The 57,671-nt window shown below is 71.5% G+C and carries 42 protein-coding genes (1 of these 42 running past the window's edge); 19 read left to right on the forward strand and 23 right to left on the reverse strand.

The window, feature by feature from the left end:
* From V8J39_RS01445 to V8J39_RS01455, 3 genes are all read right to left on the reverse strand, one after another.
* The coding region (locus tag V8J39_RS01445; RefSeq protein ID WP_336459090.1) for an ATP-binding cassette domain-containing protein at positions 1-287 on the reverse strand (287 nt) is incomplete at its 3' end.
* An 84-nt stretch (positions 288-371) separates the two neighbouring features.
* Positions 372-1,139: a phosphate/phosphite/phosphonate ABC transporter substrate-binding protein gene (locus V8J39_RS01450; protein ID WP_336459091.1), complete on the reverse strand. Its 768-nt coding sequence runs from the start codon at positions 1,137-1,139 to the stop codon at positions 372-374.
* A 99-nt stretch (positions 1,140-1,238) separates the two neighbouring features.
* The gene (locus V8J39_RS01455; protein WP_336459092.1) at positions 1,239-1,682 is read right to left on the reverse strand and encodes a tellurite resistance TerB family protein; all 444 of its coding nucleotides are present in this window, start codon (positions 1,680-1,682) and stop codon (positions 1,239-1,241) included.
* Between the two features lie 174 nt (positions 1,683-1,856).
* On the opposite strand from V8J39_RS01455, the gene V8J39_RS01460 reads away from it, so the two are divergent.
* Both V8J39_RS01460 and V8J39_RS01465 read left to right on the forward strand, forming a co-directional pair.
* Positions 1,857-2,753: a DMT family transporter gene (locus V8J39_RS01460; protein ID WP_336459093.1), complete on the forward strand. Its 897-nt coding sequence runs from the start codon at positions 1,857-1,859 to the stop codon at positions 2,751-2,753.
* 1 nt (position 2,754) lies between these two features.
* The gene (locus V8J39_RS01465) at positions 2,755-3,408 is read left to right on the forward strand and encodes a TetR/AcrR family transcriptional regulator (RefSeq protein ID WP_336459094.1); all 654 of its coding nucleotides are present in this window, start codon (positions 2,755-2,757) and stop codon (positions 3,406-3,408) included.
* Between the two features lie 85 nt (positions 3,409-3,493).
* Here the strand turns inward: V8J39_RS01465 and V8J39_RS01470 are convergent, their stop codons facing one another.
* From V8J39_RS01470 to V8J39_RS01485, 4 genes are all read right to left on the reverse strand, one after another.
* On the reverse strand, positions 3,494-4,435 hold the full coding sequence (locus V8J39_RS01470; RefSeq protein WP_336459095.1) for a phosphoribosylaminoimidazolesuccinocarboxamide synthase: 942 nt from the start codon (positions 4,433-4,435) through the stop codon (positions 3,494-3,496).
* Positions 4,436-4,811: 376 nt separating this feature from the next.
* A complete protein-coding gene (locus V8J39_RS01475; RefSeq protein ID WP_336459096.1) occupies positions 4,812-5,930 on the reverse strand; it encodes a DUF3616 domain-containing protein in 1,119 nt (372 codons plus the stop codon).
* Between the two features lie 443 nt (positions 5,931-6,373).
* Positions 6,374-7,834, reverse strand: coding sequence for an NAD(P)(+) transhydrogenase (Re/Si-specific) subunit beta (locus V8J39_RS01480; protein ID WP_336459097.1), 1,461 nt, complete (start codon positions 7,832-7,834; stop codon positions 6,374-6,376).
* Positions 7,835-7,849: 15 nt separating this feature from the next.
* Positions 7,850-9,424, reverse strand: coding sequence for a Re/Si-specific NAD(P)(+) transhydrogenase subunit alpha (locus V8J39_RS01485; RefSeq protein ID WP_336459098.1), 1,575 nt, complete (start codon positions 9,422-9,424; stop codon positions 7,850-7,852).
* Positions 9,425-9,733: 309 nt separating this feature from the next.
* On the opposite strand from V8J39_RS01485, the gene V8J39_RS01490 reads away from it, so the two are divergent.
* From V8J39_RS01490 to V8J39_RS01500, 3 genes are all read left to right on the forward strand, one after another.
* Entirely contained in the window at positions 9,734-11,803 is a 2,070-nt protein-coding gene (locus V8J39_RS01490; protein ID WP_336459099.1) for a TonB-dependent receptor domain-containing protein, read from the forward strand.
* Positions 11,804-12,153: 350 nt separating this feature from the next.
* Entirely contained in the window at positions 12,154-13,434 is a 1,281-nt protein-coding gene (locus tag V8J39_RS01495) for a DUF3422 family protein (protein WP_336459100.1), read from the forward strand.
* Positions 13,435-13,686: 252 nt separating this feature from the next.
* Complete coding sequence (locus V8J39_RS01500; RefSeq protein WP_336459101.1) at positions 13,687-15,114, forward strand: MFS transporter; 1,428 nt, start codon at positions 13,687-13,689, stop codon at positions 15,112-15,114.
* Positions 15,115-15,371: 257 nt separating this feature from the next.
* Here V8J39_RS01500 and V8J39_RS01505 read toward each other — a convergent pair whose 3' ends face one another.
* The 3 genes from V8J39_RS01505 to V8J39_RS01515 form a co-directional block, all read right to left on the reverse strand.
* A complete protein-coding gene (locus tag V8J39_RS01505; protein ID WP_336459102.1) occupies positions 15,372-16,289 on the reverse strand; it encodes an ABC transporter permease in 918 nt (305 codons plus the stop codon).
* Positions 16,282-17,289: an ABC transporter permease gene (locus V8J39_RS01510; RefSeq protein ID WP_336459103.1), complete on the reverse strand. Its 1,008-nt coding sequence runs from the start codon at positions 17,287-17,289 to the stop codon at positions 16,282-16,284. The genes V8J39_RS01505 and V8J39_RS01510 overlap by 8 nt, the downstream gene beginning before the upstream one ends.
* Before the next feature lie 170 nt (positions 17,290-17,459).
* Complete coding sequence (locus tag V8J39_RS01515; RefSeq protein ID WP_336459104.1) at positions 17,460-19,166, reverse strand: peptide ABC transporter substrate-binding protein; 1,707 nt, start codon at positions 19,164-19,166, stop codon at positions 17,460-17,462.
* 422 nt (positions 19,167-19,588) lie between these two features.
* Between V8J39_RS01515 and V8J39_RS01520 the strand changes: the two genes are divergently transcribed.
* The 7 genes from V8J39_RS01520 to V8J39_RS01550 all read left to right on the forward strand — a co-directional run bounded on the left by V8J39_RS01520 (position 19,589) and on the right by V8J39_RS01550 (position 31,462).
* The gene (locus V8J39_RS01520) at positions 19,589-21,460 is read left to right on the forward strand and encodes an ABC transporter ATP-binding protein (RefSeq protein WP_336459105.1); all 1,872 of its coding nucleotides are present in this window, start codon (positions 19,589-19,591) and stop codon (positions 21,458-21,460) included.
* A gap of 3 nt (positions 21,461-21,463) precedes the next feature.
* Positions 21,464-22,630, forward strand: coding sequence for an acetylornithine deacetylase (gene argE / locus V8J39_RS01525; RefSeq protein WP_336459106.1), 1,167 nt, complete (start codon positions 21,464-21,466; stop codon positions 22,628-22,630).
* Positions 22,627-23,967 (forward strand): NAD(P)/FAD-dependent oxidoreductase, encoded by a 1,341-nt coding sequence (locus tag V8J39_RS01530; RefSeq protein ID WP_336459107.1) that lies wholly within the window; start codon positions 22,627-22,629, stop codon positions 23,965-23,967. Before argE ends, V8J39_RS01530 begins: the two co-directional genes overlap by 4 nt.
* A 12-nt stretch (positions 23,968-23,979) precedes the next feature.
* Entirely contained in the window at positions 23,980-25,149 is a 1,170-nt protein-coding gene (locus tag V8J39_RS01535) for a M20 aminoacylase family protein (protein WP_336459108.1), read from the forward strand.
* A 315-nt stretch (positions 25,150-25,464) separates the two neighbouring features.
* Positions 25,465-29,259, forward strand: a complete 3,795-nt coding sequence (locus tag V8J39_RS01540) for a PAS domain S-box protein (protein WP_336459109.1) — start codon at positions 25,465-25,467, stop codon at positions 29,257-29,259.
* Between the two features lie 167 nt (positions 29,260-29,426).
* On the forward strand, positions 29,427-30,977 hold the full coding sequence (locus V8J39_RS01545; protein WP_336459110.1) for a PAS domain-containing sensor histidine kinase: 1,551 nt from the start codon (positions 29,427-29,429) through the stop codon (positions 30,975-30,977).
* Between the two features lie 104 nt (positions 30,978-31,081).
* Complete coding sequence (locus V8J39_RS01550; RefSeq protein ID WP_336459111.1) at positions 31,082-31,462, forward strand: response regulator; 381 nt, start codon at positions 31,082-31,084, stop codon at positions 31,460-31,462.
* 182 nt (positions 31,463-31,644) lie between these two features.
* Here V8J39_RS01550 and V8J39_RS01555 read toward each other — a convergent pair whose 3' ends face one another.
* The 5 genes from V8J39_RS01555 to V8J39_RS01575 form a co-directional block, all read right to left on the reverse strand.
* Positions 31,645-32,220: a class I SAM-dependent methyltransferase gene (locus V8J39_RS01555; protein WP_336459112.1), complete on the reverse strand. Its 576-nt coding sequence runs from the start codon at positions 32,218-32,220 to the stop codon at positions 31,645-31,647.
* Positions 32,221-32,446: 226 nt separating this feature from the next.
* Positions 32,447-34,705 (reverse strand): TRAP transporter permease, encoded by a 2,259-nt coding sequence (locus V8J39_RS01560; protein ID WP_336459113.1) that lies wholly within the window; start codon positions 34,703-34,705, stop codon positions 32,447-32,449.
* Between the two features lie 327 nt (positions 34,706-35,032).
* Entirely contained in the window at positions 35,033-36,013 is a 981-nt protein-coding gene (locus tag V8J39_RS01565; RefSeq protein ID WP_336459114.1) for a TAXI family TRAP transporter solute-binding subunit, read from the reverse strand.
* 237 nt (positions 36,014-36,250) lie between these two features.
* A complete protein-coding gene (locus tag V8J39_RS01570) occupies positions 36,251-37,627 on the reverse strand; it encodes a sigma-54-dependent transcriptional regulator (RefSeq protein ID WP_336459115.1) in 1,377 nt (458 codons plus the stop codon).
* The gene (locus V8J39_RS01575; protein ID WP_336459116.1) at positions 37,596-39,527 is read right to left on the reverse strand and encodes a sensor histidine kinase; all 1,932 of its coding nucleotides are present in this window, start codon (positions 39,525-39,527) and stop codon (positions 37,596-37,598) included. The genes V8J39_RS01570 and V8J39_RS01575 overlap by 32 nt, the downstream gene beginning before the upstream one ends.
* A gap of 115 nt (positions 39,528-39,642) precedes the next feature.
* Here V8J39_RS01575 and V8J39_RS01580 point away from each other — a divergent pair, with 115 nt between their 5' ends.
* A complete protein-coding gene (locus V8J39_RS01580; RefSeq protein WP_336459117.1) occupies positions 39,643-40,284 on the forward strand; it encodes a DsbA family protein in 642 nt (213 codons plus the stop codon).
* Here the strand turns inward: V8J39_RS01580 and V8J39_RS01585 are convergent.
* From V8J39_RS01585 to V8J39_RS01600, 4 genes are read right to left on the reverse strand one after another with little or no spacing between them, the layout of a single operon-like run.
* Positions 40,281-41,066 (reverse strand): ABC transporter permease, encoded by a 786-nt coding sequence (locus tag V8J39_RS01585; RefSeq protein WP_336459118.1) that lies wholly within the window; start codon positions 41,064-41,066, stop codon positions 40,281-40,283. The genes V8J39_RS01580 and V8J39_RS01585 overlap by 4 nt on opposite strands.
* Positions 41,063-41,950 carry an ABC transporter permease gene (locus tag V8J39_RS01590; protein WP_336459119.1) on the reverse strand — a complete coding sequence of 296 codons (888 nt, stop codon included), beginning with the start codon at positions 41,948-41,950 and terminating at the stop codon, positions 41,063-41,065. Before V8J39_RS01590 ends, V8J39_RS01585 begins: the two co-directional genes overlap by 4 nt.
* Before the next feature lies 1 nt (position 41,951).
* Positions 41,952-43,025, reverse strand: a complete 1,074-nt coding sequence (locus V8J39_RS01595; RefSeq protein ID WP_336459120.1) for an ABC transporter ATP-binding protein — start codon at positions 43,023-43,025, stop codon at positions 41,952-41,954.
* A complete protein-coding gene (locus tag V8J39_RS01600; RefSeq protein ID WP_336459121.1) occupies positions 43,022-44,137 on the reverse strand; it encodes an ABC transporter substrate-binding protein in 1,116 nt (371 codons plus the stop codon). Before V8J39_RS01600 ends, V8J39_RS01595 begins: the two co-directional genes overlap by 4 nt.
* A 198-nt stretch (positions 44,138-44,335) precedes the next feature.
* On the opposite strand from V8J39_RS01600, the gene fabG reads away from it, so the two are divergent.
* The gene (fabG, locus tag V8J39_RS01605) at positions 44,336-45,121 is read left to right on the forward strand and encodes a 3-oxoacyl-ACP reductase FabG (RefSeq protein WP_336459122.1); all 786 of its coding nucleotides are present in this window, start codon (positions 44,336-44,338) and stop codon (positions 45,119-45,121) included.
* 77 nt (positions 45,122-45,198) lie between these two features.
* On the opposite strand, the gene V8J39_RS01610 is transcribed toward fabG, so the two are convergent.
* The 4 genes from V8J39_RS01610 to V8J39_RS01625 all read right to left on the reverse strand — a co-directional run bounded on the left by V8J39_RS01610 (position 45,199) and on the right by V8J39_RS01625 (position 49,589).
* Positions 45,199-47,139, reverse strand: a complete 1,941-nt coding sequence (locus V8J39_RS01610) for a phosphatidylglycerol lysyltransferase domain-containing protein (protein ID WP_336459123.1) — start codon at positions 47,137-47,139, stop codon at positions 45,199-45,201.
* Positions 47,140-47,454: 315 nt separating this feature from the next.
* Positions 47,455-47,769 carry a DUF1476 domain-containing protein gene (locus V8J39_RS01615; protein ID WP_336459124.1) on the reverse strand — a complete coding sequence of 105 codons (315 nt, stop codon included), beginning with the start codon at positions 47,767-47,769 and terminating at the stop codon, positions 47,455-47,457.
* A gap of 159 nt (positions 47,770-47,928) precedes the next feature.
* A complete protein-coding gene (locus V8J39_RS01620; protein WP_336459125.1) occupies positions 47,929-48,570 on the reverse strand; it encodes an ATP-binding cassette domain-containing protein in 642 nt (213 codons plus the stop codon).
* Positions 48,570-49,589 carry an ABC transporter substrate-binding protein gene (locus tag V8J39_RS01625; protein WP_336459126.1) on the reverse strand — a complete coding sequence of 340 codons (1,020 nt, stop codon included), beginning with the start codon at positions 49,587-49,589 and terminating at the stop codon, positions 48,570-48,572. Before V8J39_RS01625 ends, V8J39_RS01620 begins: the two co-directional genes overlap by 1 nt.
* Positions 49,590-50,086: 497 nt before the next feature.
* Here V8J39_RS01625 and V8J39_RS01630 point away from each other — a divergent pair, with 497 nt between their 5' ends.
* The 5 genes from V8J39_RS01630 to V8J39_RS01650 all read left to right on the forward strand — a co-directional run.
* Entirely contained in the window at positions 50,087-51,862 is a 1,776-nt protein-coding gene (locus V8J39_RS01630; RefSeq protein WP_336459127.1) for a PQQ-dependent methanol/ethanol family dehydrogenase, read from the forward strand.
* 1,039 nt (positions 51,863-52,901) lie between these two features.
* Positions 52,902-53,591 carry a response regulator transcription factor gene (locus V8J39_RS01635; protein ID WP_336460166.1) on the forward strand — a complete coding sequence of 230 codons (690 nt, stop codon included), beginning with the start codon at positions 52,902-52,904 and terminating at the stop codon, positions 53,589-53,591.
* A gap of 76 nt (positions 53,592-53,667) precedes the next feature.
* Positions 53,668-54,843: an FIST N-terminal domain-containing protein gene (locus V8J39_RS01640; RefSeq protein ID WP_336459128.1), complete on the forward strand. Its 1,176-nt coding sequence runs from the start codon at positions 53,668-53,670 to the stop codon at positions 54,841-54,843.
* A 5-nt stretch (positions 54,844-54,848) separates the two neighbouring features.
* The gene (locus tag V8J39_RS01645; RefSeq protein WP_336460167.1) at positions 54,849-57,065 is read left to right on the forward strand and encodes a PAS-domain containing protein; all 2,217 of its coding nucleotides are present in this window, start codon (positions 54,849-54,851) and stop codon (positions 57,063-57,065) included.
* A gap of 56 nt (positions 57,066-57,121) precedes the next feature.
* Positions 57,122-57,671 carry the 5' portion of a CbiX/SirB N-terminal domain-containing protein gene (locus V8J39_RS01650; RefSeq protein WP_336459129.1) on the forward strand. Its footprint extends 200 nt past the window's final position, so only the first 550 of its 750 coding nucleotides appear in the window; the start codon lies at positions 57,122-57,124; the stop codon falls past the right edge of the window.

Here is a 57,671-nt window from a genome sequence, read left to right on the forward strand (position 1 = left end):
TCGGCGGGGCGGCGCGCGCCGCCCGTGCCCTGCCAGCGTACCGGCTCGCCCTCGAAGATCACCTCGCCCTGCTGGCTGTCCTCCAGAAGGTTGCAGCAGCGCAGCAGCGTCGACTTGCCCGATCCAGACGAGCCGATCAGCGACACCACCTGGCCGCGCCGCGCGGCGATCGACACGCCCCTGAGCACGTCGAGCGCGCCGTAGCTCTTGTGAAGGTCGCGGATCTCGATGACGGCCGCGGGCGATGTCACGGTCTGGGAAGCGAGGTCGGACTGGGGCAATTGCATCTGTTTTCGCTGGGCGTTTGCGTCACTAGGACGCAGTTGGCGCCCGATTGCAATCTTTCCCGGCAGGGTGACTTGGCGGAATGCTCAATTGTTGGGCGCATGCCCGGGGGCTGGTGGCGGCATGGGCAGCGCAAGATAGGTGTCGGCGGGGATCGGCACGAAGCCCGCGATCCCCAGGGCCGCCGCCGCGGCCGGCACCGCGGCCAGACCCGCCGCGACCGCCGCCGCGATCGCCGCGCCGTCGCTGCCCGCCGCCGCGATCAGCGGCAGGGCCGGCGTGCGCGCGCTGCGGTCGACGATGTCGATGCGCGCGGCCAGGTCGGGCTCGAACCGCTCGATCAGCCGCCAGGTCACCGCGTCGATCGCGCCGAGGTCGGCGCGCCCCTCGGCCAGCGCCACGGCGGTGGCGCGGTGGCCGCCGGTTTCCAGCACCGTCTCGGGCAGCGCCCGGCGCGGGGCCAGCCACTCGGTCATCGCCGCCCAGCCCGACTGGCTGTGCGGCTGGTTGATCGCGATCCGCGCGGTCGCGATGCTGTCGGGCAGCGCCCCGGCCGGCGTCGCGATCACGCTGTGGTAGTATCCGGGCGCGGTCTCGGGCAGGGCATAGTCGAAGGTGCCGATCACCGTGACCGCGTCGCGCAGCATCGCGCGGTAGGGCAGCGAGCAGGCCTGCCCCAGCACCAGCCCCGGATCGCGCCAGCCCTCGAACAGGCCGCGCTCGCGGTCGAGCGCGTCGGGCGCCGCGGTCCCGCCCGCCCGCAGCCGGTCGCGGATCGCGGCCCAGAGCGCGTCATGCGCCGCGCCGAGTTCGGGGCGGTCGTACATCGGCAGGGCGGCGAAGGGGGGCGGCATCGGGAAACCTCGGGCAGCGGGATCGGCCCCGACCCTAAGGGCTTCGCCCGCCCGCCGGCAAGGCCGGCCGATGTGGGCGGCAGGCGGGGGGCGGGGCGCTCAGGCGCCGCGCGCCTCGACCCGCTGGCGCGCCAGCGCGCTGTCGCGATCGGTCACGCCCAGGAGGTTCGCGGCCAGCCGGATGATCGCATCCTCCTCGGCGTCGCGCGCGCCGTCGGCCAGCGCGACCTCCCACAAAGCCTCGATCACCCCGGTGCGATAGTCGTAATCGACCGCGTCCTTCAGCGCCCGGGTGAAGCGCACGGTGTCGGGGGCCTCGGCCTCCATCGCCTCGGCCTCGCGGCGCAGGGCCGTCGCCTCGGTCAGCGCCATGCCGCGGCGGCGCGACAGCACGCGGTCGATCCGCGCGGCCTCGTCCGCGCCATAGCTGTCGTCGGCGCGCGCGATGCGCACCAGAAGCGCCGCCAGCGCCAGATCGGCGTCGGGCTCGGGCAGGCGGTCGGGGGCGGGGGCCAGCATCTGGCGCAGGATGTTTCCGAACATGCCTTGGGTATAGGCGGCGATCCGCTGCCCGGAAAGGCGGCGCCGCGGATTTTGACGCGCCCGTGATCGGCGCCGGGATGCGCCCGCTGCCACTGGAATGATACCGAATCGTATTGACTGAATACGGAACGGTATGATTTCGCTGTCGGCGTCATTTTCGCACGAGGAACAGCCATGCGCCTGCCGCCCCTGGTCTCTGCCGCGCTCGCCACGATCCTGTGGGGGTTCACCTACATCCTGACCACCACGCTCCTGCCGGCGAACCCGATGTTCAACGCGGCGGTGCGCGCGCTGGGCGGTGGGCTGCCGCTGCTGTTGCTGGCGCGGGCGCTGCCGCCGGCGGGCTGGTGGGGGCGGCTGGCGGTGCTGGGCACGCTCAACAACGGGTTGTTCTTCGGGCTGCTGTTCGTCGCCGCGGTCCGGCTGCCGGGCGGGGTCGCGGCGACGTTCCAGGCGCTCGGGCCGCTGTTCATGGTGCTTCTCGCCTGGCCGATGCTGGGGGCGATCCCGGCCCGGGCCAAGCTTGCGACGGTGGTCGCGGGCGCGGTGGGCGTGGCGATGGTGGTGCTCAGGGGAGGGGCCGCGCTCGACGGGATCGGCATCGCCGCGGCGCTGGGGGCGGCGCTGTCGGTGGCGCTTGGCGCGACGCTGACCCACAAGTGGGGCCGCCCGGCCTCGGTGGTGACGCTCACCGCCTGGCAGATGCTGATCGCCGGGGCCGAGCTGGCCGTGGTCGCGGGCCTGAGCGGCGACATCCCGGCCAGGCTTTCCGCGGCCAACCTGCTTGGCCTCGCGATCGTGGCGCTGGTGCTGACGGCGCTGGCCTTCGTGCTGTGGTTCCAGGGCATCCAGGGCGCGGGCCCGGCGGCGGTGGCGCCGATGCTGCTGCTGACGCCGGTCACCGCCTTCGCGCTCGACATCGTGGTGCGCGGCATGGTGCCGGGCGCGGTGCAGGTGCTGGGGGTGGCCATCGTCATCGGATCGCTGTTCTATGGCCAGCGCGTCGATCGCCGCGCCTTCCGCCCGGCGGTCCATCACGCCCCCTCCGCCCACCAGAAGGCCGCCGACTGACATGACCGACCCCGCGATCGACGCCCCCCCCGAGACGGCGCAGGAGACTGGCGCGACCGACACCGCCGGGCGCCCGGTGCAGCTGTCCACGCGCGGCGCCGCGCGGCACGAGGCGCTGATCGCCGCCGCGGCCGAGCTGTTCCTGGCGCAGGGTCTCGACGGGGTCTCGGTCGATGGCATCGTCGCCCGGGCCGGCGGATCGAAGACCAATGTCTACCGCCAGTTCGGCGGCAAGGAGGGCCTGTTTCGCGAGGTGGTGCAGGCGCTCAGCCGCGATTTCCTGTCGCCCGTCGCCGCGCTCGACCTCGCCGGGGTCGAGCCTGCGGCGGCGCTGGGGATCATCGGGCGCACGCTGCTGCGCCAGCTGCTCGACCCGCGCCATCTGGCGTTCCAGCGCATGGTGCTGGGCGCCTCGGGGCGGTTTCCGGACCTGATGGCCGACTGGTACGCCGCCGGCCCGCGCGCGAGCCAGGCGATGATCGGCCGCGTCCTCGAGGGGCACCTGGCCGATGCCGCCAGGACCGGCGACGCGGCGGTGATGTTTCACGACATGATCGTGACCGACCCGGTCAACCGCGCGATGATGGGCCAGCCGCTCGCCTGGCCGGTGATCGAGGCCCGCATCGCCTGCGCCGCGCGCACGATCCTGGCCTGAGCGGCCGCGCCCTCGACTTTGCTCAAATATCCCGGGCCAGATGCCCCGGGGGGAACCGCGCGGCGCCCCCGCCGCGCGCCCCGGCTCAGAACAGCGGCGCGAGGTTCGCGCGGATCCGGTCAAGCACGGTCGCGCCCGACAGGTCCGGCACGAAGGCCTGGCCGGTGATCGCCTCGAAGGCCTGGGCATAGACGTCCGAGGTCCGCTCGACGATCGACAGCGGGATCTCGGGGATCTCGTCCTTGTAGGGATCGCAGCGGTCGACGACCCAGGCGCGGATGAAGTCCTTGTCGAAGCTCTGCGGCCGCATCCCGCTTGCCACGGCCTCCTCCCAGCCCTCGGCGATCCAGTAGCGCGAGCTGTCGGGGGTGTGGATCTCGTCGGCGAGGATGATCTCGCCCGCGGCGTTGGTGCCGAACTCGTACTTGGTGTCGACAAGGATCAGCCCGTTCTTCGCCGCCATCTCTTGGCCGCGGGCGAAAAGCTTCAGCGCATAGTCCGACACCGTGGCCCATTGCTCGGCCGTCAGCAGCCCCTCGGCCAGGATCTCGGCCTCGGACAGGGGCTCGTCATGGCCGCCGTCGAAGGCCTTCGAGGTCGGCGTGATGATCGGATGCGGCAGCCTGTCGTTGTCGCGCAGCCCGTCGGGCAGGGTGATGCCGTACATCGTGCGCTGCCCCTTGCGGTAGCGCGGCAGGATCGAGGTCGAGGTCGTGCCCGCGAGGTAGCCGCGCACCACGATCTCGACCGGCAGGATGTCGAGCCGCGTGCCCACGACCACGTTGGGGTCGGGGTAGGAGAGCACGTGGTTGGGGCAGATGTCGGCGGTGCGCTCGAACCAGTAGCGCGCGATCTGGGTCAGGATCTCGCCCTTGTAGGGGATCCGCGTCAGGATCCGGTCGAAGGCCGACAGCCGGTCGGTGGCGATGATCACCCGACGCCCGTCGGGCAGGTCGTAGTTCTCGCGCACCTTGCCGCGGTAGTAGTTCGGCAGTTCGGGGATGACGGCTTCGGGCAGGAGGCGCATGGGCTGGATCCGGGCGGCTGGGACGGGTCATCGCAGGGCTACAAGCCGCGCCCGGTCTCGGCAAGGGCGAATGCGCGCCCGGCGGCGGCTGGGCGGCGTCTGGGGGGGGGCGGGCTGCGGCAGGGCGGCGGGCGCGGGGCGCGCTGCCCTCCGGGATATTTGGGCCAATGCGAAAGGCGGGTTCGTGCAGCGCCCGCTTGGGCAAGGGCTGGCTGTGGCCGCCGGACGTGGCGCCTGAGGGGCGGCACAGAGGGGCCGTGTCGGAGGCCGTGTCGGGTGCCGTGTCGGGGGGCGGCATCGGGCAGTGGTCTTGGGCGGCCATCTTGGGTGGCAGGACCGGGTGGGGGCGCGGTGGCGCGATCCGGGAGGGGGGCGGTCAGCCGGTCTCGGGGTGCCAGATGTCGGCGGTGATGCAGGTAGGGCCGTGGCCGAGCCGCACCGGGTCGGGGCTGTCGTAGGCCACGAGCCAGGCGGGGCGGCCGTCGCGCGCGGCCTCGGGCCAGGGCACCAGCCCCTCGGGATGGTCGAGTCCGCCGCGGTAGGGCAGCCCGGCCAGCCGCGTCACGCGTTCGGGCGGGTGGGTGGCGCCGGCCTCGTGGTCGAGCGCACCGCGCCACAGCAGCACCTCGGCCGCGCCGTCGCCGGCGAGCGCCGGGCCGGTCAGGATCACCAGGTCGCGCCCGTCGATCGTCAGGTCGCGGATCCCCTGGCCGCCGGTCGGGATCAGGTGCTTGCGATAGCGCCGGTCGCCGTCGATCCGGCGCGGCTTCAGGTGGCCCTTGCCGGTGAGCTTCATCCGCATCTCGATCACCACCGCGTGGCCGCGCAGCACCGGCCCGCGCAGCCCGAGCCAGACCCGCAGCCCGTCCGCCGCCACCCCCTCGATGTCGAGCCCGTTCTCCTTCGACGGCAGGCCGAGGAACGCACCGAGATGCGGGTCGTCCGAGAGCCAGCCCAGAAGCTTCGAGCGGTGGCGCTTCAGCTTGACCCAGGCCGCCTGCCGTGCGCCGTCGCGCAGCACCGGCGCCATGCCGCCGCGCTTGCGCACCAGCGGCAGCCGGCCGAGGAAGTAGCGGTTCGGATCGCGCCCGATCCGCGCCATCCGCGCAAGCGAGGCCTCGGGCGTGTCGCGGGCATGCCGGGGCTGCTTGCGCTTGAGCGAATGCGAGCCGCAGACCCACAGCCAGCCGCCGTCCGGGTCCGCGTCGTGATACAGCCCCTCGATGTCCATCTCGCCCTTCGGCCCGTCCGGCAGGTCGATGATCCGGCCGAGGTTGAAATGGCGGTGATTGCCCCAGTGCCGCCCGCCGCTGCCCGCGACCGGGGTCAGCCGCTCGATCCCCGCTGTCTCGTCGCAGGACAGAAACAGGCTGTCGCCGGCGCGGGTCGCGGTCGACAGGTCCTTGCGGATCGGGTCGTCGACATGCGCGAGGCGCCGGGCCTCGGTGAATTCCAGCAGGATCTCGTGGTCGGGCAGGGCGGCGGTATCCGGCATCGGGCGGCTCTCCGTCGGGGCGCGTGGTCCGGGTCAAACGACGGCGCGGCATGGCGGTTCCCGGCCGCGGGGCAGGCCGGGGCGCTGGACCGGGGGCGATGCCGGGGCCGGACGGGCCGCTTTCCCGCCCGCGGGGGCGGTGGACGCCCGGCGGCGATCCGGGCCGGGGCGCTCGGCCGCTTGGCGTCGCGGCGCCGGGGGGAGGGGCGGGTGCGGCGCGCCGTCGTGTCCTTCGGCCGCCTGCCCGCGGCGGCCCGCGGCCGCATGCGGTGCCCCGATCGGGCCGCCGGCGGGGCGGGGCATGGCGGCGCGGCGGGCCCGCTCCCGGCGCAAGCGGAAGGGGCTGTGCAAGCGAAAGGGGCTGTGCAAGCGGAAGGGACTGCGCAAGCGAAAGGGGCGGCGCCCTGCGGCACCGCCCCTTCCCCTGTTCGATCCCGGCGGGATCAGTCGATCATCGGCAGGAGGCCGTCGATCGACTTCTTGGCGTCGCCGTAGAACATGCGGGTGTTGTCCTTGTAGAACAGCGGGTTCTCGATGCCGGAATAGCCGGTGCCCTGGCCGCGCTTCGACACGAACACCTGTTTCGCCTTCCACACTTCCAGAACCGGCATCCCCGCGATCGGCGAGTTCGGATCTTCCTGCGCGGCCGGGTTCACGATGTCGTTCGAGCCGATGACGATCACGACGTCCGTCTCCGGGAAGTCCTCGTTGATCTCGTCCATCTCGAGCACGATGTCGTAGGGCACCTTGGCTTCCGCCAGCAGCACGTTCATGTGCCCCGGCAGACGGCCCGCGACCGGGTGGATCGCGAAGCGCACGTTCTTGCCCTTGGCGCGCAGCTTGCGCGTCAGTTCCGACACCGATTGCTGCGCCTGCGCCACGGCCATGCCGTAGCCCGGGACGATGACGATCGAATCCGCCTCGTTCAGCGCCGAGGCGACACCGTCGGCGTCGATCGCGATCTGCTCGCCCGTCACTTCCATCGCCGGGCCGGTGGTGCCACCGAAGCCGCCGAGGATGACCGAGACGAAGCTGCGGTTCATCGCCTTGCACATGATGTAGCTCAGGATCGCGCCCGAGGAGCCGACCAGCGCGCCGACGACGATCAGCAGGTCGTTCGACAGCGAGAAGCCGATCGCCGCCGCCGCCCAGCCCGAATAGCTGTTCAGCATCGACACCACCACCGGCATGTCGGCACCGCCGATGCCCATGATCAGGTGATAGCCGATGAAGAGCGCCGCCAGCGTCATCACGATCAGCGCCAGGCTCGATCCGGTCTGGATGTAGACCACCAGCAGCACCAGCGAGATCAGCGCCGCCGCCGCGTTCAGCAGGTGACCGCCCGGCAGCTTCTTGGCCTTGCCGTCGACCTTGCCCGCGAGCTTGCCGAAGGCGATGACCGAGCCGGTGAAGGTCACCGCGCCGATGAACACGCCCAGGAAGGTCTCGACCCGCAGGATCGACACCTCGACCATGGTCTTGTGCGCGACGAGCGCGGTGAAGCCCGACAGCAGCTTGTAGCTTTCGGGCAGCATGCCCGAGGTCTCGTGCTCGACGATGATGTCATAGACCGAGCCCAGCACGATGTGGGTGTTGAAGCCGATGAACACCGCCGCGAGACCGACGAGCGAGTGCATCGCCGCGACCAGCTGCGGCATCTCGGTCATCTGCACGCGCTTGGCGCCGATGACGCCGATCATGCCGCCGAAGATCACGAGGATGACCGAGATCAGCCAGTTGCCCGAACCGGGGCCGATCAGCGTGGCCAGGACCGCCAGCGCCATGCCGACGATGCCGTACCACACGGCGCGCTTGGCGCTTTCCTGGCCCGAGAGCCCGCCCAGCGACTGGATGAAGAGAACCGCCGCGACGACATAGGCGGCCGTGGTGAATCCGTATTCCATGGATGCGGCCCCCCCTTACGACTTCTGGAACATGGCAAGCATGCGCCGCGTGACCATGAAACCGCCGAAGATGTTGATCCCGGCCATGAACACGCTCAGCGCCGACAGGATCACCACCAGCCAGTGGCCGGCCCCGATCTGCATCAGCGCGCCCAGGATGATGATCGACGAGATCGCGTTCGTCACCGCCATCAGCGGCGTGTGCAGCGAATGCGCGACGTTCCAGATCACCTGGATGCCGACATAGACCGACAGCACGAAGACGATGAAGTGCTGCATGAAGGACGCGGGCGCCACGAGCCCGAGCGCCAGCAGGATCAGCCCGCCGACGACGAGGATGCCGACCTGCGTCATCGTCGCCTTCTTGAAGGCGGCGGTCTCGGCGGCGCGCTTCTCCTCGGGGGTCGGCTCCTTGACCTTCTCCTTCGGCTTCGCGGCGGCGATCGCGGCCACCTTCGGCTTCGGCGGGGGATAGGTGATCTCGCCCTGGTGGGTGACCGTGGCGCCGCGGATCACGTCGTCTTCCATGTTGTGGTTGACGACGCCGTCCTTGCCCGGCGTCAGGTCCGCCATCATGTGGCGCACGTTGGTCGCGTAAAGCAGCGAGGACTGCGTGGCCATCCGGCTGGGGAAGTCGGTGTAGCCGACGATCGTGACACCGTTGTCGGTGACGATCTTCTCGTCCTTGACGGTCAGCTCGCAGTTGCCGCCGCGCTCGGCGGCGAGGTCGACGATGACCGAGCCGGGCTTCATCGCCTCGACCATGTCCTTCGTCCACAGCACCGGCGCGTCGCGGCCCGGGATCAGCGCCGTGGTGATGACGATGTCCATCTCGGGGGCGAGTTCGCGGAACTTCTTCAACTGCGCTTCGCGGAACTCGGGGCTCGAGGGCGCGGCATAGCCGCCCGTGGTCGCGCCGTCGGTCTGCGTCTCGGCGAAGTCGAGGAAGACGAACGAGGCGCCCATCGACTCGATCTGCTCCGACACCTCGGGGCGGACGTCGAAGGCGTTGACGATGGCACCCAGCGAGGTCGCGGTGCCGATGGCGGCAAGACCCGCGACGCCCGCGCCGACGATCAGCACCTTGGCGGGCGGCACTTTGCCTGCGGCCGTGACCTGTCCGGTGAAGAACCTTCCGAAATTGTTGCCCGCCTCGATCACCGCGCGGTAGCCCGCGATGTTGGCCATCGACGACAGCGCGTCCATCTTCTGCGCGCGGCTGATGCGCGGCACCATGTCCATCGCGATCACCGTCGCGCCGCGGCCCTTGGCACGCTCCATCAGCTCGGCGTTCTGCGCGGGGTAGAAGAACGAGATCAGCGTCTGGCCGGTCTTGAGCAGGTCGACCTCGGCCTCGGTCGGCGGGCGCACCTTGGCCACGACGTCGACCGCGTCATAAAGCGCGGCCGCATCGGCCAGCACCGTCACGCCCGCGGCCTCGTAGGCGGCGTCGGTGATGCCGGCGGCAAGGCCGGCCCCGGCCTCGACAAAGCTCTCATGCCCCAGCTTCTTCAGCTGAGCCGCCGAGTCCGGCGTCAGCGCGACACGCGCCTCGCCCGGAAAAGTCTCTCTCGGTGATCCGATCTTCAAACGGGTTCTCCCTATACGCGACGGCCGGCACCGCCGTGACAGTTCTTGGTCGGGCACACTTAACACCGCGAAAGAATGTTTCACAAGCACGCGAGGACCCGCAGTTGCCCCGGCGGCATCAGACCTTTGGCGTGCCTTCCAAGGTGATTGCGCTAACGGCGCGCCCCGCCTTGGGACAATCTGCCGCATCGCCGACGTCCCCCCGGCAAGCGGTTGACATCACAGCGATCGCGGATAGTTTACCGTAATACTCAGGTTTCGCGCCCCGGTGCCGATCCCCAGGCGACACTCCCACCAATCGGACCTGACATGCAGACCACGTTCCCTCGGCGCGGCACCCCGGCGCGCGCGCTTTACACCCTTTTCGGTTCGACCGCCCTGGTACCGGTCCTCGTCTGCACGGCGGCCGCGCAGGACAGCACCGGCACCCTCACGCTGGATCAGATCGTCGTCACCGCCGGCGGGTTCGAACAAAACGTCGCCGATGCCCCGGCCTCGGTCACGGTGATCACCGGCGAAGAGCTGGCCCGGGCCAGCGTCACCAGCCTGTCGGATGCACTGGCCGAGGCGCAGGGCGTCGTCACCACCGGCGTGCCCAACGAAGAGGACATCTCGATCCGCGGGCTGCCGGGGCAGTACACGCTGATCCTCGTCGACGGCAAGCGGCAGGGCACGCGCGAAAGCCGCCCCAACGGCTCGTCGGGCTATGAACAAAGCTTCGTGCCGCCCGTCGCCGCCATCGACCGGATCGAGATCGTGCGCGGCCCGATGTCCTCGCTCTACGGCTCGGACGCGATCGGGGGCGTGGTGAACATCATCACCAAGCCGGTGTCGCCCGAATGGACCGGCTCGACCACGATCGAGACCACACAGCCCGAGCATTCGCGCGACGGCGCCTCGACCCAGGGCTCGTTCTACCTCTCGGGGCCGATCGTGTCCGACAAGCTCGGGCTGCAGCTCTGGGGCCGGCGGCTTGACAAGGCCGAAAGCGGCATCATCGACGGGCCGCAGGGCCGCGACGACCGCGACCTGACCGCGCGGCTGACCTGGACCCCGGCCGAGGGCCAGGAATTCGGCTTCGAGCTTGGCCGCTCCGAGATCGAGCGCGACGCGAGCGTGGGCAACACCGTCGAGGCCGGCGGCGACGACGACCGGCAGGACAACGACCGCACCCATTACGCGCTGACCCACAAGGGCGACTGGGGCTGGGCGACCAGCGATTTCGCCCTGACCCGGGAAGAGGGCCGGCGCACCACCTATTCGGTCGACGACGACGGCGACCTCGTGCGCGACGACCGCCGCCCCGAGATCACCAACACCGTCGCCGATTTCAAGCTGACCACGCCGTTCACCGCCGCGGGCACCCATACCGTCGTCTCGGGCCTGCAGTTCCAGCGCAACGAGCTTGACGACCAGAACCCCGGCCTTGCCACCGAGGGCAGCTGGAGCCGCGACCAGTGGGCGGTCTATGCCGAGGACGAGTGGCGCCTGCATCCCGATTTCGCCCTGACGCTCGGCGCGCGCTATACCGAGGACGAGGATTTCGGCGGCCATGTCTCGCCGCGGATCTACGCGGTCTGGAACGCCACGCCGGACCTGACGGTGAAGGGCGGCGTCTCGACCGGCTATCGCACGCCCGACCTGCGCTCGATCGCCGAGGGCTATTACTACACCACCCAGCAGGGCCGCGGCGTGATCGTGGCGAACCCCGACCTGAAGCCCGAGGAAAGCACCAGCTACGAGCTGGGCGTGCTGTGGCAGGGCCGGATCGCCGACCGCGGCGTCGAGCTGGGCGCGACCGCCTTCCGCACCGACTTCACCGACAAGATCGAAAGCTTCAACACCGGCGAGCGCGTCACCATCGAGAACGGCAACACCTACAACCGCTGGGCCTGGGACAATGTCTCGGACGCGATGCTGCAGGGGATCGAGCTGACGGCGCGCTTTGACCTGACGCCCGATCTGTCGATGCGCGCAAGCTACACCTACACCGAGAGCGAGATGCAGTCGGGCGATTACGAGGGCCTGCCGCTGATGCGCACGCCCAAGAACGCGGCCTCGCTGCGGCTTGACTGGGCGACGCCGGTCGCCGGGCTCGATGCCTGGGGCGCGGTGACCTACCACGGCGAGGAGATCAACGCGGGCGCGCGCATCGGCTCGAACGGCACACCCTACCGCACCAACGACGCGGGCAGCGTGATCGCCTACAAGTACGACGGCTACACCACCGTCGATCTCGGCGCGAGCTACGCGATCAACGACCATGCGACCGTGAACGGGGCGCTTTACAACGTCTTCGACGAGGGCGTCGGGCTCGAGGCGTCGAATGCCGTCATCGAGGGCCGCCGGCTCTGGCTGGGCCTGACCACCAGCTTCTGAGCACGCGGCCTGCCCGCGACTGACACGGGGGCCCCCGGCTGGCGGACGCTGGCCGGGGGCGCGCTCCGTCGCCGCGACACCGGTCCGGGTGCCCAGTCTCTGTGCCCTGTCTTGGTGCTCACTCGTCCCTCCCAGTCTCGGCGTCCCGTCGCGGCCCCTTGTGGCCTCGCGCGGGCGCGGGGGGCGGGCACGCGATGCCTTTGCGGGCCACGGTGCGGCGGGCCGGCGGCAGCGTTGCACAAACGCAAGGATACCTCCGCATGCCGCCCGCGGCTTCGCTTTCCGCGTGAACCCGGGGCGGCGGCGCGCTAGCGGATGGCGGACGCCGCAGCGAATTCCCAAGGTAGGCCATGCAGTTCGACGATCACCCCCTGCGCTATCCGCTCGTGAACGAGCTGCACGCACGGCCCTTCCCGGTGCTCTCGGCGCCCTGCGAGGCGGTCTATCTCGCGATCAAGGAGCCGGTCGACGCCGCGAACCGCGACCGCGCGCGCGACATGGCCCATCTCGTCGACCTGATCCACCGCCACGGCGGCAGCCGGCCCGAACCCGGCGCGACCCATTACTCGACCGGCCTCGGCCGGCACGAGCTGAAATGGGAAAGCCACACCGAATTCGTGACCTATTCCGCCTTCTCGCAGGGCCTGTCGCCGCGCGCCTTCGACCCGGCCCAGGCCGAGATCTTCCCCGCCGACTGGCTGGCGGCGGCGCCCGGCGGGCGGCTGGCCGCGGTGCTGATCCGGGTCGAGCTGATGCCCGAGACCGAGACCGAGCTGCACGCGAAATTCGACGACTGGTTCGTCGGCGAAAGCCTCGCCGTCAGCCGGGTCTCGGGCGGGGACGCGGTGATCGCGGGCGACTTCCGGCTGGACCCGGCCGGGCAGATGCGCTTTGCCGTCTTCGTGCGCCCCGACACCGGTCCGCGCCGGATCGGCCGCATCGTGCAGCGGCTGTGCGAGGTCGAGACCTACCGGGCGATGTCGATGCTGGGGCTGTGGCGCGCGCGCGAGCTGAATGGCGCGCTGAACGGGATCGAGCCGCGCCTCGCGGGCCTGGTCACCGCGATGGCCGAGGACGGCCGCCCCGCCGAGGACCGGCTGCACGACCTTCTGGCGATCGCGGCCGAGCTTGAGGCCGAGGCCACGCGCCACGCCTTCCGCTTCGGCGCCACCGGCGCCTACGAGGCGATCGTGCTGCAGCGCCTCGAGGTGATGCGCGAGGAACGCTACGACGGGCGCCAGAGCTTCTCGGAATTCTTCCAGCGCCGCTACGACCCGGCGATGCGCACGGTGAAATCGGCCGAGCGGCGGCTGCAGCAGCTGGTCGAGCGCGCGACCCGCGCGGGCGACCTGCTGCGCACCCGCGTCGATGTCGAGCGCCAGGGCCAGAACCAGCGCGTGCTGGAAAGCATGGACCGCCGGTCGGACCTGCAGCTGCGGCTGCAGCACACGGTCGAGGGGCTGTCGGTCGTCGCGATCAGCTACTATGCCTTCAGCCTGGTCAACTACGTGGCCTACCCCTTCGCCGAGGCCTGGCACCTGCCGAAATCGGTGACCGCCGCGATCCTGGTGCCGGTCGTGGTGCTTGCGGTCTGGGCCGGCCTGCGCCGGATCCGCAAGGGCATGCACTGAACGGGCCTGCACTGAACGGGCACGCGCCAAGCGCAGCGCCGTCACGCGCCCGGCAAGTCCCGCGAGATCCCGCCAGACCCCGCGCCTGCCAGCGCGGGGCGCCTGCGGCCCGCACCGGGACCGCGGAGGTGAAGGTTAACACGATGTTAATACCTGCGGCGATCTTGATTGTTGCAGGTGCACGCAATCGATGCTCTGCCTGACAGGCTGCCCGCCCCCTCAGGGGCTCCCCGGGCAGAGGAGGACATCGACATGACGCAGCACTCCCCCGGCGGGCGCCGCCCCGCCAGCCAGTCCGTCAAGGCCGCGGCCAGCGGCTGGATCGGCTCGGCGCTGGAATATTACGACTTCTTCATCTACGCGACCGCGGCCTCGCTGATCTTCCCGCAGATCTTCTTCCCCTCCGAGAACCCGCGCGTGGCGATCATCGCCTCGCTCGCCACCTATGGCGTCGGCTACATCGCCCGGCCGATCGGGGCGATGGTGCTGGGGCACCTGGGCGACACGCTGGGGCGCAAGCGCGTGCTGCTGACCTGCATGTTCATGATCGGCTTCTCGACCATCGCGGTCGGGCTGTTGCCGACCTATGGCCAGGTCGGCATCCTCGCGCCCGCGCTCCTGGTGGTGCTGCGGCTGATCCAGGGCTTCGCCGTCGCGGGCGAGATCTCGGGCGCAAGCTCGATGATCCTCGAGCACGCGCCCGAGGGCCGGCGCGGCTTCTTCGCCAGCTTCACCCTGCAGGGCGTGCAGGCGGGGCAGGTGCTGGCGGCCGCCGTCTTCCTGCCGCTGGCGCATTACATGGATCCCGCGGCCTTCCTGGCCTGGGGCTGGCGGGTGCCGTTCCTGCTGTCGGCCATCGTGATCCTCGCGGGATGGATCATCCGCCGCGAGGTCGAGGAGACCCCGGCCTTCGCCACGGATGCGCCCGAGGCCGACCGCGCCTCGCCGGTGATCGAGGCCTTCCGCCTGGGCTGGCGCGACATGGTCCGGGTGGCGCTGATGTCGCTGATGAACACGATCCCGGTGGTGGCGACGATCTTCGGCGCGGCCTATGCGGTGCAGGAGGCCTATGGCATCGGCTTCCATGCCGACGTCTACCTGTGGATCCCGGTGGTGGGCAACGTGCTGGCCTGCGCGATCATCCCGATGGTCGGCGCGCTGTCGGACCGCATCGGTCGCCGCCCGCCGATGATCGCGGGCGCGCTCGGGGCGGGGCTGCTGTCCTTCGGCTATCTCTACGCGATCTCGATCCACTCGGTGCCGTTGGCGATTCTGATGTCGCTGCTGATGTGGGGCGTGGTCTACCAGGGCTACAATGCCACCTTCCCCAGCTTCTACCCCGAGCTGTTCCCGACCCGGACCCGGGTGTCCTCGGTCGCGATGGCGCAGAACCTCGGGACCATGATCACCGCGATGATGCCCGCGGTCTTCGCCACCCTCGCCCCGCCCGGATCGGCCAATGTCTGGCTGACCGTGGCCTCGATCACGCTCGGCGTGACGGTGATCGCGGCGGCGGCGGCCTTCTCGGCACGCGAGACCCACCGGGTGCCGATGGCCGAGCTGGGCCGGCCCGGGTCCGGGAATGGCGCCGTGAATGGAGCGGGAAACGGGGCCGGAAACGAGGCCGATAACGGGGCCGGAAACGGGACGGCCCGGCGCGGCGCCGGCGCGCGGGGCTGAAGCGCCGCGCCGGGGCGGCGGGAACGGCGGCGCAGGCGGGCGGTGCAGGCGGGCGGTGCAGGCGGGGAGCGCGAACGGGGGCTCTGCCCCCGGCGGCCTGCGGCCGCTCCCCCGGGATATTTCGGCCAATGCGAAAGGGGGCGGGGCGGCGGGACCCCGCCCCTTGCCGTCCGGTGGGCCCGGCCCGGGAGGGGGCGGGGGCTCTGCCCCCGGCGGCTGCGCCGCTCCCCCGGGATATTTCGGCAAAGTCGAGAGGCTCAGCGGCCGCGGATGCGGGGGTCGAGCGCGTCGCGCAGGCCGTCGCCGATGTAGTTGACCGAGAGCACCGTGAGCGAGATCGCGGCGCCGGGCAGGATCACCCGCAGCGGATAGAGCTGGATCTGGTCGACCGCGTCATAGAGCAGCCGGCCCCAGGTCGCGAAATCGGGCGGGAAGCCGAGGCCGAGGAACGACAGCGAGCTTTCGGTGATGATCGCCGTCGCGATGCCGAGCGTCGCCGAGACCATGATCGGCGACAGCGTGTTGGGCAGGATGTGGCGGATGATCATCTTCGTCGGCCGGGTGCCGATCGAGCGCGCGGCGAGCACGAATTCGCGCTCTTTCAGCGCCAGCACGTCGCCGCGCACGATCCGCGCGGTCTGCATCCAGCTGGTGGCGCCGATTGCCGTCACCATCAGGATGAAGATCCCGGTCTCGGGGCCGAAGTTGCGCGACAAGGGCTCGCGGAACAGCATCACCATGACGAGGAGCAGCGGCAGCAGCGGCAGCGCCAGGAACAGGTCGGTGAGGCGCATCAGCACGCCGTCGAGCCGGCGGAAGAACCCCGCGAGCACGCCGATCACCGTGCCGAGCACGATCGAGAGCGCCATCGCCGTCAGCCCGACCGCGAGCGAGACCTGTCCCCCCGCCATCATCCGCGCCATCAGGTCGCGCCCGAGCTGGTCGGTGCCGAACGGATGCGACCAGCTGGGCCCCGAGTTGCGGGCGCGGATGTCGACATAGGTCGGGTCGAACTTCCACAGGTAGGGCCCGAGGAGCACGCCGAAGAGGATCACGGCGAAGATGAACAGACCCAGCAGCGCGCCCTTGTGGCTGCGGAACTGCCGCCAGACGTCGCGCCACTGCGACGAGGGCTTGTCGGCCTTCATGTTCGAGGAATGGACGGCTTCAGTCATAGCGGATCCTCGGGTCGAGAAGGCCGTAGAGGATGTCGGCGATCAGGTTGAAGAGAACGATGAGCACCGCGAAGATGAAGGTCAGCGTCTGCACCATCGGCAGGTCGTTGGCCTGGATCGCGGTGATCAGCAGCTGGCCGATCCCGTTCACCTTGAACACCTGCTCGGTGATGATCGCGCCGCCGAAGATCGAGGGCACGCCGAGCGCGATCACGGTGATCACCGGGATCATCGAGTTGCGCAGCACGTGCACCATCACCACCGTCCGCTCGGTCAGGCCCTTGGCGCGGGCGGTGCGCACGTAGTCCTGGCGCAGGTTGTCGAGCATCGAGGCGCGCATGAAGCGCGAGATGTGGGCCGTGGTCTGCAGCGCCAGCACCATCACCGGCAGGATCATCTGCCGGATCTGGGTCAGGAAGCTGTCCCAGTCGGTGACCTTCAGCGTGGTGTCGTAGATCGAGGGCAGCCAGCCGAGGTTGACCGCGAAGATGATGATCACCAGCACCCCGGTGAAGAACGGCGGCACCGAGTAGCCGACCATCGACACGAAGGTGCCGACCTGGTCGAAGACCGAATATTGCCGGTAGGCCGAGATGATGCCGATCGGCAGCGCGATCAGCACGCCGATCACGTAGGCCAGCCCCACCACCCACAGCGTCTGCGGCATCCGCTGCGCGATGATGTCGGCGACCGGCGAGCGGGTCTGCCACGAGATCACCCGCTGCGCGTCGCCCGCGAGGTCGGTGCCGAACCAGCTGTCGAGGATGTTCAGCGGCTCGACCCAGAAGAACTGCTTGACCCACAGCAGGTAGCGCAGCCAGACGGGCTCGTTCAGCCCCAGCGCCGCGCGCATCTTGTCGCGCACGTCCGGAGGGATCGTCAGCGGCATGTTGGCCAGCGGATCGCCGGGGGCGAGGTCCAGAAGCAGGAAGATGACGAGGCTGATGAACAGCAGCGTCGGAATGGCGATCAGCAAGCGCCTGATCGTGAAGGTGAGCATCGCGCGGCACCTCTGGGAGCAAGGGAGGGGGCACCGCGCCGCCCGGCAGGGCCCGGGGGGCGCTGGGTGGGGGGCACGGCAGGGCCGTCAGGCCGCCGGGACGGGGCGGGGGGTCCGAACGCATCCGGGGCCCGGGGGCACATGGCGCCCGGGCCCCGGCGGCGGTCAGCTCACTTCTCGCGGAACCAGTCCGCGACGTTCCACAGCTGGCTGTCCCAGGCGTTGATCTCGACGCCGCCCAGGGTCTTGGCCTTGGCCGAGGCGGTGCCGCGATAGACCAGCGGCAGGATGACCATCGAGTCCTTGGTCAGCATGTCGTTCATCTTCTTCGCGATCTCGCCGCGCTTTTCGAGGTCCGAGGTCTTGCCCAGTTCCACCACCAGCGCGTCATAGGCCGGGTCGCAGTAGCGGTTGATGTTCTCGCCCTGCCAGCCGGTTTCCGGACGCGGCGCCTTGTTGCAGGTGTACATGGCCAGGTACTGCTCGGGGTCGGTGCCCGAGAAGTTGTTGGCGTACATCTCGACGTCGGCATAGAACTTCTGGAACGTGTCCGGGCTGCCCGGGTCGCCGCCGAAATAGACCGAGCCGTCGACGTTCTTCAGCTCGGCATTGACGCCGATCTCCTGCCACCACTGCTTGATGACCGACTGGAAGTCCTGGCGCACCGCGTTGGTCGAGGTCTGGTACAGGATGTTGAGCTTCATCCCGTCCTTCTCGCGCACCCCGTCGGAGCCCACGGTCCAGCCGGCTTCCTCCAGAAGCGCCTTCGCGCCCTCGATGTCCTGGGCGATGCAGCCGGTGTTGGTCTCGGAGGCATAGGCCTCTGGCGCGGGCACCAGGTTGCAGGTCGGCTGGCCGGCGGCGCCATAGCCGATGTCGGACAACAGCTGGCGGTCGATCGCCATCGACAGCGCCTGGCGCACCTTGATGTCGGTCAGGAACGGGTGCGGATGCTTGGCGGTCGCGCGCTCGCCCTCGGGCAGCGACGACGACGGGTCGGTCATGTTGATCTCGATCCGCTCGACCAGGCTGCCGAAGGCCTGGATCGCCTCGCCCTTGCCGCCCTTGAGCATCTCCTCGAGGACCTCGGGCGCAAGCTGCGTGTTCCAGGCATAGTCGAACTCGCCGGTCTCGAGCACCGAGCGCGCCGCCGCGGCCGCATCGCCGCCGCCCTTGAGCGTCATCGTGGCGAAGTGGGGCAGGGCCGGGTCGCGGTAGTTCTCGTTGGCCGAGAGCGAGATCACGTCGTTGGGGCGGAACTCGTCGACCTTGAAGGCGCCGGTGCCGATCGGGTTGAAGTTCTGCTCGCTGCACGAGGGTGCGGCGGCGCCGGTGCAGTTCTCGAACTGCGCCTTCTGCAGGATCGGCGATTCATAGGACGCGAAGGCCAGGTAGGGATAGGCCTTGGGCTCGGCGAAGGTGATCTTGACCGTCATCGGGTCGACCGCCTCGATCGACTTGATGCCCTCGAACCGCGCAAGCTGCGCGCAGCCGCCCTCGGGGTTCATGCAGTACGAGCCGGTGAAGACCACGTCCTCGGCGGTCAGGTCGCTGCCGTCCGACCACTTCACGCCCGGCTTCAGCTTGTAGGTGACCTCGGTCAGGTCCTCCGAGATGCCGCCGTTCTCGACGGTCGGGATCTCGGTGATCAGCCAGGGCAGCATCTCGCCGGCGGGGTTGAAGCGGATCAGCGGTTCGATCACCAGCGACGAGGCTTCCAGGTCCTTGGTGCCCGACGACAGGTAGGGGTTCATGATCGAGGGCGCCTGATAATAGATCAGGTTCACATGCCCGCTGTCGCCGCGCTCGGCCATCGCCGCCGCCGGCACCAGCGCGATCGCCGCGCCCGTTCCGAGCAACAGGGATCTGATGTTCATGGGGTCTCTCCTTGCTGGGGTTGGACCAACATCCCGGGCCATTATCTTGGCCTCTGGGCCGGGGTACATGTCACTGACGTCTGGAAGCGCGCAGGTCTGATGTCCTTCGGACAGCGGGTGTCGGTCACGTCTCCGGCACCTTGACCGGCGCCGGTGTTTTGGTGCCGGTCCCGCGGCAGGTTCCGGGGGGCTCGGCATGGGCATGATCTTCGGACGAAGGCTTTCGAAAACGCAAGCACCGTGTTGGATTGACCTAGCTTCCCCCGCGATTCCGCTGTCGCGGGCGGCTGCATGGCCGGCTTGCGCCGGGTCAGGCTGCACAATGTTTGACTTTCCGGTCAGCATCTTTCAGCGTTCCGGAAAAGGCGCCGGTCAGAGCGCCCGGCCGGCCCCGCCGGCCCCTTCACCGACAGGGAAAACCGATGCTCGATCATAAGCCCGACTCCGTCGTGCGCCGCGAAGGTCAGCCGCTGGTGGCGATTCGCAATCTCAGGGTGCAGTTCCAGACCAACGACGGCCCCGTGCTGGGGGTCGAGGATGTCAGCTTCCAGATCGCGCCGGGCGAATGCGTCTGCGTCGTGGGCGAAAGCGGCTCGGGCAAGTCGGTCTCGTCGCTGTCGCTGATGCGTCTGGTCGAGTTCGGCGGCGGCGAGATCGTCGGCGGCACCCTGGAGTTCGAGCGCGAGGACGGCACGCGGATCGACCTGTCCAAGGCCGACGGCCGCGTCATGCGCGAGATCCGCGGCGACGAGATCGGGATGATCTTCCAGGAGCCGATGACCTCGCTGAACCCGGTGTTCACCGTCGGGCGCCAGCTGACCGAGGGGCTGCGCGTCCACAAGGGGATGTCGAGGGCCGCGGCCGAGGCGCGGGCGCTCGAACTGCTGAAGATGGTGCGCATCAACGAACCCGAGCGGCGGCTGAAGCAGTACCCGCACGAGCTGTCGGGGGGGATGCGCCAGCGGGTGGTGATCGCGATGGCGATGGCCTGCGAGCCGAAGCTTCTGATCTGCGACGAGCCGACGACGGCGCTCGACGTGACGATCCAGGCCGAGATCCTGATGCTGATCGACCGGCTGAAGCGCGAGAAGGGCACCGCGGTGATGTTCATCACCCACGACATGTCGGTCGTGGCGCAGATGGCCGACCGCGTCGTCGTCATGTACCGCGGCAACAAGGTCGAGGAGGGGCCGGTCCAGCAGATCTTCGACGCGCCCGAACACCCCTATACCAAGGCGCTTCTCGCCGCGGTGCCGCGCCTGGGCGAGATGCAGGGCAAGCCCGCGCCCGAACCGATGCGGCTGCTGTCGCGCTCGGGCGAGGTGATCGTGGCCGAGGCCGCCGAGGAGAAGGCCCGCGCCGTCGCCGCCGCCGAGCCGCCGGTGATCCTCGAGGTGAAGCACCTGACCACGCGCTTCGCGGTCAAGGGCGGGCTGATGCGGCGCACGATCTCGAACGTGCACGCGGTCGAGGATGTCAGCTTCACGATCCGCAAGGGCGAGACGCTGTCGCTGGTGGGCGAGTCGGGCTGCGGCAAGTCCTCCTGCGGGCGCTCCGTGCTGCGGCTGGTCGAGCCCAGCTCGGGGCAGGTCCTGCTCGAGGGCAAGGACGTGATGACCTTCGACGAAGGCGCGATGCACCGCGCGCGCCGCGACATGCAGATGGTGTTCCAGGACCCCTATGCCAGCCTCAACCCCCAGATGAGGCTTTTCGAGCAAGTCGCTGAACCGCTGCGGAATTACGGCATTGCCAAGGGATCGGAACTGCACGACCGGGTGGCGGGTCTCTTCGACCGGGTCGAACTGCCGCGCGCCTTCCTGCGCCGCTACCCGCACGAGCTGTCGGGCGGCCAGCGCCAGCGCATCGCCATCGCCCGCGCGCTTGCGCTGAACCCCAAGCTGATCATCGCCGACGAGGCGGTCTCGGCGCTCGACGTCTCGGTGCAGGCGCAGGTGCTGAACCTGATGATGGAGCTTCAGGCCGACCTCGGCCTGTCGTTCCTGTTCATCAGCCACGACATGGCGGTGGTCGAGCGCGTGTCGCACAACGTCGGCGTCATGTACCTCGGCCGGATCGTCGAGATCGGGCCGCGGGCGGCGGTGTTCGAGAACCCGACCCATCCCTACACGAAATCGCTGCTCTCGGCGGTTCCCGTGGCAGACCCGTCGCGCCGGAGGCTCCGCGGCGAGGTCGAGTACAAACCGATCCCCTCGCCGATCTTCCCGGTCGGCCATGAACCCGGGCCCTCCGTCTATGACCAGATCGGCCCCGGGCATTTCGTCCTGAAAGGCTGAACGATGTCCTCCAACGATCTGTCGCCGCGAGAGATCCTCGCAAAGCTCGTCTCGTTCCCGACGGTGAGCCGCGACACCAACCTGCCGCTGATCGACTGGGTCGAGGACTATCTCGCCGGGTATGGCGTCAAGGCGCACCGCAGCTATTCCCCGGATGGCACGAAGGCGAACCTTTACGCGAACGTCGGCCCGGAAGTGGCTGGCGGCGTTGTTCTTTCCGGCCATACCGACGTGGTGCCGGTCGATGGCCAGGACTGGGCCAGCGATCCCTGGCTGCTGACAGAACGCGACGGCAGGCTCTATGGGCGCGGCGCGGTCGACATGAAGGCCTTCGACGCGCTGGCGCTGGCGGCGGTGCCGCTGGCGCTGCGGGCCGGGGTGAAGCGGCCGCTGCAGATCGCGCTGAGCTATGATGAGGAGGTCGGCTGTTCGGGCTGCATCTCGATGGTCGAGGAGATGGCCGCCACCTTCCCGCGGGCCGAGGCGGTGATCGTCGGCGAGCCGAGCCGGATGAAGGTCGTCACCGGCCACAAGGGCGGGCGCAGCTTCGACACCACCATCCACGGCGTGCCGGTCCACAGCTCGATGCAGCATGTCGGCGTCTCGGCGATCCACGAGGCGGGCCGGGTGCTGCAATGGCTCAACGAGACCAATGCCGCGCTGATGGCGGCCGAGCCCAGCGAGATGGCCAAGCTGTTCGATCCGCCCTTCACCACGATCTCGGTCGGCATGATCGAGGGCGGCACCGCCCACAACATCACCGCCGGCGAATGCACCTTCAAGCTGGGCTTCCGCGTCATCGCCGGCGAGGACCCCGAAGCCTGGAAGGCGCGCTACATCGCCAAGCTGCGCGAGATCGAGGCCGAGATGCAGGCCGTGCATCCCGAGGCGCGGATCGAGGTCGCCGACAGCTTCTACGTGCCCGCCCTGACGCCCGAGACCGAGGGCGCGGCCGAGCGGCTGGCGCGCCAGATCACCGGCGACAACGCGACCAACGTCGTGAGCTATGGCACCGAGGCGGGGCAGTTCCAGCTGCGCGGCTATTCGGCCGTCGTCTGCGGCCCCGGTGACATCGAGCAGGCGCACAAGCCCGACGAATACATCGAGATCTCGGAATTCGAGGCGGGCTGGGCCTTCATGCAGCGTCTGGTCGAGCAGCTGGCGAAATGAGGTTCCCGATCACGGCCGACAGCCCCGTCGAGCATGACGGGCCGCTGCCCGATGCGGTCGACGTGGCCGTCATCGGCGGCGGTGTCGCCGGGGTCTCGACGGCGCTGTTCCTCGCCCGCGCGGGGCGGCGCGTCGCGCTGCTGGAAAAGGGCCGCATCGCGGGCGAGCAGTCCAGCCGCAACTGGGGCTGGGTGCGCCAGCAGGGCCGCGATCCCGCCGAGCTGCCGATCGTGGTCGAGGCGCTGCGCCACTGGGAGGCGCTGAACGCCGAGACGAATGACGCGCTGGGCTTTCGGCGCGAGGGCATCGTCTACATCGCCAGGACCGGGGCCGAGATGGCCGCCTACGAGGCCTGGCTGCCCCATGCCCGGGCGCATGGCGTCGACAGCCGGCTGATCTCGCGCCGCGAGCTTGCGGCGCTGATGCCGAACGCGCCGGGCTGGCATGGCGGGCTCTACACCCCCTCGGACGCGCGGGCCGAGCCCTGGGTCGCGGTGCCGGTGCTGGCGCGGCTTGCGGCCGCGGCGGGGGTGCAGATCCGCGAGGGCTGCGCGGTGCGCAGGCTCGAAACGGCGGGCGGGCGCGTCACCGGCGTGCTGACCGAACGCGGCCGCATCGGCGCCGAGCGGGTGGTGCTGGCGGGTGGGGCCTGGTCGGGGATGCTGGCGCGGGCGCACGGGGTCGTGCTGCCGCAGCTGTCGGTGCGCGCCACCGTCGGCGTCACGCAGGAGCTGCCCGAGGTCTTCGCGGGCGCGGCCTCGGACGGGCGGGTGGCCTGGCGGCGGCGGCGCGACGGGCGCTACACGCTCGCGAGCGGGCCCCTGCACGACTTCTACATCGGGCCGGATGCCTTCCGGCACCTGCGTGCCTTCGTCCCGCAGATCCGCGCCGACCTGTCGGGCACGCATTTCAACCTGGCCGCGCCGAAGGGCTTCCCGGATGCCTGGGGCACGCCGCGCGCGCTGCACGCCGACCGCCCGACGCCCTTCGAGGCGATGCGGGTGCTGAACCCGACGCCGAACCCGGCCTTCGCCGCCCGGTTCCGCACCGCCTTCGCCGAGGCCTTCCCGAGCCTGGGCGAGATCCGGCTGGACTTGGCCTGGGCCGGGATGATCGACGCGATGCCCGACGTGGTGCCCGCGCTGGGCGAGGCGCCCGGGCTGGCCGGGCTGATCGTCGCCACCGGCCTTTCGGGCCACGGGTTTGGAATTGGCCCCGGCGTGGGGCGGGTCATCGCCGATATCGCGATGGGCCGGCCGGCCGGGCACGAGATGTCCCGTTTCCGTCTGTCCCGCTTCACCGACGGCTCTCCCGTCGTGCTGGGGCCGACCCTCTGAAGGAGCCTTGAGATGCCGGTCAAGAACCGCTTTGCCGAACTGCTGCCCGAGATCACCGCCTGGCGGCGCGATTTCCACGAGAACCCCGAGCTGCTCTACGAGGTGCACCGCACCGCGGGCAAGGTGGCCGAGCTGTTGCGGGCCTTCGGCGTCGACGAGGTGACCGAGGGCATCGGGCGCACCGGCGTCGTGGGCGTGATCCGGGGCCGCAACGGCGGCGCGGGCCGCACGATCGGGCTGCGCGCCGACATGGACGCGCTGCCGATCACCGAGAAGTCGGGCGTCGGCTATGCCTCGAAGGTGCCGGGCAAGATGCATGCCTGCGGCCATGACGGGCATACCGCGGTGCTGCTCGGGGCCGCGAAATACCTGGCCGAGACGCGCAATTTCGACGGCACCGCGGTGGTGATCTTCCAGCCCGCCGAAGAGGGCGGCGCCGGCGCGGCGGCGATGATCGAGGACGGGCTGATCGAGCGCTGGGGCATCGACGAGGTCTATGGCCTGCACAACCAGCCCGGCATCCCGGTGGGCGAATTCGCGATCCGTCCCGGCGCGATGATGGCGGCGGCCGACACGGTCGAGATCACGGTCACGGGGCGCGGCGGCCATGCCGCCAAGCCGCAGCAGTGCATCGACCCGATGCTGACCGCGGCCCAGATCATCGTCGCGCTGCAGTCGATCGTGTCGCGCAACGTCAACCCGCTGCAATCGGCGGTGATCTCGATCTGCACCTGCCGCACCGACAGCCCGGCGACCAACGTGATCCCGCAGGTCGTCACCCTGGGCGGCACGATCCGCACCATGGACCCCGCGATCCGCGACCTGATGGAGACGCGGATCCGCAAGGTGGTCGAGGCCACGGCCGAGGCCTTCGGCGCCACGGTCGAGATCGCCTATCACCGCGGCTACCCGGTGACGATGAACGACCCCGGCGCGACCGGCCACGCGATCGAGGTCGCCCGCGCCGTCTCGGGCGCCACCGCCGTCGAGACCGAGACCGAGCCGATGATGGGCGCCGAGGACTTCTCGTACATGCTCGAGAAGCGCCCGGGGGCCTACATCTTCCTGGGCAACGGCGACACCGCGGCGGTGCATTCGCCGAACTACGTCTTCGACGACGAGGCGATCCCCTTCGGCTCGAGCTGGCTTGCGGGGATGGTCGAGGCGCGGCTGGCAGGCTAGGCCGCGCCGCCCGCCGCTGGCTGCCGGCCGCGTGCCGCTGGCCGCCCGCGGGGGCGCCGACTTTGGGCGGAATCCCGCCTAAGCGCCGGGGATGGCTTTGCAAAAATGCCACCACGGCGCGCTTTTTTCGGGGGCGCTCGACAACCCTGTTGCCGGGCGCCCCCCGGCCAATGATTCATGCCCCGGTCAAGAACAGCGGAGCGCGGGACCCCCGGGGCCCGGTCGCACAGCCGCGGCGAGCACGGGACAGGCCGGATGGCAATGATGATCGAGCGGCAGTCCAGGGACGGGGCCGCTCCGTGGAGGGTGCCGTCGATGGTCCTCACCTGCGCCGTCGTGGCGTTCCTCTACCTCCTTGCCGGCTGGATCGCCGAAATCGTCGCCTCGCCGGTGGGGCATGCGACGATCGTCTGGCCGGCGGCGGGCGTGGCGCTGGCGGCGGTGCTGCTGCGGGGGCCGGGGGTCTGGCCGGGGGTCTGGCTGGGGTCGTTCCTGTCGGGCTGCCTGGTGACCGGCGCCCTCGACGGCGGGGTGCATGTCGACCGGATGATCGCGCCGGCGCTGATCGCGGGCGGCGCGGCGCTGCAGGCGGCGCTGGTGGGCGGGCTGGCGCGCGCGCGCTATGGCCGGCCGGTGCGGCTGGACAACGGCGTCGAGGCGCTGACCTTCCTGACCTTCCTCGGGCCGATGGGCACGCTGATCTCGGCCACGATCGGCACGATGGTGCTTTTCGCCCGCGGCCTGCTGCACGGCATCGACGCGGTGGCCGACACCTGGTGGACCTGGTGGACGGGCGACCTGCTGGGCATCGCGGTGGTGGTGCCGCTGGTGCTGTTCTCGGGCTGGGGCCGCAGCGGCGCGCGGCTTCTGTGGCGCGGACGGCAGGTGCCGGCGATGACCAACGGCTCGCTCGTCTGCGTGATCCTGTGCATCGGCTGCAGCTTCTGGGCCTGGTCGGCGCTGACCCGCGCCCAGCACGAGAACAGCGCCGCCGATTTCGACGCGCAGGCGCGCGAGGCGACGCGGCTGATCGAAAGCCGGCTGGCAAGCTATGGCGGCTTCGTCGACGGCGGCGCGGCGCTGGTGGGCGCGGCGCGCGGCGAGATCGACGCGGCGGACTGGGCGCGGCTGGTGGGGGTGCTGAACGTGCCCCGCGCGGCGCCGGGCGTGCTGGGGCTGGGCTTCATCGAGCCGGTGCGCGACGCCGACCTTGCCGCCTATGCCGCGCGCAGCCTCGACGTCACCGGCGCGCCGCTGGACATCCACCCGCCGGTCGAGCGCGACCTGCATTTCATCATCCGCCATCTCGAGCCGCACGAGCGCAACGCCCCGGCGCTGGGGCTGGATCTTGCCGCCTTCCCGATCGAGCGGGCGGCGCTGGAATCGGCGTCGCGGCGCGGTCTGGCCACGATGAGCGCGCCGATCCGGCTGGTGCAGGACGGCACCGGCTCGACCTCGGTCGCGATCCTGCGCGCGGTCTATCCCCCGGGCGTGGCCGCCGCGGCCGACCGCGGCGCGGGCGAGGTGCTGGGCTGGGTCTATACCCCGATCCGGCTGGACGACTTCCTGGGCGACATCGCCGGCGCCAGCGGCGCGGGCTATCGGCTGCGGGTCTATGACGGTCCGCGGGCGGAGACCGGCGCGCTGATCTTCGACAGCGCGCCCGGCACCATCGAGCGCAACGAGCTTTACCGGGTCGAGCGCCCGTTCCGCACCTTCGCCCGCGACTGGACCATCCGCTTCGAGAGCACCGACGCCTTCCTGGCCGGCCACGCGCTGATCGAGCCGCGGGTGCTGCTGGCGGCGGGGCTGCTGCTGAGCATCGCGGTCGGCACGCTGATGACGCTGCTGCTGCGCCGCGAGCACGAGGTGCGCAGCCTTGTCGATGCCAAGACCCGCGCGCTCGAGACCCAGCAGGGCCACACCCGGTCGATCATCGAGACCGCGATGGTGGGGATCGTGCTGATCGACCACCGCGGGCGGATGCTGTCGCTGAACTCGGCCGCCGAGCGGATCTTCGCGCTGCCGGCGCATGACCTGGCGGGCAAGCGGCTGGCCGACCTTTTGCCGATCGATCTGCCGGGGCCGCGCGACGCGGGCGCGGGCCAGTCGGCGCAGATCCCGATGCGGCGCAGCGACGGCTCGCTGCGCCAGATCGAGGTGCAGGTGAACCTGTGGCAGGACGCCGCCGGCGACAGCCGCGGCACCGCGATCCTGCGCGACATCACCCAGCGCTACCGCGCCGAGGCGCAGCTGCGCGAGAACGAGCGCCGGCTGGCGATGGCGATGACCGGCGCGCAGATCGCCGTCTTCGACATCGACCTGCGCGACGGCTCGGAAGTGGTGTCGGACAACTGGGCGACGCTGATGGGCTTCCCGCCCGACACCCGGGTCGAGGATCTGGACGCGCGCGCCGAATTCGAGGCCCGCGTGCTGCCCGAGGACCGCCACATCGTGCACCAGGCCGATCGCGGCTGCATCGAGGGCTTCACCGACCGTTCGATCTGCGAATACCGCGTGCTGGCCGCCGACGGCTCGATCCGCTGGATGCGGTCCGAGGCGATGGTGAGCGAGCGCGACATGGACGGCACGGCGACGCGGTTCCTGGGCGTGCAGACCGACGTCACCCGCCTGCGCCACGCGCTGGACATGATCCGCGCCAAGGAGACGCAGTTCCGCCAGGTGATCGAGAACGCGCCGACGGGCATGGCGCTTCTGGACGAGGAATGCCACCTGCTGCGCGTGAACGAGGCCTTCTGCCGCTTCACCGGCTATGGCGAGGGCGCGCTGCTCGACCGTCGGCTGGGCGACCTGATCCCGCCGGGCGGGCTGATCATCTCGGAGGCCGAGCGGGCGCGGCTGCGCTCGGGCGAGGTGCCGGTGGTGCAGATGGAGCGCGAGTTCGCGCGCGCCGACGGCACCGGGGTCTGGGGCCTGCTGAACATCTCGGCGATGGGATCGTCGGGCAGCGACGGCGTGGCCTTCATCGTGCAGGTGCAGGACATCACCGAGCGGCGCAAGGTCGAGCAGCTGAAATCCGATTTCGTCGCCACCGTCAGCCACGAGCTGCGCACGCCGCTGACCTCGATCAAGGGCGCGCTGGGCCTGGTGCTGGGCACGATGGGCCGCGAGCTGCCGGCCAAGGCGGAACGCCTGCTGTCGATCGGGCAGAAGAACTGCGACCGGCTGATCATGCTGGTCAACGACATCCTCGACCTGGAAAAGCTGAACTCGGGCAAGATGCGCTTCGACATGGTCGAGACCTCGCTCACCGGGCTGATGGAGCAGGCGGTGGCGGTCAACCAGCCCTATGCCGACGAGCATGGCGTGACGATCGCGCTGCGCGGCGCGGTGCCGGCGGGCGCGGTGCGCGTCGACCGCGACCGCTTCGGCCAGGTGATGTCGAACCTGCTGTCGAACGCGGCCAAGTTCTCGCCCCGCGGCACCGAGGTGACGCTGTCGGCCGGCCCGGGCGCCACGCCCGACAGCGTCGAGATCCGCGTGCGCGACCGCGGCCCCGGCATCCCCGACGAATTCCGCGCGCGGATGTTCACCCCGTTCAGCCAGGCCGACAGCTCGGCCACGCGCGAGAAGGGCGGCACCGGCCTGGGGCTGAACATCACCCACCAGATCCTGTCGCAGATGGAGGGCGGGATCGACTTCGCCAACCAGCCCGACGGCGGCTGCGAATTCCGCGTGACCCTGCCGCTGGTCGCCCAGGCCGAACCCGCGGCCGAGGCCGGCGGGCCCGCGGCCGCGGCGGCCGCGGATGCCGAGGTGCCGGCGATCCTGCATGTCGAGGACGATGCCGATTTCGCCGAGGTGTTCCGCTCGGCCTTCGGCGAGCGGGCGCGGGTCGAGACCGCGGGCTCGATCGCCGAGGCGCGGCGGGCGCTCGCGCTGGGGGAGTACGACCTCGTGGTGATCGACTGGGCGCTGTCGGACGGCGACGGCCGGGTCCTGCTGGACGAGATCGACACCGCGGTGCCGATCTTCGGGCTGAGCGCGAGCGAGCCGGGCGCCAGCGACGGGCGCGTGCAGCGCCAGGCGGTCAAGAGCCGGTCGCGGCTGGACATGCTGGTGGCGGACTGCCTTGCGGCAATGGCGTGACGGCAACGGGCCGCTGGGCGGACCGTTGCGCAAAAAGTGCCTCGAAACTTCCTAAATTCAGTCGTCAATTCGACTGCGCGGGCGCGGAATGTTCCGCAAAAGGCGCGGTCTGACCGCGCGCAGAACGATCAGGACGGGTCTGAGGACGCCGCCGCAGTGAGGTGACGATGGAAGGCTTTGTGAACTTTGCCGGTCGGCTGGCGCAGCAGACGGAAGCGCTGACGATCTTCGGCTGCTTCCTGCTGTCGGTGTCGCTGCTGCTGGTTCTGCTGCGCACCAAGCGGCTGACGGCCGAGATGCAGCGCCAGGCCGAGCGGTTCCGGGCCGCGGTGGACGAGCACTGCATGGTCAACGTCTCGGACGCGAACGGGCGGATCAAGTCGATCAACGCCAAGTTCCTCGGCACCTCGGGCTTCCGCCGCGACGAGGTCATCGGCGCGCGCATCGCGCAGCTGGAGCCGGTGGGCGTGACCCCCGAGCGCACCGCCGAGGTCGAGGCGAAGATGCGCGCGGGCCAGATCTGGTCGGGCGAGACCTGCTGGAACCGCCGCGACGGCAGCCAGTACTACACCCATTCCACCGTCGTGCCGGTGATGGACGAGCGCGGCAAGCTGGTCGAGACCTTCGCGATCCGCACCGACATCACCAACCAGAAGGCCGCCGACAGCGAGAGCCAGCTGCGCGCCACGCTGGACCTGTGGCAGGACGAGGTCTGGATGTTCGACCCCGTCGACATGACCTTCAGCTACATGAACCGCCGGGCGCTGGCGCGGCTGGGCTGGCGCGACGACGCCTATGCCGGCCGCTCGGTCGCCGAGACCGGCGCCATCGTCGACATCGCCCAGCTGCAGCGCGAGATGCGCCGGATGCTGACCGGCATGATCCGCACCACCACCTTCGAGATCGACGATGCCGACCGCACCGTCGAGGTGACGCTGCAGCTGGTCAAGCCGCCGGGCAATGCCGCGCGCTTCGTCACCATCCTGCGCGACGTGACCGAGCGGCAGGCCGCGATGCGCGCCAAGGCCGAGTTCACCGCCATGGTCAGCCACGAGCTGCGCACGCCGCTGACCTCGATCAAGGGCGGGCTGAGCCTGCTGCAGATGACCGCCTCGGCCGACATGACCGAGCGGGCGCGCGGCATCCTGGGGATCGCGCAGCGCAACACCGACCGGCTGATCCTGCTGATCAACGACATCCTCGACCTGGAGAAGATCGACGCGGGCAAGCTGGACATGCGCCTGGTCGAGACCGACCTGTCGGCGCTGATCCGCGAGGCGGTCGAGGTCAACGCGAGCTATGGCACCCAGTTCGGCGTGCGCTTCCGCGGGGTGAACGTCGACGCGCCCGCCATCGTCGAGGCCAGCCCCGAGCGGCTGATGCAGGTGCTGGCGAACCTGATGTCGAACGCGGCCAAGTTCAGCCATTCCGGCGACGAGGTCGAGGTCGGCATCGAGGATCGCGGCAACGCGCTGCGCATCTTCGTGCGCGACCGCGGCGACGGCATCCCGCTCGAGGCGCAGCCGAAGATCCTCGAGCGGTTCACCCAGGCCGAGAGCGGCGACCGCCGGCGCCATGGCGGCACCGGCCTTGGCCTGGCCATCGTCAAGGCGATCATCGAACAGCACGGTTCGGAGATCCGCTTCGACAGCGTGCCGGGCGAGGGGACGGAGTTCTATTTCGAGTTGCAGAAACACGCGCAGCGCAACGTGGCCTGACCCTAGGGGCGCATCGGAGCTAGCCTTAGGGTTGACAGGGCGTGCCAAAGGCCGCCATGTCGCCGCACCGGCCAGGCATCGGGCCACTGATGAGGGATGCTTTCTTGACTGAACTTCGCAAGATCATGCATGTCGAGGACGACCCCGACATCCAGGAGATCGCCGCCATCGCGCTCGAGATGATCGGCGGGCTCGAGATCGTCCAGTTCTCCTCGGGTGCGGTGGCGATCGAACGGGCCGCGGCCGAGGCGCCGGACCTGTTGCTGCTGGACGTGATGATGCCGGGGCTGTCGGGCGAGCAGACGCTGCTTGGCCTGCGCGCGCTGCCGGGCTTCGCCACCGTGCCCGCGATCTTCATGACCGCCAAGGCGCAGGAGACCGACGTGGAATCGCTGATCGCGCTGGGCGCGCTTGGCGTCATCACCAAGCCCTTCGACCCGATGACGCTGGCCGACGAGGTCCGCGCGCTCTGGGCCGCGCGCTGAGGCGCGGCCAAAGGGGGGGCGCGCGCGTCCTCCCGAGGGATGTCGGGTGACTGGCCGGACCCCGCGGGGCCGGCCGAGCGCGCCCGGATCGCGCGCCCGTTGGTCGTGACGGCGTTTGCGGGTGGGGGTGCAGGCCCTCGGGTGTCCGACCGGCCCGGGCCGCCGGTCGGGCCGCCGGTGCGTCAGCCCTCGTCCGCGCGGCGGATGCGGTAGACGCGGGCGGGCGGCAGGTTCAGCAGCGTCGCGCCGACGAAATCCGCCTTCAGGTTCAGCCGCTTCAGCATCTTCGGCGGCACCGGCGCCTTCGGGCCGTAGGTGAACTGGATGATCGACCCGCCCGGCACCAGCAGCCGGAACGCGCCCTCGAGGATGCGATAGGTCGTGGCGCGGGGCAGCGACAGCAGCGGCAGCCCGCTCACCATCGCCTCGATCCTCATGTGGCCGAACAGCGCCGGCAGCCGCCCGGCATCGCCGTGATGCACGGTCGCGCGCGGGAAGCTGATGGTCAGGCGGCGGGCGAAATCGGGGTGGCGCTCGACCAGGTGCAGGTCGGCCTCGTCGACGCCGCGTTCGAGCATCGCATGGGTGAAGACGCCGCTGCCGGGGCCAAGCTCGACGATCGGCCCGCGGGCGGGCAGCTCGCGTACCATCAGCGCGGCGAGCGCGCGGCTCGAGGGCACGGCCGAGGCGACGTAACGGGGATTGGCGAGGAACTCGCGGAAGAACGCGCGCGCACCGATCCCGGATTCGCTCGTCATCTGTGGTCCCCCCGATCGTCCTGCACGATTTTCTTGCTTGGGCGAAGGGTTGCGGGCAGGGCGCCGCGCTGTCAAGGCGCCTCGGTCCGGCCTACGCGACCGTGATCGGACGCCACGCGGACGGGCCCCGTCCGCCGGACGGGGCCCGTCTTCCGCTCGGCCCCAAGGGCGGCCCGCGCCGAGGCGCGGGCAGGGTCCCCGGAGGGACCCTGCCCGGGTCAGGGTGTCAGTCGGCGCGGCCGTGGGCGAGGTCCTTCGCGCCAAGTCCCTGGCGCTGCAGCAGGTAGACGCCGACCGCGACCACGAGGCCCACCGCGTCGGTCAGCCAGCCGCCATCGACCATCGCGAGCGCCGCGGCCAGCAGCGCCACCCGCCAGATCATCGCGAGATGGCCGAAGTAGTAGCCGATCACCGCCGCTGACAGCAGGAACATGCCCAGCATCGCCGAGATCACCACGTGCAGGATGTCGAGCCACTCGCCCTGCATCAGCAGCTCGTGCGAGTAGAAGAACATGAACGGCACGATGAAGGCGGCAAGGCCCAGCCGGAACGCCTCGACCGAGGTCTTCATCGGGTCCGACCCGGCAAGGCCCGCGCCGGCATAGGCGGCAAGCGCCACCGGCGGCGTCACGGCCGACATCACCGCGTAGTAGAACACGAAGAAGTGGGCGACCAGCACCGGGATCCCCAGCTGCACGAGGCCGGGCGCCACCACGGCGGCGGCGACGGCATAGGCGGCGGTGGTGGGCATTCCCATCCCGAGGATGATCGAGATGCACATCGCGAAGAACAGCGCCAGCAGCTGCGAGCTGTCGGCGATGTTGAGCAGCAGCGCCGAGAAGCGCGCGCCGACGCCGGTCAGGGCGATGACGCCGACGATGATGCCGGCGGCGGCGCAGACCGCGACCATCTGGATCGACATCCGCGCGCCGAGGTCGAGCGCGTGGAAGATCTGCCGCGGGCCCATGCGGTACGGCGTGAGCCAGCTGACCACCGCGGCCGAGACCATGCCCAGCGTGCCGGCGCGGATCACCGAGTAGCCGGCAAAGAGCGTGTAGACGAGGATGATGATCGGCAGGAACAGGTAGACCTGGCGCACCAGCACCGCGAATTTCGGCAGTTCCGACCGCGGCAGCCCCTTCATGTCCAGCTTCAGCGCCTGCAGGTCGACCATGAAGTAGACCGAGATGAAGTAGAGCACCGCGGGGATGATCGCCGCCACCACGATGTCGGTGTAGGGGATGCCCGTGACCTCGGCCATGATGAAGGCGCCCGCGCCCATGATCGGCGGCAGGATCTGGCCCCCGGACGAGGCCGTGGCCTCGATCGCGGCGGCGGATTTCGCCGGGTAGCCCACCTTCTTCATCAAGGGGATCGTCAGCGAGCCGGTCGAGACGACGTTGCCCGCCGAGGTGCCGTTGATCATGCCCATCAAACCGCTCGCGAAGACCGCGACCTTGGCCGGGCCGCCGCGGGCCTGTCCGGCGCAGGCGAAGGCGAAGTTGACGAAGTAGTCGCCGACCTTCGAGGCCTGCAGGAAGGCCGCGAAGACGATGAACAGGATGATGTAGGTCGACGAGACCGCGATCGGGTCGCCGAGCACGCCCTGGTCGGTAAAGATGTAGGTGAAGAACCGCGTGGCATTGTAGCCGCGGTGGTTGAGGAACCCGGGCAGCCAGGGCCCGACGAAGCTGTAGGCGATGAACACCCCCACGATCGCCACCAGCGCAAGGCCGGTCAGGCGGCGGGTGAGTTCCAGGATCAGGATCGTGCCGGTGACCGCGGCCCAGAGGTCGGCGGGCTGGGCAAGCCCGGTGCCCGCGCGCAGGCGCAGCGCGCCCACGACGAACAGGATGTAGCCCATCATCGCGATCGCGGCGAGGCCCAGCAGCCAGTCGCCGGCATAGACCCGGCCGCGGTCCTTCGACGAGAACAGCCACCCCGCCAGCACCGTCAGCGTCGCGCCGGCGGCGAGCGGGATGCCGTAGCTGCGGAAGGCGAAGGCCGGCGGGATCGCGGTGCCCGCGGTCCACCACAGGATCCAGGCCAGCGCGACCATCGCGAAGCCGTAGAGGATGCCGAGCCCGCCAAGGCCCAGCAGCGCCCATTCCGCCGCCCCGCGGGTGCGGCGCGGCGCGGTCTCGCCGGTCTGGGTCAGCGCGGAATAGCCGAGGAAGCCGATCACCAGCCCCCCCGAGAGGTGGATCATCCGGTAGGCCCAGGTCTCGAGCGGGAAGACGTTCATCACCAGGATGTGGAACAGCGTGTAGGCGGCGCAGAGCAGCGCGAAGGTCACCCCGATGCGGCCCTGCGGGTCGCGCTGGGTCGGCCCGAGCGGCTCGTCATCCACCCCGCGGGCGATGACGACCTCGTCGGGGCCGGGCGCCGCGCCGGAAGACGGGCCGGAAGACGGGCCAGAAGACGGGCCGGGCGGGGGGCGGCTGGACATCGTGCCGGGATCGGCGCCGGTCGGGGTCTGGGACATGGAAGGGCTCCATCACGGGCGGCCCGGGACGCCCGCGGCCCCGCGCGTCGGGGCGGGGTGGAGCGGGACCGGGCATCGGGTTGCGGTCGGGGCGAGGCGCCGGACGACGGGGCGACGCGGACGACGGGCCAAGCGGGCCAGCGGGCAAGGTGGACTGGCGGGCGAAGCGGACAGCGGGCGAAGCGGGACGCGGACGCGGCGGCAAGGGGACGCGGCGGGGGCGAAAAAGGGGGGGCTCCGCCCCCGGCCCTTCGGGCCTCCCCCGGGATATTTGGACCAAGTCGAAAGGGGGGCGCGCGCTGCGGTGGCGGCGCCCCCGGGGGCGGGTCAGCCCTTCAGCTCGTCGGGGATGGCGATGCCCTTTTCCTCGAAGTACTTCACCGCGCCGGGGTGGAACGGCAGGAAGGTGTCCTTGTCGGCATTCTCGGGCAGCGTCTCCTTGGCGGCGGCGTGGATCTGCACCATGGCCTCGTTGTTCTCCATCACCATCTTGGTGATCTCGTAGGCGAGGCTGTCGGGCATGTCGGCCGAGGCGACGGCGAAGTTCCACATCGCCACGGTGCCATGCGCCGGCGCGCCGGGATACATCGTGTCGGGGATGTCATAGGCCGCGACCTCGGGCATCGCCTCGAGGATCTTGGCGCGCTGCTCCTCGGTGAAGCCGAAGATGTTCACGTCGTTCTCGGCCGCGATCTGGCTGAAGGCCGAGATCGGCACGCCGGCCGCGAAGGAGAAGGCGTCGATCAGACCGTCCTTGACCTGGCCGGTCGAATCCGAGGCGCCGGCATAGCTGACGGTGGGCGAGACGCCGATCGCCTCGAAGAAGCGCGGCCAGTAGGTGGCCGCCGTGCCGCCCGCCGGGCCGACCGAGACCCGCTTGCCGTCCATCTTCGCCACGTCGTCGATGCCCGAGGACTTCAGCGCCACCGCCTCGAACGGGGTCTGGTACATCGGGAACAGCGCGCGCAGCGACTTGTGCTCGACCCCCGGGGCAAGTTCGGACTTGCCGGTCCAGGCCTCGTAGGCGGGGCCCATGGTCAGCAGGCCGATCTGGTGATCGCCGGTCTCGACCAGGGTCGCGTTCTGGATCGGGCCGCCGGTGACCTCGGCCGAGGCGTTGAGGCCGAGCTGCTGGGTGATCATGCCGGCGAGGCCGGTGCCGTAGATGAAGTAGGTGCCGCCCTGGCTCGCCGTGCCGATCGTCAGGCTCGAGGGCCAGTCCGACTTGTCCTGGGCCCAGGCCGCGGTCGCGACGGGCAGGGCAGACAGGGTCACGGCCGCCAGCGTGGCGGTGATGATGGTGCGCATGAGGTCCTCCCAGACGGTGCGTCTCCGCCACCCTCCCGGCAGCGGTCATGGCCCATTGGAAGCCGCGCGGACCGGGCGGGCGCAAGGACCGCGGGCCGCCCTGGCGGCGAAATCCGCGATGCCGCGCTGCGGCTTGGGTGGAAAGGTTCACATCGCGCCCGCGTCTTGGGTGGATTTCCACCCAAGCCGGCCCAAGCCGGCCCAAGCCGGCCCTGGCCGGCGGTGGCGGCGGCGCGCTCAGGCCTCGGCCCGGTCGTCCTCGCCGTCGGTGTCGAGCGCGCCCGCGCCGTAGCGGGCCTTGTCGATGCCGTGGCGCTGCAGCTTTTCGTAGAGCGTCTTGCGGCTGAGCCCGAGCGATTCGTAGACCGGCCGCATCCGCCCGCCATGCGCCTGCAGCGCGGTGATCAGCAGGTCGCGCTCGAAGGCGGCGACCCGGTCGGCGAGGCGCGGCGAGAGCGGCGCCGTCGCCTCGGAGGGTTGCGGCACGATCCCGAGCGCGAAGCGGTCGGCGGCGTTGCGCAGCTCGCGCACGTTGCCGGGCCAGTCGCGGTCGGCCAGCGCGGCCAGCAGCTGCGGCCCGACCGTGCCCGGCTCGCGCCGGTGGCGGCTCGCGGCCTCGGCCACCAGCTTGAGAAACAGGATCGGCACGTCCTCGCGCCGCTGCGCCAGCGGCGGCACCGTCAGGGTGACGACGTTGAGGCGGTAGAGCAGGTCCTCGCGGAAGCGCCCCGCCGCCACCTCGGCCTCGAGCGGGCGGCGCGAGGTGGCGATGAAGCGCAGGTCGAGCGGCACCGCCTCGTTCGAGCCGAGCCGGGTGATCGCGCGGTCCTGCACCACGCGCAGCAGCTTTCCCTGCAGCTCGATCGGCATCGATCCGATCTCGTCCAGAAGCACGGTGCCGCCCTGGGCATGTTCGAACTTGCCGTAGCGCGGGCGCAGCGCGCCGGGGAAGGCGCCGGCCTCGTGGCCGAACAGCTCGCTCTCGATCAGCGTCTCGGGGATGGCGGCGCAGTCGATCGCCACGAAGGGCTTTCGCGACCGGGTGGAGAGGTCGTGCAGCGCGCGGGCCACCACCTCCTTGCCGGCGCCGGTCTCGCCCTGGATCAGCACGTCGGCCTCGGTGGGGCCGATGGTGCGCAGCCGGCGGCGCAGGTCGATCATCGCGTTCGACCGCCCCACCAGCCGCTGCTCGAGGTCGTCGTTCTGCCCGGCGGCGGCGCGCAGCACCCGGTTTTCCAGCACGATGCGCCGGAAGCCGGTGGCGCGGGTCACGATCTCGACCAGCTGCGGCGCGGGAAAGGGCTTTTCGACGAAGTCATAGGCGCCTTCGCGCATCGCCCGCACGGCCAGCGAGACGTCGCCGTGGCCGGTGACCAGGATCACCGGCAGGTCGGGGTCGATCTCGTGGATGCGGTTCATCAGCGTCAGCCCGTCGATCCCGGGCATGCGGATGTCGGTCACCACCACGCCCGCGAAGCCGAAGCTGACAAGGTCGAGCACCGGCTCGGCGCCGCCGAAATCCTCGACCTCGAAACCGGCGAGGTCGAGGGCCTGCGCCGTCGACAGCCGCATGTCGGCCTCGTCATCGACGAGCAGGATCCTGCGCGCCTCCATTCGCGTCCTCCCTTTCCGGCGCGCCCTCCCGCGTGCCGTCTTCCCCGGCGGGGACCGCCCCGTCCGCCGGCGCCGCGGCCAGCTCGATCTCGAAGCAGGCGCCGGCGCGGCGGGTGAGCAGGCGCAGCTCGCCCCCGAAGTCCCTGACGATGTTGTAGGAGATCGAGAGGCCGAGCCCAAGGCCCTTGCCCTTGGTGGTGAAGAACGGGTCGAAGATCCGCTCCTCCATCGCCGGCTCGACCCCGGGGCCGTTGTCGGCGACGCGGATCAGCACGCGGCCCGCGCCGCGTTCCAGCGTGATCGCCAGCGCGGGGGCGGGCGTCGCCGCCGCCTCGAGGCTGTCGGCCGCGTTCGACAGCAGGTTGACCAGCACCTGCTGCAGCCGCACCGGCCCCGCCATCACCGGCGCCGGGCCGGTGCCCGTGGCCTCGCTCACCGCGATGCCGGCGCGGTCGAGCCGCCAGCGCAGCACCGCCAGCGCCTCGCGCACCGCCTCGGCGGCATCGGTCGCCACCAGCTTCTCGCCGGGCTGGCGGGCGAAGCTGCGCAGCGAGCGGCCGATCTCGGTCATCCGGTCGGCCAGCGCGACGATGCGGCCGACGTTCTCGCGCGCCTCGGGGATGCGGCCGCGGTCGATGTAGGTGCCGGCATTCTCGGCGAAGTTGCGCACCGCGCCGATCGGCTGGCTGAGTTCGTGGCTGAGCGTGGCCGACATCTGCCCGAGCGCCGCGAGCTTGCCCGACTGCACGAGGCGGCGCTGGGCAAGGCGCAGCTTCTCCTCGGCGGCGCGGCGTTCGGCCACCTCGGCGCCGAGTGCGGCGTTGACCGCGGCCAGCTCCGAGGTGCGCTCGGCCACCTTGCCCTCGAGCGCGGCCTGCGCCTCGGCCTGCAGGCGGATCCGGTCGCCAAGCCGGCGGCGGCGTTCGAGCATCACCGCGACGAACAGCGCGAACAGGCAGGAGATCAGCATCAGGATCAGCGTCGCGCTCGCGGCCTGCGCGCGGACCGGGGCAAGGTCCAGCAGCACCCGCACCGTCCAGCCCAGCTCGGCCATCGGCGCCGAGAGCACGAGGTAGCGGTGGGTGGCGCGCCCGTCGGTCGTCGTCATCAGCGCGTGCCCGTCGCGGTCTTGCCCCTGCGTCACCGGCAGCGCGTGCAAGACCGCGTTGGCATAGCGCCGCGTCTCGCGCCCGGCGCGCAGCGTCTCGGCCGTCAGCGGGCCGAAGGCGCCGAACAGCCAGTCCCCGCGCGAGGACAGGAACACGATGCCCTCGGGGTCGGTGACCGTCACCTCGTAGTCGGCACCGTCCCACGCGCGCTCCAGCCCCTCGACATCGACCTTGATCGCGACGGCGCCGGTGATGCGGCCGCCGTCGTGCACCGGCGAGGCGAAGTAGTACCCGCGCCTGAGCGAGGTGGTGCCAAGGCCGAAGAACCGGCCGGTGCGGCCCTGCATCGCTTCGGTGAAATAGGGGCGGAAGGCGAAGTTCTGGCCGGTGAAGGGGTTCGGGCTCGCGTGGTTCGAGGCCGCGATCGTCAGCCCGTCGGGGCGCATCAGGTAGATGTCGGTGGTGCCGAGCGGCCCGTTGACGGCGGCGAGATAGGCGTTGGTCTCGGCCAGCCGGGCGGGGGTGGGATCGGCAAGCGCCTGCCGGATCAGGCTGCGGTCGGCGATCAGCGGTGGCAGCCGTTCGAACCGGCCAAGCTCGCCGCCGATCGCGGCCACGGCCAGCCGCAGCGTGCCCTCGCCGCTCTGGGCCAGCCGGTCGGTGTAGTGGCGCACGAACAGCGACGAGCCGCCGAGGATCGCCACCGCCGCCACCGCGAGCGCCAGCGCCGCCCCTGACAGCCAGTGCGGCAGGCGGCGGAAGCGGGGGCGGGCGGGATCGGGGCGCTGCATGCCGCGATCCTAGCGGCAATCCGCCGCGGCCGATACTGTCGGGCGGTGGCGCGCGGCGGGCCGGATCGGCTATGACCGGGGCAGGACGGCAGCCGGGGACCGGAAAGGGCGGGGCATGGATCGACGGCAGGTGCTGGGGCTTGGGATCGGTGCCGGGCTGGCGCTGGCGGCGGCGCGGCCCGCCGCGGCCGAGCCGACGCCCGCGGCGGTGCTGCGCGATCCCGACGCGCCGGTGCTTGGCAACCCCGAGGGCGATGTCACCATCGTCGAGTTCTTCGACTACCAGTGCGGCTTCTGCCGGCGGATGCACCCGGTGCTGCGCGCCGCGCTTGCGCGCGATCCGGGGCTGCGGCTGGTGATGAAGGACGTGCCGATCTTCGGGCCCGGCTCGGTCCATGCCGCGCGGATGGCGCTTGCGGCCTCGGTGGGACCGGGGACCAGAACGGGGGCCACGACGGGGGGCGGGACGGGGGGCGGGACGGACTACGCGCGGGCGGTCGACGCGCTGATGGCGGGGCGGGGCGCCCTGTCGCCGGCGCGGGTCGACCGGCTTCTTGCCCGCGCGGGGCTGGACGTGGCGGGCCTGCGCGCGGGACAGGGCGATGCGCGCTGGTCGCGGCTGATCCGGCGCAACATGGAACAGGCCGAGGATCTGGGCTTCACCGGCACCCCCGCCTTCGTCATCGGCCGCGTGCTTTACCCCGGGGCGATGGACGGCGCGATGCTCGATCGGCTGGTGGCCGAGGCGCGGGGCTAGCCGCGCCCGCGCGCCAGCCGCGCGACCGCCGCCCCCGCGCCCAGCACCAGCGCCGCGGCGATCGTGCTCATGGTGCCCAGCGCCGGCACCATCGGCGAATAGCCCGCGACCATCTTGGCATACAGCCATTTCGGCACCGTCCCGTCGGCCCCGGCGGTATAGAGCGACAGCGGGAAGTTGCCCCAGCTGAGCAGGAAGGCGAACAGCGCCCCCGACCAGATCCCGGGCCACAGCATCGGCAGCGTCACCTCGCGCCAGATCGCCAGCCGCGACGCGCCGAGATCGGCCGCCGCCTCTTCCAGCGCCGGGTCGAAGCCGTAGACCCGGATCGCGATCACCAGCGTCACCACCGGCACGATCCACACCAGATGCGCCACCGCGGCGGTGCGCCAGCCGGTCCCGATCCCCAGCGTGTCGAACCACATCAGTGCCGCCAGCCCCAGCACCGGCTGCGGAAAGCACAGCGGCAGCAGCACCAGCCGCTGGAACCAGCGCCGCCCGCGCCAGCCGTGGCGCGCGAAGGCCAGCGCGCCGCACAGCCCGAAGCCCACCGCCAGCACCGTCACCACCGCCGCGATCAGCAGCGAATTCGCGACCAGCGCCCGGATCTCGAGCGCGCCCGCCACCTTCGCCCACCAGTCGAGCGACCAGTCCCGCGCCCAGTCGCGCGGCGGGAACAGGAAGTAGCGCGACCGCGACAGCCCCGCGAGCGCGCCGGCCAGGATCGGCAGGTAGACCAGCGCCAGCACCGCCAGCGTCCAGCCGCGCAGCAGCCCCCTCATCGCCGCCGCCCCAGCAGCCGGTCGAGGTCGATCGCGGCCAGCAGCGCCAGCGCCAGCGCCCCGGTTATCAGCACCAGCGCCAGCGCCATAGCCGCGCCGCCCGGCCAGTCCTGCGCATAGGAAAAGGCGGTCTCGATCTCCTGCGCGACGGGGATCACCGACTGGCCGCCGAGGATGCGCGCCTCGGCCAGCGCGCCGGCGGCGAGGGTGAAGGTCAGCAGCATCCCGATCAGGATGCCGGGACTGGCGAGCGGCAGCACGATCTCGGCCCAGATCCGCGCCCGCGAGGCGCCAAGATCGCGCGCCGCCTCGACCGTCTCGCGCGGGACCAGCGACAGGCCCAGCACCACCGGGAACAGCATGAACGGCAGGTGCACGTAGATCATGCCCGCCAGCGTGATCGCGGGGGTGAACAGCCAGTCCGGCCCGGGCCCGAGGCCCAGCGCCTTCATCGTGCCGTCGAGAAGGCCGTTCTTCAGCAGCACCAGCGCCCAGCCGTAGAGGCGCACGTTTTCCGAGACGAACAGCGGGAAGACGAACAGGGTCGAGACCAGCCCCGACCAGCGCCCGAAGAGATGCACCAGCGCATGGGCGAGCGGCAGGCAGATCGCCAGCAGCGCCGCCACCGTGGCCGCGGCCAGCCCCAGCGTCACCGCGAAGCTGCCGGGCAGGCCGCCTGCGGGATCGACCAGCCGCGCCCAGGCTTGCAGGTCGGGGCCGGGTGCCGGGGCGAAGCTGCCCGGCGGCGAGACCGACATCGCCGCCACCGTCGCCAGCGGCGCCGCGAAGCCGAAGGCCAGCAGGGCCAGCACCGGGGCCGCGGCGCGCAGGCCCGGCGAGAGGCGCCGGCGGCGCCGGGACCGGGCAGGCGGAGGAGCGGCCATCTCAGCGCGCCCGCAGGATCGTGTCGGCCGGGTCCCAGCCCAGCGCCACCGTCGCGCCCGGGGCCGGCCGGGGCACGCCGCGCGGCAGGTCCAGCAGCCAGACCCGCCCGCGCGCCCGCAGCTCCAGCCGGTGATGCGCGCCCAGCCCGCGGTCCGACATCACCTCGGCCTCAAGCCGGTTCGCCGCCGTCTCGCCGGGGCCAAGAAGCCGCAGCGCCTCGGGGCGGATCATCGCCACCGCCGCCTCGCCCGCAATCTGCGCGTCGGGCGGCAGCACCGGGCGCCAGCCGTCCTCGTGCCAGCCGCCCGCGTCGCGCGTGAGCGCGATCACGTTCAGCGCGCCGAAGGTCTCGGCGACGAAGCGGTCGACGGGCTGGGCATACAGCTCGTCGGGCGTGCCGATCTGGGCGATGCGCCCCGCGTTCAGCACCGCGATCCGGTGCGACATCCCCATCGCCTCGTCCAGCGCGTGGGTGATGTAGACGAAGGTCTTGCCGGTCGCGCGCTGCAGCGCCGCCAGCTCGGCCCCGAGGCTGCGCCGCAGCCGCTGGTCGAGCGCCGAGAGCGGCTCGTCGAAGAACAGCACCTCGGGGTCGTAGGCCAGCGCCCGCGCGAGCGCGACGCGCTGTCGCTCACCGCCCGACAGCGCGCGGATGTTGCGCCGGTAATAGGCGGGGTCGAGCTGCACCAGCGCCATCAGCGCCCGCGCCCGGTCGCGGCGCGCGCGCCCCGGCACGCCGCGCACCTTCAGCGGGAACTCGATATTGCCGCCGACCGACTTGTGCGGGAACAGCGCCAGCGACTGGAACACGAGGCAGGTCGGCCGCTCCTGCGGGGTCAGGCAGGTCATCACCCGCTCGCGCAGCAGGATCTCGCCCGCGTCGGGACGCTCGAGCCCGGCCAGCAGCCGCAGCAGCGTGCTCTTGCCCGAGCCCGAGGGGCCGACGACCGACAGGAATTCGCCCTCGCGGATCGCGAGGTCGATGCCGCGGATCACCGGGATGCCGTCGAAGCCCTTGACGAGCCCGCGCAGTTCCAGGACCGGGGCCGGCGCGGCGGGGCCGCCTTCGGTCATCCCCGCAGCCGCTTGGCGGCGGTCAGGATCGCCAGCGCCTCGTCATAGTCGGGGACGATGTCGTATTCGGCCGAACGCGCCATGTCCTCTTCGAGGCTGTCCCACTGGATCGCCTCCAGCTCGGCGGTGGTGAAGCGCGCGAAGCACGCAGGGTCGCCCATCTGCGCCACCGGGTTGAACGTGCCCTCGGCGAAGGCCACGGCATGGGCCATCTCGGGCGACTGCACGAACTTCAGGAACTCGGTCGCGCGGGGCGACAGCGCGGGGTTGTTGACGGTCGAGGTGATCTCGATCCACGAGATGCCGCCGCGCCCGTCCATCGGGCCGCGCAGCGGCGTGATCGCGCGCAGGTTCGAAAACCCGTCGGCCCGCGCCGGCGAGACGGAATAGACCCCGCCGGTCATGTGCAGGTCGATCTCGCCCGAGACCAGCGCCTGGTTCATCATCGCCATGTCGCCGATCATCTTCGCGCCGCGCACCACCCGTTCGGTCGTGTCGCGGAAGCGCTGCATCCCGGCCGCGTCATGGGCGCGGAACGGGTCGAGCCCGGCGATCAGGAACAGGTTGAAGACGTTCCAGTCGTCGCTGTCGAAGATGCCGTAGCGCCCGTCGAGACCCGGGTCGTTGAACAGGTCCCAGCCCTGGTCCTCGGCGGTGGCGCGCGCGATCCTGTCGGTGTCGACGACGAAGCTGAACGGCCCGAAGCGCTGCGCCATCCCCAGCAGGTCGCGGCCGTCCTCGCTCATCGCCCAGCGGTAGGGCGCCTTGAACGCGGGCAGCATCGCGTCGAAGAACGGCTCGAACTCGGCGCGGGGCAGCGGCCGGATCAGGCCCTCGGGGGCCATGACCTTGCGCGCCCAGGGGTTGTTGACGTTGATCAGGTCCCAGGTCGCGGTCTCGCCCGCGCGCAGCCGGTTGATCATCGTCGGGTCGTTGGTCAGGCTTTCGGCGCGGACCCGGGCGCCGGTCGCGGCGCGGAACGGGTCGAGCACCTGGGCCGAGTTGTAGCCCTCCCAGCACAGGATGTTCATCTCGCCCTCGCGCGCGGCGCGGGCCGGGCCCGCGGGCAGCGCGGCCAGACCGGCGGCGGCGGCACCGCCCCAGGTCATCATCTGTCGTCTGCTGAGGTTTCGCATCGCCGACCCTCCCCTGCCGGTGTCGTCCCGGTGTTGTCCCGGTGTCGTTCCCGTGCCGTCCCCGGCCCGTCACGGGCGGCTATCTGCCGGGCGGGCGGGGGGGCTGGCAACATGAAAATTGACCGCCGCCGCGGAATGTTGCTGCATGATCGGGCCACCGGACAGGAGAGATCAATGTTTGCAAGCCTTTCGGGCCGCACCGCGGTGATCACGGGTGCAAGCCGCGGCATCGGCCGCGGGATCGCGCGCCGCTTCGCCGCGGCCGGGATCAACACCGTCGTCGCCTCGCGCAGCGCGCCCGAGGCGCAGGCGGCCGCCGCGGCGATCGCGGCCGAGACCGGCACGCCGTCGATCGGCATCGGCGCCGACGTCTCGACCGAGGCGGGGGCGGCGGCGCTGGCACAGGCCGCGCTCGACCGGTTCGGGGCGATCGACATCCTGTGCGCCAATGCCGGCATCTTCCCGGCGGCGCGGCTGGGCGCGATGACCGGGGCCGAGTTCGACCAGGTCATCGACACCAATCTCAAGAGCCTGTTCCTGACCGTCTCGGCCTGCCTGCCGGCGCTGACGGCCTCGGGGGCGGGGCGGATCGTGATCACCTCGTCGATCACCGGGCCGGTGACGGGATACCCGGGCTGGTCGCATTACGGCGCGTCCAAGGCGGGGCAGCTCGGGTTCATGCGCACCGCCGCGATCGAGCTTGCGCCGCGCGGGATCACCGTGAACGCGGTGATGCCGGGCAACATCATGACCGAGGGCATGGCCGAGATGGGGCCCGACTACATCGCCGGCATGGCCGCGGCGATCCCGCAAAAGGCGCTGGGCCGGGTCGAGGACATCGCCAACGCGGCGCTTTACTTCGCCTCCGCCGAGGCGGGCTATGTCACCGGGCAGGCGCTGATCGTCGACGGCGGGCAGGTGCTGCCCGAAAGCCCGCAGGCCATGGCCGAGATGGGCTGAGCCCAGGCGGTCGCGTCCGGCCGCCCCCCGCCGTCCCCTTGCGCCAGGGGCGGCCGTCGGGGGGCGGCAGGGGGGCGTCAGGCGGCCTCGGCCCGTGGGTGGGACGGTGCGTGGAGCGGCGCCGGCAGCGGTGCGGGCCGGGCGACGGCGCCGGCGATCTCGACCGCGGCGAGGGTCAGCGCGGCGGCATGCGGCGCGGCGATGTAGCGCTGCTCCCAGGCGGGCGAGAAGGCGCGCTTGAACTGCACGAGGCCCGCGCTGTCGCCGCCGAGGTTGAAGCGGCGGACCGCGGCCCAGAGCGGCCCGGGCGCCTGCGGATCGGCGGCGGCCGAGACCGCGGCAAGGCTCAGCCGCGCGGCGCCCGCGGCGCGGGCCGCCGCGATCGCCTCGGCGACCAGCGCCTGCATCGTGCCGTCGGGCAGCCCCTCGCCGAAGCGCATCAGGTCGAGCGTCCATTCCCGCGCCGTCGCGTGGAAGCTGGCGAAGCCGACCAGCCGGCCGTCGAGGCGGGCAAGGAACACCTCGTGCCCCGCAAGGTAGGCCGGGCAGAACCGGCCGGTCGAAAAGCCGCGCTCGCCACCGCGGGCGCCTGCCCAATGCGCGGCGACCTCGGCCATCTCGGCGGCGGGCAGCGGCTGGCCGGGGGCGGCGCGGCTGATCGCGAGGCCGGCCTTTGTGGCCTTGGCGATCTTGCGCCGCAGCCCGGACTGGGCCGGGCCCTGCAGGGTGAAGTCGGCGGGCCGGATCACCGCCTCGGCCCCCAGCAGCATCACCGACCAGCCGGCGGCGCGCGCCTGCACCGCAACGCGCGGCCCGACACGGTAAAGGGCGGGCACCCGGCCGCGATCGCGGGCGCGGGCGGCCAGCGGCCGGGCGAGGGCGTCGAAGGCGCAGGCGCTGGCATCGAACATCGCGACGTCGCAGCTGGGCGTCTCGGCCAGCAGCCAGGCGCGGGTGCCCAGCCGGCACTCGACCACCCGGTGCTCGCCCTGACGGGCAAGGCCAAGCTCGGCCGGGGCGTGGCGCAGGCCGCCGGGCAGGGCGCCACGCGGGTGCAGCCGCAGGCCTGCGGCCGGCGCGGCCCCCGGCATCAGCAGCGCGGCGGCGGCGCCGATCAGCGCGGGCAGGGCGAAATAGACCGCGCGCCAGGCAAGGACCGCGCCGATCAGCGTCTCGGCCGGCTGGTCGGGCAGCATCGAGACGAAGACCGCCTCGAAGGTGCCAAGGCCCGCGGGCGTGCCCGAGACGAGGCCGGCGCCGAAGGCGGTCAGGATCGCCGGCGCGACCTCGGGCCCGAGGCCGGAGGGCAGGCACCACCACAGCGCCAGCGCCGCCGCCCCGAGGTCGACCGCCGCCACCGCGACGATTCGCGCCAGAAGCAGCGCCGGCGGCAGGCGCCGGCCGGCGACCCTCCGCCCGGTGACCGAGGCAATCCCCAGCGCGGCAAAAAGCGCGAGCACGGCCGCCGCGGCGATCCCCGGCGCCCCGGCCAGGCCCGGCCCGACGGCAAGCCAGACCGCGGCGGTGACCACGGCCCAGCCCGACAGGAACAGCGCGCTGGCGAGCGAGGTGATGGCGAAGGCGCGCGCGAGCCCCAGCTCGGGCAGCATCCGCCAGCGCACCAGCGTCCCCGTCACGAGACCGAAGCCCAGCGTCTGCGCGACCGCGATCGCGGCGGCGCCGGCGGTGCCGGCCCGGCACGGGGCGACCGGCGTGTCGAGGAGCGCATGCGCCATCCGGTCATAGCGCGCGACCGCCCAGAAGCTGACCGCCGTCGCCGCCACCGCCGCCATCCAGTCGGTGCCCGCGACCGCGGCGACGGCCTGCCACAGCGCCGCCGGGTCCAGCGCCCGGGCCCGGCCCGAGAGCGCGGCGAACAGCACCACCAGCGCCGCCACCGGCAGCAGCTGCTGCAGCGCGATCCTGCGCAGCGGCAGCCCCGCCATCACCGCCGTCCGGTCCTCGCCCGCCTCGTGAACCTGCGCCTTGTGAAACTGCGTCTCGTGCTGCCGTCGCATCGCCGGTCCCCCGTTCCGATATCACCCGGGACCGAGATGCAGCGAACGGGGTTCAGGCCGGGTTAAGCGGTTGGTGACCATTTCGCGGCCGAAATGTGGCGCGTCCCGACATCCGGGGACATCGGGCGGGACATCGGGCCGGAATACCGGGCCGGAACACCGGCCGGCCTCTCCCGATCGCGCGGGGCGCGCGGCGGGCAACTACGCGCAAGGGCGGGCGAATACGCGCAGACAGGGGCGCAGACGGCCGGGGCCGCGCTGCGCCATCCCCCCGGCCGGATCCGCACGGGGGGCCATGGCGCCCGTGGTCCGGCCTCAGGTCCCGGCGCTCAGCTGGGCCTTCGCCTCGGCCAGGCAGCTTTCCAGCATCCGCCGGATCGTCGCCTCGTCGCTCTGGTCGCCCAGATCCTCGCGCAGGCGGCGCATCACGTCCTCGACCCCCGGCTCGGCCATGTCGCAGCGCACCAGCGCGGCGGCGTAATCGGTGGCCTCCGGCCCGCTCTTGCCCAGCAGCCCCGCGGCCCAGAGCCCGATCAGCCGGTTGCGCCGGGCCTCGATGCGGAACGCCATGTCGGCGTCATGGACGAACTTGGCCTCGAAGGCACGTTCGCGTTCATCGAATGTTGTCAACCCTCGTCTCCCCCAAAACAAAGTCAACATGAAGATCATACCAGTTAACGACTTGTCCGGGAAGGCAGTCGATTCGGGCCGTCTATGCGGCCAGTCGATTTGGACAGTCGATCCGGGCGGCCGATCCGGGCGGCCGATCCGGGCAGCCGCGGCGGCGGCTCAGCCGGTCAGCCGCGCCGGGCGGCCGGTGAGCGCGAGCGTCCGGGTGGCGAGCCGCGCGGCCTCGGTCGCCGAATGGGTGACCAGCAGCGTCGCCAGCGGCCGGTGCCCGCGCCGCTCGTCGCGCAGCCGCTCGTAGAGCGAGAGCACCGCCTCGGCCGTGGCGGGATCGAGGCTCACGAACGGTTCGTCCATCAGCAGCAGGTCGGGATCGGCGGCGAAGGCGCGCGCCAGCGCAAGCCTGCGCTGCTGGCCGAGCGAGAGCTGCCCGGGGAAGCTGTCGTGCAGGCCGGGCAGGCCGACGCGGGCCAGCCAGTCCGCCGCCGCCCCGGCGCCGATCCCCGTCGCGAGGCACAGGTTGGCCCCGGCCGAGCGCCAGGGCAGCAGCGCCGGGTCCTGGAACACCACCGCCAGCCGTCCCGCGCTGCGCCGCGTGCCCGCGAAGCCGCGGTCAAGCCCGGCGGCAAGGCGCAGCAGCGTCGACTTGCCGACGCCCGAGGGGCCGGTCAGCGCCACCGTTTCGCCCACCGCCACGTCAAGCCGCATCGGCCCCAGCACCCGGCCGCCCGCCGCCAGCGGCCCGCCGTGGCGGATATCCAGCGCCAGCGCCAGCGGGCGCGCGGGATCGGGGCCGTCGAACATCAGCTCGCCGGTTTCCAGAACACGCCCTCGGGCAGGGTGGTGGCGCTTCCGACCAGCTCGGTCCCGCCCAGCTCGGCCATCAGCGCCAGCATCTTCGCCGCCGCCGCCTCGTCGACCGGGCCCTCGGGCGGGATGCCGGCGATGAAGCCCGCCTTCAGCGCCTCGAACTCGGCGTCGTCGGCGGCGTTCATCATCGGGCGCAGCCGGTCCCAGGCATCGGCCGAGGTGGCCAGCGTCTCCTTCGCGGCGCGCGAGGCGGCGGCGAAGCCCTCGGCAAGGCCGGGATGCGCGCGCACCACGTCGCCGCGCAGCACATAGCCCAGAAGCGGCGTGCCCGGGTCCAGCCCCAGCGCCGTCCCCGCCTCCTGCACCGAGATCAGCTCGCGCATGCCGGCGGCCTGCATCTTGGCGCCGAAGTGCCAGAAGTTCACCGCCGCCTGCAGCTCGCCCGACAGCGCGGCCTTGTAGATCAGCGGCGGCGCGCCGAAGACCTGCTCGGTCACCGCGGCCAGGTCGATGTGCTCCTGCCGCTCGGCATAGGCGCGCAGGATCAGCCAGCTTTTGTCGACCGGCCCGCCGGCGATGCCGATCTTGCCGCCGGCCAGCTCGCCCAGCCGCTGCGCGGGGCTGTCGGCGGGCACCATCAGGCCGCCGACCGCGCGGGAATAGGGGATGAACACAAGGTCCTGCCCGTCGGCGCGCTGGCGCGCGACCCAGAGCCAGTCCGAGACGATGGCATCGACCGCGCCGGCCTGCAGCGCGACCTGCGCGGCCGGCCCCGCGGCCATGTCCTGCACCGCGAGCGTCAGGCCGTTGGCGGTGTCGAGCCCCTCGTGGCGGATCGTGTCCACCTCCCAGTTCACGGTGCCCGACAGCTGCAGCCCCAGCCGCAGCACCGGCAGGTCCTGCGCCGGCGCCGGCCGGTCCTGCGCAAGCGCCGGCAGGGCAAGCACCGCGACGGCGGCGGCGCCCGCGGCGAGACCGCGCAGCGCGCGGCCGAGATCGGTGGCGATGGTCATGGTCTCCTCCCCCTGACGCGGCCATCCTAGGCCGGCGGGCGGCGCGCGCCCATCCGACTTATGGCGGAGCCCGCCGCCGCCGGGTCGCCCGCCGCCCGCGCCCGAAACCGTGGGCGGGCGGCCCCGCGGCGCCGCCGCCGGCCGCGAGCGCTGCGCCGCCACCCGCGCCCGGGGCGGCGCCGGCCCCCTCGACCGTCCGCGCCGGGCAGCCCGTGCCCCGCCTATGCCCCGCCCGGGTCCGGCCGACGGCGGTCGCCCCCGGCCGCCGGGCTCTGTGTCCGGGGCCGGGCGGCGGGCTGCGGCCCGCCGATGCCCCGACGGCTCAGGGCCGGGCGGCGGCGACGGCGCCGGGGGCGACAGGCCCCCTTGGTCGTCGGTTCGGGCCGCCGCCGGGGTCGTACGACCAATGTGCAATTCCACGCGCAGGCTCGCGGTGTCGTTATGAAGCCCGTGCTCTCCGCGGCCGGGAACCGCGGGTTTTGGAGAGGGAGGACAGCATGAACAGATTCGTCATGGCCGCCGTGGCGGCCGTGCTCGGCATGGGCCTGGCCGGCGCCGCCGCGCGGGCCGAGGTCACCGAAGCCGACCTCGCGGGTGACGCGACCAGCACCGGCGACGTGCTGACGAACGGCATGGGCCGGGGCCTGCAGCGCTTCAGCCCGCTCGAGACGCTGAACAAGACCAACGTCAAGAACCTGGTGCCGGCCTGGGCCTTCTCGCTGGGGGGCGAGAAGCAGCGCGGACAGGAATCGCAGCCGCTGGTCTATGACGGGGTGATGTACGTCACCGGCTCGTACAGCCGGCTGTGGGCCATCGACCTGAAGACCGGCAAGGAGCTGTGGCAGTTCGACGCCCGCCTGCCTGAAGGCATCCTGCCCTGCTGCGACGTGATCAACCGCGGCGCCGCGATCTTCGGCAGCAACATCTACTTCGGCACGCTCGACGCCCGCATCGTGGCGCTGGATCTCAAGACCGGCGACGTGAAGTGGAACAAGAAGATCGCCGAGTACAAGGAGGGCTACAGCTACACCGCCGCGCCGCTGATCGTGAACGGCCTCGTCGTGACCGGCAATTCCGGCGGCGAGTTCGGGATCGTCGGCGAGGTGCAGGCCCGCGACGCCGAGACGGGCGAACTGGTCTGGACCCGGCCCACGATCGAGGGGCACATGGGCACGCTGAACGGCAAGGACTCGACCATGACGGGCGAGCTGAACGCCACCTGGCCGGGCGACCTGTGGAAGACCGGCGGCGGCGCGACCTGGCTCGGCGGCTCGTATGACGCCGACACCGACACGCTGGTCTTCGGCGCGGGCAACCCCTCGCCGTGGAACAGCCACCTGCGCAATGCGGGCACGCCGGTCGAGGGCAACAAGGGCGACAACCTCTATGCCGCCTCGCGCCTCGGGATCGATCCCAAGACCGGCGAGATCAAGTGGCACTACCAGACCACCCCGCGCGAGGGCTGGGACTTCGACGGCGTGAACGAGGTCGTGCCCTTCGTCGACAAGGACGGCAACAAGCGCTTCGGCACCGCCGACCGCAACGGCTTCTTCTACGTGCTCAACCGCGAGGACGGCGCCTTCGTGCACGCGACGCCCTTCGTGAAGGACATCACCTGGGCCAAGGAGATCGGCAAGGACGGCCGCCCGGTCTACAACGAGGACAACCGCCCCGGCGATCCGTCCAAGGCCGCCGACGGCGAGAAGGGCGAGCAGATCTTCGCGGTCCCGTCGTTCCTGGGCGGCAAGAACTGGATGCCAATGTCCTACAGCCCGAAGACCGGGCTGTTCTACGTGCCCTCGAACGAATGGGGCATGGACATCTGGAACGAGCCGATCACCTACAAGAAGGGCGCGGCCTACCTCGGCGCGGGCTTCACCATCAAGCCGCTGTTCGAGGATTACATCGGCTCGATGAAGGCGATCGACCCGAACACCGGCGACATCAAGTGGGAGTACAAGAACCCCTCGCCGCTCTGGGGCGGCACGATGAACACCGCCGGCGGCCTCGTGTTCTTCGGCACCCCCGAGGGCGAGTTCAAGGCGCTCGACGCCGACTCGGGCGAGGAACTGTGGAGCTTCCAGACCGGCTCGGGCATCGTCGGCCAGCCGATCACCTGGGACCAGGACGGCGAGCAGTATGTCTCGGTCGTGTCGGGCTGGGGCGGCGCGGTGCCGCTCTGGGGCGGCGAGGTCGCCAAGAAGGTGAACTACCTCAACCAGGGCGGCATGGTCTGGACGTTCAAGCTGCCCAAGCAGATGGCCTCGAACTGATCCGACCGGATCATCGACACAGGCGCCCCCGGTTCCGGCCGGGGGCGTTTCGCTTGGGCGGGCAGGCCGCTGCCCGACTTCGCCCGGCGGCGGGGACGGACAGGATCACCGGGGGCTGCGAGACCCGGACCTTCAAACGGGCCGGGCGGATGGCCGCGACCGCGCCCCCGCGGGTCTTCGACGCAGGCGGTCCCGGTTTCGGTTGGTGCGCTGCGGGGGACCGCCGCCCGCCCTCCGCCCGGCGGGTCGGCCGGGCCCTCCCGACACGGGCGGAGGGCCCCGATCTTACCCGAGTCTTCGACGTACGCGCCTTCGGTTGCGGCCGGGGTCGCTTTCGCTTGCCACCCCCGGCGCTCTGCGCTTGCCGCCGGCGCCGCCCACCACGGGTGGCAAGGTCCGGCCCCGTCGGCGGTTCGGGCAGACGGGCCAGACCTAATCGGCGCGGGGCTTCTACACAGGCGCACCCGGTTCTGTCCGGGGACGTTCCCGCTCCGGTGGCAGGGGCGCTTCCCGACTGCCGTGCGCCGGTGTTGCCGGACCGTATCGACAGGGATGGCGAGGTGCGGACCTTAAAGCGGGCTGGGCAGACAGGATCGACCTCACCCACGCGGGTCTTTGACGTTGGCCCCCCGCTTCCGGCCAGGGGCCTTCGCAGGGACCGCTGCCCGCCATCCGCCTGGTGGGTCTGCCGGGTTGGCTCGGCACGGGCGGCAAGGTTCCGACCTGTCGGCGGCCCGGGTAGACGAGCCAGCCCCGATCGGCGCAGGTCTTCGACACAGGCGCTGCCGGTTCCTGCCGGCCTTGCGCCGCCGGGGCGTTGGCGTGTCGCCGCCCGTCGGGGCGGTCGGGGCGTTGGCGTGTCGCCGCCCGTCGGGCTGGGCCGCGAGGGTGGGACGTCGGGGGCAGGGCGGGGTTTGGCAGGGGCGGCGGGGCCTGCCGCGCCGGAGGGCATCCGCCTAAGACCTAAGGGTAATGTGCGCGCCCCCCCTCGCTCTGCTAGCCTGCGTCTGACAGGATCGTGAAGACTGGACCCGTGATGATGGAAGCCAAGACCGGGATGACGCTCGACCGCCCACTGACCTCGGCGCTGATCGTCGACGACCACCCGCTGTTCTGCGACGCGCTGTCGATGACGCTGTCGGCGGCCGTGGGCATCGCCGAGATCGAGACCGTGGGCCGGCTGGAGCAGGCGCTCGAGCGGGTCGGCCGCACGCCCTTGCCCGATGTCATCGTCCTCGACCTGAACCTGCCCGACGTGAACGGGCTCGACGGGCTGATCCGGCTGCGCACCGCCGCGCTCGACACGCCGATCGTCGTCGTCTCGTCGCTGGCCGAGCCGCGGGTGATCCGCGCCGCGATCCGCGCCGGCGCCACCGGCTTCGTGCCCAAGCATTCCCCGCGCGAGACCTTCCGCGCCGCCTTCGACACCATCGCCACCGGCGGCATCCATGCCCCCGAGGGCGCCTTCGACGGCGACGAGGGCGAAGCCAGCCCCCGCGAACAGGCGATCGTGCGGCTGTCGCTTCTGACGCGCCAGCAGGCCAAGATCCTGCAGCTGATCTGCGCGGGCCGGATGAACAAGCAGATCGCCTGGGACCTGCAGATCGCCGAGACCACCGTGAAGGCCCATGTCACCGCGATCATGCGCAAGCTGGGCGTGCAGAGCCGCACCCAGGCGGTGCTGCTGGCACAGGAAGCCAGCTTCGCGAACCTCTTGCCCGAGGACTGAAAAGCCACGATTGTCGGGCGAGGGGACCGCATCCGATCCGGGGAGGGATCGGCCGGGCCCGGGGGGAGGGACCCGGATGACAGCCATCGCGCAGGCGGCCTTGCCGCCGGCCACCGCAGATCTGGTGCGCTCGGCCGAGGTGCCGGCGTTCCGGCCCGATGCCGCGCGGCTGCTGGCCGAACGGCTGGGGCCGGGGCCCTTCGCGCTGGTGCTGCTGTTCCTGTCGCCCGAGACCGACGGCCAGCGGCTGCGCGCGGGGCTGGCGCAGGCGATGCCGGGGGTGCGGATCGTCGGCTGCACCACCGCGGGCGAGCTGTCGTCGAAGGGCTATGACGAGGGCACGATCGTCGCCGTCGGCCTGCCCGCCGCGCATTTCGCGGCCGAGACGGTGCTGATCCCCGACCTCGCCGCGCTCGATGCGCAGGACCTGGCGACGGGGCTCGTGCGGACCCGCCAGGCGCTGGCGCGGCGCGCGCGCGGCTTCGTGCACGAATTCGCCTTCCTCCTTGTCGACGGGCTGTCGGTGAAGGAGGACGAACTTGCCGCCGCGCTGGCGCAGGGGCTGGGGCCGGTGCCGCTGTTCGGCGGCTCGGCCGGCGACGGCACCCGGTTCCGCGAGACGCTGGTGCTGCAGGGCGGCCAGTTCCTGAGCAATGCCGCCGTGCTGTCGCTGGTGCGCACCGACTGCCCGGTCAGGGTCTTCAACCTCGACCACCTCGTGCCGACCGAGCGGCGGATGGTGGTGACCGAAGCCGATCCCCGCCGCCGCATCGTGCGCCGCATCAATGCCGAGCCCGCGGCGCGCGAATACGCCCGCATCCTGGGCAAGGACCCCGAGCAGCTGACCCCCTTCACCTTCGCCGCCCACCCGCTTGTCGTGCGCGTCGGCGGGCGCCACCACGTGCGCGCGATCCAGCAGGTGGCCGAGAACGGCGACCTCGTGTTCTTCGCCGCGATCGACGAGGGGCTGGTGCTGACCGTGGCCGAACCCTCGGACATGGCCGAACACCTGGCGGGCGAGCTTGCCGCCCTGTGCGAGGACGGGCCGCCGGCCGCGATCCTGGGCTGCGACTGCATCCTGCGCAGGCTCGAGGCCGAGCAGAAGCAGATGTCGGGCAAGCTGTCCGAGCTGTTCCGCCGCTTCAACGTCCGCGGCTTCTCGACCTATGGCGAGCAGCGCGGCGCGATGCATGTCAACCAGACCTTCACCGGCATCGCCTTCTATCCGCCCGGGGGCGAGGGACCCGGATGACGATGCTGAGCGAGGGGCTGATCAACCCGGCCGACCCGCCCGAGCGGCGGACCGAGAAGCTGCTGCAGATCTGCGACGTGCTGATGCGCCAGGTCGAACAGGCCTCGGACAGCCAGGGCGCGGCCTATGCCCAGTTCCAGCGCGCCGCGATCCTCGAGGACCAGGTGCGCGACCGCACCCGCGACCTCGAGCGCGCGCTGGATCTTCTGAACGAATCGAACGCGCGCCTCGCCGCGGCCAGCCGCGCGACCGAGCAGGCGCGCCAGAGCCTGGCCAACGCGATCGAGACGATCCAGGAAGGCTTCGCGCTGTTCGATGCCGACGACGTGCTGGTGATGTGCAACTCGCGCTTCGGGATGCACATGCTCGACATCCGCGAGCGTCTGCGCCCGGGGCTGAGCTTCGCGCAGTACATCGAGATGGTCAGCCGCTCGCGCTTCCTCGAACTGCCCGAGGGCGATTCCGGCCCCGCCTGGGCCGAGCGGCGGATGAAGCGCCATCTCGACCGCCACGTGATCTTCAACGTGCGCATGATCTGGGACCGCTGGATGCAGGTGTCGGAACACCGCACCCGCGACGGCGGCACGGTGATCCTGCAGACCGACGTCACCGACATCATCCGCATGGAGCGCCACGAGCGCGGCAAGCTTCTGGACGACCAGGCCCGGATCGTGCGCGCCACGCTCGACCACATCAGCCAGGGGGTCTGCATCTTCGACGGCCAGCTGCAACTGGTGGGATGGAACCAGCGCCTTGCGCATCTGCTGGCGATCCCGCTGAACCGGCTGCGGGTCGGGGCGGGGTTCGACATGCTGCTGGACCGGGCGCGCACCGAATTCGTCTTCGGGGCCGGCGCCGATGCCGATGCGCTGGAACACTGGGTGCATCGCGACACCGCCCGCCCGCCGCTGGATTTCGAGATCCGCCGCGGCACCGAGATGATCGTCGCCGTCTCGGCGCAGGAGATGCCCGACCGCGGCTTCGTGATGTCCTTCACCGACATCACCCGCGAGCGCGAGGCGATCCTGGCCATGGCGCGCGCGAACGAGACGCTGGAAGCCCGGGTGATGGCGCGCACGCTCGACCTCGAGGATGCGCTCGCCAATGCCGAGCGCGCCAATGCCGCCCGCTCGCGCTTCGTCGCCGCCGCAAGCCACGACCTGCTGCAGCCGCTGTCGGCGGCGAAGCTGTTCGTGGCCTCGGTCGCCGACGATGTCGACAGCCCGCGCGGCCGCGCCACGCTGGAGAAGGCGCAGAACGCCCTGATCTCGGTCGAGGGGATCCTGGGCGCGCTGCTCGACATCTCGAAGCTGGAATCGGGCCGCGCCGCGGTCGAGGTCGTGCCCGTCCGCCTTGGCCCGATGCTCGCGCAGCTGCGCGACGAATTCACCCCGCTGGCGGCCAAGAAGGGCATCGCGCTCGACGTGCTGCCCTGTTCGGCGATCGTGGCCTCGGACGCGACCTACCTGCGGCGGATCCTGCAGAACCTGATCGGCAACGCGGTGCGCTACACCACCGCGGGGCGGGTGCTGGTCGGCCCGCGCCGCACCGCCGGCGGCGTGCGGATCGAGGTGCACGACACCGGCCCCGGCATCCCCGAGCACGAGCAGGAGGCGATCTTCCGCGAGTTCCACCGCCTGAACGCGCGCGCCTCGGCCTCGGAGGGGATGGGCCTCGGCCTCGCCATCGTCGAGCGGGCCTGCGCGCTTCTGGGCCACCCGCTCGACCTGCGCTCGGCGCCGGGGCGGGGGACCTGCTTCTCGCTCGGTCTGGGCCTGTCGACCCGCCGGCTGGCCGAGACCTCCGAGCCGGGCCTGCCCGCGCTGCCGCCCGAGGACGAGGCCGGCCCGGGCGATCGCATCGCGCTTCTGGTCGAGAACGACGCCGAGCTGCAGCGCGCGATGGCGCTGGTGCTGGAGAAATGGGGGGTGGCGGTGCTGAACGTCTCCTCGGGCGAGGAGGCGCTCGAGCTGCTGGAGGAGATCGGCATCGTGCCCGACGTGATGCTGGTCGACCAGCAGCTGGGCGAGGGGCTCTCGGGGCTCGAGACGGTGCGGCTGCTGCAGGCGCGCTATGGCCCGCGCCCGGTGCGCATCGTCACCGCCAACCGCTCGTCCGAGGTGGCGGGCGCCTGCGCCGCCGCCGGGGTCGAGATCCTGTACAAGCCGATCGAGACCGAGGCGCTGGAAAGCTTCGTGATGGGCGCGCCGATCGGGATGTAGCGCGGTGCCTTGATGTCCGCGGACGGGGCTGCATATCTGGGCGGAAGGAGACCCGGATGCCCCAAGACACGACCGCTGCGCGCGCCACTGCCCTGCGCGTCCTGATCGCCGCCCATGGCCAGCCCTCCGACCCCGGGCCCGCCGCCGACGCGCTCGTGGCGTTCGCGGCGCGGGTCGCGGGGCACCTGCCCGCCGGGGCACGGGTCGCGGCCGCCACCCTGGCCGAGCCCGGCGCGATCGACCGCGCCGCCGCGGCGCTGGGCGCGGGCGCGGCGCCGATCCTCGTCTACCCGATGTTCATGGCGCCGGGCTGGTTCACGCGCTCGGCGCTGCCGGCGCGGCTGGCCGAGGCCGGGCTGCCCGAAACCGCGGTGACGATCCTGCCGCCCTTCGGCACCGAGCCCGACCTGCCCGCCCTGGCCGAGCGCGAGATCGCCGCGGCGCTGGGCACGGCGGGCTGGTCGGCGGGCGAGACGCGGCTTTTGCTCGCGGCCCACGGCTCGTTCAAGAGCGCGGCCCCGGCCGAGATCGCGCGCGCCTTCGCCGAGGGCCTCGTGCAGCGGCTGGGTCTGGCGGGGGCCGAGGCCGCGTTCATCGACCAGGCGC

It is taken from the genome of Frigidibacter sp. MR17.24 (genome assembly GCF_037095655.1).
GTDB lineage: Bacteria > Pseudomonadota > Alphaproteobacteria > Rhodobacterales > Rhodobacteraceae > Frigidibacter.

What these genes read in the sequence shown, in the direction of transcription:
- V8J39_RS01480 (WP_336459097.1), bottom strand. Translation starts at nt 7,834, where the DNA reads ATGGAATACGGATTCACCACGGCCGCCTATGTCGTCGCGGCGGTTCTC.
- V8J39_RS01595 (WP_336459120.1), bottom strand. Translation starts at nt 43,025, where the DNA reads ATGACCGAAGGCGGCCCCGCCGCGCCGGCCCCGGTCCTGGAACTGCGC.
- V8J39_RS01505 (WP_336459102.1), bottom strand. Translation starts at nt 16,289, where the DNA reads ATGACTGAAGCCGTCCATTCCTCGAACATGAAGGCCGACAAGCCCTCG.
- V8J39_RS01530 (WP_336459107.1), top strand. Translation starts at nt 22,627, where the DNA reads ATGAGGTTCCCGATCACGGCCGACAGCCCCGTCGAGCATGACGGGCCG.
- V8J39_RS01625 (WP_336459126.1), bottom strand. Translation starts at nt 49,589, where the DNA reads ATGACCATCGCCACCGATCTCGGCCGCGCGCTGCGCGGTCTCGCCGCG.
- V8J39_RS01630 (WP_336459127.1), top strand. Translation starts at nt 50,087, where the DNA reads ATGAACAGATTCGTCATGGCCGCCGTGGCGGCCGTGCTCGGCATGGGC.
- V8J39_RS01600 (WP_336459121.1), bottom strand. Translation starts at nt 44,137, where the DNA reads ATGATGACCTGGGGCGGTGCCGCCGCCGCCGGTCTGGCCGCGCTGCCC.
- V8J39_RS01560 (WP_336459113.1), bottom strand. Translation starts at nt 34,705, where the DNA reads ATGTCCCAGACCCCGACCGGCGCCGATCCCGGCACGATGTCCAGCCGC.
- V8J39_RS01640 (WP_336459128.1), top strand. Translation starts at nt 53,668, where the DNA reads ATGACAGCCATCGCGCAGGCGGCCTTGCCGCCGGCCACCGCAGATCTG.
- V8J39_RS01565 (WP_336459114.1), bottom strand. Translation starts at nt 36,013, where the DNA reads ATGCGCACCATCATCACCGCCACGCTGGCGGCCGTGACCCTGTCTGCC.
- V8J39_RS01635 (WP_336460166.1), top strand. Translation starts at nt 52,902, where the DNA reads ATGGAAGCCAAGACCGGGATGACGCTCGACCGCCCACTGACCTCGGCG.
- V8J39_RS01490 (WP_336459099.1), top strand. Translation starts at nt 9,734, where the DNA reads ATGCAGACCACGTTCCCTCGGCGCGGCACCCCGGCGCGCGCGCTTTAC.
- V8J39_RS01555 (WP_336459112.1), bottom strand. Translation starts at nt 32,220, where the DNA reads ATGACGAGCGAATCCGGGATCGGTGCGCGCGCGTTCTTCCGCGAGTTC.
- V8J39_RS01510 (WP_336459103.1), bottom strand. Translation starts at nt 17,289, where the DNA reads ATGCTCACCTTCACGATCAGGCGCTTGCTGATCGCCATTCCGACGCTG.
- V8J39_RS01580 (WP_336459117.1), top strand. Translation starts at nt 39,643, where the DNA reads ATGGATCGACGGCAGGTGCTGGGGCTTGGGATCGGTGCCGGGCTGGCG.
- V8J39_RS01475 (WP_336459096.1), bottom strand. Translation starts at nt 5,930, where the DNA reads ATGCCGGATACCGCCGCCCTGCCCGACCACGAGATCCTGCTGGAATTC.
- argE (WP_336459106.1), top strand. Translation starts at nt 21,464, where the DNA reads ATGTCCTCCAACGATCTGTCGCCGCGAGAGATCCTCGCAAAGCTCGTC.
- V8J39_RS01575 (WP_336459116.1), bottom strand. Translation starts at nt 39,527, where the DNA reads ATGCAGCGCCCCGATCCCGCCCGCCCCCGCTTCCGCCGCCTGCCGCAC.
- V8J39_RS01535 (WP_336459108.1), top strand. Translation starts at nt 23,980, where the DNA reads ATGCCGGTCAAGAACCGCTTTGCCGAACTGCTGCCCGAGATCACCGCC.
- V8J39_RS01520 (WP_336459105.1), top strand. Translation starts at nt 19,589, where the DNA reads ATGCTCGATCATAAGCCCGACTCCGTCGTGCGCCGCGAAGGTCAGCCG.
- V8J39_RS01500 (WP_336459101.1), top strand. Translation starts at nt 13,687, where the DNA reads ATGACGCAGCACTCCCCCGGCGGGCGCCGCCCCGCCAGCCAGTCCGTC.
- V8J39_RS01455 (WP_336459092.1), bottom strand. Translation starts at nt 1,682, where the DNA reads ATGTTCGGAAACATCCTGCGCCAGATGCTGGCCCCCGCCCCCGACCGC.
- fabG (WP_336459122.1), top strand. Translation starts at nt 44,336, where the DNA reads ATGTTTGCAAGCCTTTCGGGCCGCACCGCGGTGATCACGGGTGCAAGC.
- V8J39_RS01590 (WP_336459119.1), bottom strand. Translation starts at nt 41,950, where the DNA reads ATGGCCGCTCCTCCGCCTGCCCGGTCCCGGCGCCGCCGGCGCCTCTCG.
- V8J39_RS01470 (WP_336459095.1), bottom strand. Translation starts at nt 4,435, where the DNA reads ATGCGCCTCCTGCCCGAAGCCGTCATCCCCGAACTGCCGAACTACTAC.
- V8J39_RS01495 (WP_336459100.1), top strand. Translation starts at nt 12,154, where the DNA reads ATGCAGTTCGACGATCACCCCCTGCGCTATCCGCTCGTGAACGAGCTG.
- V8J39_RS01570 (WP_336459115.1), bottom strand. Translation starts at nt 37,627, where the DNA reads ATGGAGGCGCGCAGGATCCTGCTCGTCGATGACGAGGCCGACATGCGG.
- V8J39_RS01545 (WP_336459110.1), top strand. Translation starts at nt 29,427, where the DNA reads ATGGAAGGCTTTGTGAACTTTGCCGGTCGGCTGGCGCAGCAGACGGAA.
- V8J39_RS01540 (WP_336459109.1), top strand. Translation starts at nt 25,465, where the DNA reads ATGGTCCTCACCTGCGCCGTCGTGGCGTTCCTCTACCTCCTTGCCGGC.
- V8J39_RS01465 (WP_336459094.1), top strand. Translation starts at nt 2,755, where the DNA reads ATGACCGACCCCGCGATCGACGCCCCCCCCGAGACGGCGCAGGAGACT.
- V8J39_RS01515 (WP_336459104.1), bottom strand. Translation starts at nt 19,166, where the DNA reads ATGAACATCAGATCCCTGTTGCTCGGAACGGGCGCGGCGATCGCGCTG.
- V8J39_RS01450 (WP_336459091.1), bottom strand. Translation starts at nt 1,139, where the DNA reads ATGCCGCCCCCCTTCGCCGCCCTGCCGATGTACGACCGCCCCGAACTC.
- V8J39_RS01460 (WP_336459093.1), top strand. Translation starts at nt 1,857, where the DNA reads ATGCGCCTGCCGCCCCTGGTCTCTGCCGCGCTCGCCACGATCCTGTGG.
- V8J39_RS01620 (WP_336459125.1), bottom strand. Translation starts at nt 48,570, where the DNA reads ATGTTCGACGGCCCCGATCCCGCGCGCCCGCTGGCGCTGGCGCTGGAT.
- V8J39_RS01610 (WP_336459123.1), bottom strand. Translation starts at nt 47,139, where the DNA reads ATGCGACGGCAGCACGAGACGCAGTTTCACAAGGCGCAGGTTCACGAG.
- V8J39_RS01585 (WP_336459118.1), bottom strand. Translation starts at nt 41,066, where the DNA reads ATGAGGGGGCTGCTGCGCGGCTGGACGCTGGCGGTGCTGGCGCTGGTC.